Origin of the sequence: Oribacterium sp. oral taxon 102, from assembly GCF_013394775.1 — a bacterium.
In the GTDB taxonomy this organism is placed as follows: domain Bacteria; phylum Bacillota; class Clostridia; order Lachnospirales; family Lachnospiraceae; genus Oribacterium.
In genome coordinates this window covers 2,045,172-2,102,842 of the sequence record NZ_JABXYT010000001.1, presented here as the reverse complement: position 1 = coordinate 2,102,842, position 57,671 = coordinate 2,045,172, and the positions used below count along the sequence as shown (strand labels likewise).

Genomic DNA, 57,671 nt, shown 5'->3' with positions numbered 1-57,671 from the left:
CCGGCTCCTCGAAGTCGCATAAGCTGGACTCGCTGGACAGCTGCGGTGCGGAGGTACAGAAGGGAAATGCGCCGGAGGAGCGGAAGCTGCAGCGGCTCTTCCGGAATCCGGCCGCCTCCCGCCTGATCAAGCGCTGCAATGACTTCGGTGCGGGCGGCGTTGCCGTCGCAATCGGCGAGCTTTCGGACGGATTGGAGATCGATCTGGACAAGGTGCCGAAGAAGTATGAGGGGCTGGACGGCACGGAGCTTGCGATCTCGGAGTCACAGGAGAGAATGGCGGTCGTGGTCAGTCCGGAGGATGAGGAAGCGTTTCTGCGCCTCGCGCATTCAGAGAATCTGGAAGCAACCCGTGTCGCGGAGGTAACAGACCGGAACCGGCTGGTAATGCGCTGGAACGGCAGGGTCATCCTCGATCTTTCCAGAGAGTTCCTGAGCAGCAACGGTGCGGAGAAGCATATAGAGATCGAAGCTGCTGCGCCGGAACGTACGGAAAGAGCGGCAGAGGGCAGCTTCACGGAGAATCTGGAGCGGCTTTCCCGGGATTTGAACGTCGTTTCGAAGCGGGGGCTTTCGGAACGCTTCGATTCCACGATCGGCGGCGGTACGGTGCTGATGCCCTTCGGCGGACGCTTTCAGCGGACGCCGGTGCAGGCAATGGCAGCACGTATTTCGATGGAACGGAAGCATACGGACACTGTATCGCTGATGTCCTACGGCTATAATCCGTTTTTGAGCGAAAAGGATCCGTACCGTGGGGCGTATCTTGCGGTTGTAGAGTCGGCGGCGAAGCTGATCGCGACCGGCGCTTCTCTCACGGATACCTACCTGAGCTTCCAGGAGTATTTCGGGAAGCCGGGACAGGACGGACGGAGATGGGGCGCGCCGCTCGCTTCCCTGCTCGGTGCGCTGGAAGCACAGCTCGATCTGGGGATCGCAGCGATCGGCGGCAAGGACTCAATGTCCGGCAGCTTCGAGCAGCTGGATGTCCCGCCGACCCTTGTTTCCTTCGCAGTCACGACAGCAGCTGTGCAGGAGGTACTCTCACCGGAGTACAAGGCGGCAGGTCATGCCGTCCTCTGGCTGCGTCCGGCGCAGGAGAACGGGCTCCCGAAAAAGGAATCACTGCTCGCTCTCTTTGCCCTCGTATACAGTCTGAATACGGAGGGGAAGCTTGCCTCGGTGTATACGCCGACCTACGGAGGGATCGCGGAGGCAGTGCTGAAGCAGTGCATGGGAAATGGCTTCGGCTTCTGCTTCGCTCCCTCCCTTTCGAGGGAGGACATCTTCTCGTATCAGTACGGCTCCTTCCTGCTGGAGCTCACGGATGCTGCGGACAGAGACCGGATCTACAGCGCAGGGCTCAGGGAGCGCGGGATAATCGCGGCTGACCTCGGAACCGTTACAGAGGAGCCGATGCTCTGCTACAATGCAGAGAGCCTCACGCTCTCCACACTCGCGGAGAACTATGAGGGACGGCTGGAGCAGGTCTTCCCCTGCAACACACTGGGACAGGGGGATGGAAGCCCTTCCTCTGTTCCGGAGATTCCGGAGCAGAGCACAGAGGAATGGCAGGCACCTGCGGTTTCCTGCGTGAAGCCAAGGGTTCTGATCCCGGTCTTCCCGGGCAGCAACTGCGAGTACGATTCCGTGAGGGCGGCAAGAGACGCAGGGCTTGCGCCGGAGATCGTCGTCGTCAGGAATCTGACGAGCCGGGATATTCAGGATTCCATTGCGGAGATCGCGGGGAAGCTTCGGGAGGCACAGATTCTCTTCATTCCGGGCGGCTTCTCCGGCGGAGACGAGCCGGATGGCAGCGCGAAGTTCATCACCTCCTTCTTCCGAAATGATACGGTTCGACAGGCAACGATGGAGCTGCTTCAGAGCCGGGACGGGCTGCTCCTCGGCATCTGCAACGGCTTCCAGGCGTTGATCAAGCTCGGGCTCGTTCCCTACGGAGAGATCCGGGATACGGATGTGCACTGCCCGACGCTTACCTTTAACACGATCGGACGTCATCAGTCGAAGATCGTGCGGACGCGTGTCGTTTCCAATATGAGTCCGTGGCTGATGAATACGGAGCCGGGCGAGGTTTACAGCACGGCGATCTCTCATGGCGAGGGACGTTTCCTCTGTGAGGAGACACTGTTCCGGGAGCTCGCAGCGAACGGTCAGATCGCGACGCAGTATGCGGATCTTTCCGGCAGAGCGACGATGGAACTGCAGTACAATCCGAACGGTTCCTTCCGGGCAGTGGAGGGCATCACCTCTCCGGACGGCCGTGTCTTCGGAAAGATGGGACATATCGAGCGGTGGCAGCCGGGGAACTTCAGGAATGTGCCGGGGAATTATGATATGAAGCTTTTCTGCTCCGCGAAGGAGTATTTCGAGTAAGGGGAAGCAGTGATTTTGCTTTTGCCGGCGCTGTCAAGGAAGTCTTTGGATTTTTGGACATTTTGGACAAAGTCTGGTACAATTGGGGAAGCGCCTAGGCGAAAGAGAGGAAGGGACAGATCCCCAGGGTGATGTTCCGGAATGATTTTCAGTAGAAGAGGGAGATGCGTTATGAAAAAAAGAAGTCCTTTGCCGTATGCCGTGCTGGCTGTCGGCATCATAGCGGCAGGCATACTGGGCTACCAGACCCGCTCTGCCAATGCGGTACCGGCAGATGCCGTGACAATGACCGCGGAGGCAGATGGCTTTGCAGGGCCGGTCAAGGTCTCGGTGACGGCGACGGCGGATAAGATCTATGCCGTCAAGGTGTTGGAGAATGGGGAGACGCAGGGCATCGGATCCAAGGCGATCGATCAGCTCCCGGGGGTCATTGTCGAGAAGAACAGCCTCGCGGTGGACGGGGTGAGCGGCGCGACCTTCACCTCCAATGCCATCAAGACTGCGGCAGCGGACGCGCTGCGGCAGGCAGGCTTCGATGCAGCGCGTTTCGGCGCGGAGCCGGTGCAGGCAGAGACGACGGCGGATACGGCGATGGAGATTCCGGCGGACGCAATCCGCGCAATCGGCGAAGCGCAGGGCAATAACGGACCGGTCAAGGTCGAAATTGTGGCGGATAAGGAGAAGATCTACTCTGTCAAGGTCACAGAGCATCAGGAAACCATGGGCATCGGGGACAAGGCGGCAGAGCAGCTTCCGGCTGCGATCGTCGCAGGGCAGAGCCTGCAGGTGGATGCCATATCCGGCGCGACCGTGACCTCCAATGCGATTCTCGAAGCGGTCAGGGCAGCGCTCGCCTCTGCCGGACTGGATGCATCGGTATTTGAGCATGCACCGCTCGTTTCCGGAGAGAAGGCGGACGATGTCGTATTGGATACCGATATCGTCATCATCGGTGCCGGCGGTGCAGGGATGACCGCAGCGATCGAGGCTGCCGATGCAGGGAAGAGGGTTATACTGCTGGAGAGTCAGTCTATGGTCGGCGGCAATTCCGTGCGGGCAACCGGCGGCATGAACGCAGCGGATACGATATGGCAGGATGAGAATGCCTTCGACGAGGCGGCAGGCGTGGAGAAGACGCTGAAAACCGCGGCGGAGAAGTATGCGGATAATGCAGAGATCACAGGTCTTGCGAAGACCGTGCAGGAGCAGTGGGACAGCTACCGGCTCGCACCGGACGGCTACTTCGATTCCGTGGAGCTGATGGAGCTGGATACGATGATCGGCGGCAAGGGGATCAATGATTTCACGCTTGTGAAGACATTGGCGGAAAACAGTGCCGGCGCGATCGGCTGGCTGGATACGATCGGCGCGGAGCTTCATAATGTCGGCTCCTTCGGCGGCGCTTCGGTAAAGCGCATTCACAGACCGGTCAACGCAGAGGGGAAGACCACTGCGGTAGGCGCGTATATGGTGCCGATTCTCGAGGAGAATGTCAAGAAACGGGAGAATATCAGCCTGCTGCTCTCCACTACGGCGGAGGAGATCCTTACCGACGGGAAGGGCGCGGCAGTCGGTGTGAAGGCGAGCGGCGAGACCGGGAATACGGTGACGATTCATGCCAAGGCGGTTGTGCTTACGACCGGCGGCTTCGGGGCAAACCTTAAGATGGTGGAGCAGTACAATCCGAAGCTCAAGGGCTTCATGACGACCAATGCGGCAGGTGCGCAGGGACAGGGGATCGTCATGGGCGAGAAGGCAGGTGCTGCCGTTGTGGATCTCGATCAGATCCAGATTCATCCGACGGTAGAGGCGAACAGCGCACACCTGATTACAGAGGGACTCCGCGGGGATGGTGCAATCCTCGTAAACAGCGAGGGAAAGCGCTTCATCGATGAGGTTGGAACCAGAGATGTGGTTTCCGCGGCGGAGATCGCGCAGCCGGGCTCCTTCGCATGGCTTGTGATCGACCAGAAGATGGCAGACAAGTCCGCCGTCATTCAGGGCTATATCAAGTCCGGCTATACCGTGACGGGAGAGGACGCGGCGAAGCTTGCTGCGGCAATGGGGGTAGACGGCGCGGCATTTTCGGAGACGCTTGACAGCTGGAATGGCTATGTAGCAGCGAAGCAGGATCCGGATTTCTCCCGCACGAGCTTCGCGGAGCCGCTGGAGGGCACACTCTACGCGATCAAGGTAATGCCGGGTATTCATCATACGATGGGCGGTCTCCGGATCAATACGAAGACCGAGGTGCTGAACGGTGAAGGACAGGCGATTGCCGGACTCTTCGCAGCCGGAGAGGTAACCGGAGGCGTACATGGCGCGAACCGTCTCGGCGGCAATGCTGTTTCGGATTTCACGGTATTCGGCAGGATCGCAGGAGAGAACGCGGCGAAGCTTGCAGGCTGACAGCAGAGAGGAGGATTTTAACAAGCCTCTATGGAAAGGAAGAACCTTCCGGTCTTATGGCTGGAGGGTTCTTCCTTTGTGAAATTTCTTTACAGCTCATTTTTTGCAACGGTTTGGGGAAACGTTGATGAAACCGGCAAAGTCACGTGCCATGAATAAAGCAGTGTTTCCTTAGCTAAGCTATTCGCAATTCTCTGTTACAGAAACAATTGCCATGAAATGGAATATCGAGCATGAAGAGCTGCTTAGCGGAACCATTACGCGTACGGCGTAACAGTGACTGAGTCACAGTGCGGCGGCTTTTTTTCTTATGGAAAGCCTGCTATAATTTTCACAAGAAATATACGAATTCAGGAAGCGAGTGCTTACCTGAAAGAATAAGGAGGTTCGGATTGCTATGAAAATTGTTGTGGTCGGCGGTGTCGCCGGCGGTGCTTCCTTTGCGGCGAGGGCGAGAAGGCTGGATGAGAATGCCGAAATCATTGTCTTTGAGAGGGGGCCGCATATCTCCTTCTCAAACTGCGCGCTCCCCTTCTATTTGAGTGGGATGGTGGCTTCGGAAAATGCTCTGATTATGATGACACCCGAGCGCTTCTATCATCAGTTCAGGATTACAGCGAGAACCGAGCATGAGGTGCTGGAGATCTGCCGTGCAGAGAAGCGGATTCGGGTGAAGGATCTAAAGACAGGGGAGGAGCTGTGGGAGAGTTACGACACGCTCATGCTGTCTCCCGGCGCGGCGCCCCTTTTGCCGGCGTCCATTCCCGGCATTCATTCCGAAAATGTATTCACTGTTCGAAATGTAGTCGACATTGTGCGCCTGAAGAGCTATCTTTCCCGGGATGGGATCGAGAAGGTGGCAGTGGTCGGCGGAGGCTTCATCGGTGTGGAGGTGGCGGAGAACCTGCGCCTTATCGGAAAGCAGGTCACACTGCTTGAGGCTGCCCCGCAGATTCTGGCTCCCTTTGATTATGACATGGTGCAGACCCTGCACAAGGAGCTGCTCGACAATGGCGTCTCCCTCATCGTCGGAGACGGGATCGCTTCCGTGAATGCGGCTTCCGTGACGCTCCGATCCGGAAGGGAGATACCGGCGGATGCCGTCGTTATGGCGTTGGGCGTGCGTCCGGAGACGAGGCTCGCGGAGGAGGCGGGACTGGAGCTCGGAGAGACCGGCGGCATCCTTGTAGATCACAACTACCTGACGAGCGATAAGCATATTTATGCGGTGGGAGATGCCGTCGAGCTATATCACCGGCTGAAAAGAAAGAAGGCGAGACTCGCCCTCGCGGGGCCTGCGCAGCGGCAGGCAAGAGCAGCAGCTGACCATCTCTACGGCATCCCCCATAATAACAAGGGCGTCATCGGCTCGAGCTGTGTGCGGGTTTTCGGCATGAATGCGGCGGCGACGGGGCTGAATGAAAGAGAGGCAAAGGAGGAGGGAATCCCATACGGATACGCCTATGTACTTACCAATGATAGGGTTGGCATCCTGCCCGGCGCTTCCGTGCTCTGCCTGAAGCTGCTCTTCGAGTATCCTACCGGGAGACTGCTGGGGGCGCAGGCGATCGGCAGGGGAGAGGCGGACAAGCGGATCAATACCATCGCTGCCATGATTACGATGGGCGCGACGCTGGAGGATCTGAAGGAGCTGGAGTTGTGCTATGCGCCGCTTTACAGTACTGCGAAGGATGCGGTAAATCAGGCGGCGCTGGTCGGGCTCAATCTTCTCTACGGAAGATACCGGCAGGAGCCGGTTTCCGAGGTGCGAAATCTGGTCGAGAGCGGCGCGTATATTGTGGATGTGCGGGAGGCCCGCGAGTATGAGGCGGGGCATCTGAGGAACGCGGTGAACATTCCGCTCAGCCAGCTGCGAAGCCGCGCAGGAGAGATCCCGAAGGATCGTCCGGTTTATCTGCATTGCCGCTCCTCGCAGCGCAGTTACTTCGCGACCGTGGCGCTGCAGGGCATGGGCTTCGAGAATATCATCAATATCTCCGGCTCCTTCCTGGGGATCTGCCTCTTTGAGTATTATAACGATATCGTGCAGAACAGGGAAAAGATCGTGACGGCATATAACTTCCGATAAGAGTAAGGGAAGAAGGGAGCGAAGGAGAGGAGGCGGCCGAAGCCGCCTCCTCTCCTGTCCGGAAGTTTTCTTACTGGTTTTTATTTTCGGAAGCTGCCTCCTGCGCGGGCGGCTGTTTTCCGGCAGCAGTTTCCTGCGGTACGGAGGGGCTTCCTGCAGGTGTCTGTGTGCCGGCATTCGCTGTCCTGTTCGGGACAGGAGCTGCAGGAGAGAAGCCGCGCTGCGGCGGTATGGGATATCCCAGCCGGGCCCTTTCCGTAAGTGCCTTTTGGCGGCGGTTGCGGAATCCTTTCAGGATTCTCCTGCCGAGCAGGAAGAGAAGCAGGAAGATCACCGCGAGAACGACCAGCTGCGGGATGGAAGAGAGCAGGAAGACGGAGAAGTCTACCAGTCCCTCCGCAACGTCTCCGAAGCTCTGCCGGAAGCCGAGGCTGACCCGGTTCAGGAAGCCTGCCTTTATGGTCGGCGTGGGGATCGCTCTCTCCTGAATCTCGATGTATACGGTGCTGTATTGTACCTGATTGTCATAGAGTCGGAGATCTGATTCGAGACTGCTGAGCTCGTAGCGAATCTCGGAGAGACGGGATTCGAGGGCAATCACTGCCTCCATGGATTCCGCCTGCGCCATCAGCTCGAGCAGCCGCTGCTGTTCCGTCCGAAGTGTTTCCTTCCGAAGCTCTGTGTCGTGGTAGCTCAGTGTGATATCCTGTGTGCTCACAGATTTCCGGATCAGGTGCGCGGCGCCTGCGGAGTATTCCAGAAAGTCGTCGAGCTGCGCTGTCGGGATGCGGACGGTATAGGAGGCGCTGCGACTCGTCTGGTACTGCTCGGAGCCATAGATATTCGAGCTCTCGATGTAGCCATGGGACATCTGTATCTTCGCTTCCAGAGAGCGCAGAAATTCGTCGAAGTTTTCTGTTTCGAACTCGAGATCGGCGTTCCGGATCAGTTTCTTTTCCAGAGGCGTATCCGTGGAGGGTGTCGAATCCTCCGGCGCGTCCCCGAGCCCGGAAGAGCCGGAGGAGACGCCCTCAGAGTCTGCCGCAGCGTCAAGGCTGCGATTTTCCGCGCTGTAGTTCGCTGCGGTTTCCTCGTAAGCCATGGCGCCGGGCGCCGCCATGCCCGCCTCCTTATTGGCGCTATAGAGCATGGTGGGATCGTAGGCGGAGCTGTCCTCTCCGCCGCCGCAGGCGCTCAGGCAGAGTGCGGCGAGAATCGCGGCAGTGCCCGCGCTCCATTTCCACTTTCCCCTTCGATCAGATCGTTTCATACAATATCTCCTTTCTCTCCATACAGCGCTCCTGTCATAACGGCACGGAGCTTCCTGCTTCCATTGTAATCTCTTTCACCTATAATGACAAATTATAAATGCGGGGGGTCACAGGAGAAGCGAAAAAATTTTGATATTTTACACTGTATCCCGCGAAAAGCAGAATATTCCTTGTAATGCCATTTCCGCCTTGCTAAAATAGTGTAACAGTTCAGCTAAGCCATTCGCTGGAACAGAAATGATTGCTATAAATTTGGAACGGTATTTCGGCGAATTACGAATAAGGGCATCTGCCAAATAGATCTTTATGTCTGAATTATTACAAAACAGTAGAATTGAAGAAGAAAAGGGGGAGCTATGCCTGCCAAAAAGAAGGCGATTCCGCACAATACAGAGAGACAGATCCTGGTTACCGGGCACCGGAATCCGGATACGGATTCGATCTGCGCGGCGATCGCGTATGCGAGACTGAAAAATAAAATGACGGGGACGGAGAGCTATGTGCCCTGCCGCGCGGGAAGTCCCAACGGAGAGACCCGCTTTGTGCTCCGCTGCTTCAAGGTGCCGGAGCCGCGTCTCATTACGACGGTGCGCACGCAGCTCAGCGACATTGAATATAGGAAGACACCGGGCGTCCATAAGAATATGTCTCTGAAGGAGGCGTGGAACATTATGAACGAGGGTGATGTGGTGACGCTGCCGGCTGTCACGGACGACGGGGATCTCGAGGGACTGATTACCGTGGGGGATATCGCGAAGTCCTATATGAACGTCTATGACTCCGGCATTATTTCGAAGGCGCACACCCAGTACCGGAACATCCGGGAGACGCTGGAGGCGACGCTGGTGACGGGATCAGAGGAGCGCTTCTGTGAGGAGGGCAAGGTGCTGATCGCTGCGGCGAATCCGGAGATGATGAGCTACTACATCGAGAAGCACGACATCGTCATTCTGGGGAATCGTGCGGAGAATCAGCTCTCCGCGCTGGACAACGGCGCGGACTGCATCATTATCTGCGAGGGCGCGAATGTTTCCCCGACGATCAAGAGCCTCGCGGAGCAGAGCGGGATGCTGATCATGGTGACGAGCTATGATGCGTATACGGCGGCGCGGCTCATCAACCAGTCCATCCCGATCAGCTACTTCATGAAGACAGAGGGGCTGATTACCTTCGAGGAGGAGGACTTCATAGACGATATCCGGGAGATCATGGCGAGCAAGCGGCATCGGGATTTCCCGATTCTGGACAAGGACGGGCGCTATCTCGGCATGGTTTCGAGGCGGAACCTGCTGGGCAGCAGCGGCAAGAGCGTGATTATGGTTGATCACAATGAGCCGGGACAGGCGGTAGAGGGGATCGAGAGCGCCAATCTGCTGGAGATTATCGACCATCACCGCCTCGGCACGATACAGACGCTGGGGCCGGTGTATTTCCGGAACCAGCCGCTCGGCTGCACGAGTACCATTATTTATCAGATGTATCGGGAGCAGGGTATCGAGATTGACCCGCAGACGGCGGGGCTTCTGATGTCTGCCATCATTTCTGATACGCTGCTCTTCCGCTCGCCGACCTGTACGCCGCTTGACGAGGAGGTCGGGAGGGAGCTCGCGGAGCTCGCGGGCGTGGAGATCGAGAAGTATGCGGTGGAGATGTTCTCTGCCGGTTCCAATCTGAAAGGGAAGAGCGACAGGGAAATTTTCTATCAGGACTTCAAGCATTTCAATGCCGGCAAGCTTCGCTTCGGTGTGAGCCAGGTGACCTCTCTCAATGCCGGAGAGCTGGAGGCGCTGAAGCCGCGGCTCCTGCATTTCGCGAACGATGCGCTCGCTCAAGAGGAGCTGAATATGGGCTTTGTGATGCTGACGAATATTCTCGAGCAGAGCACCTTACTGCTCGCGGTGGGGAGCGGCGCGGGACAGCTCGTGGAGAACGCCTTCGGGGTGGCATGCGAGAGGGAGAGCGGCAGGCCGGATACGACGGAGGACGGCTACAGCGTGACGCTGCCGGGCGTGGTGTCCAGAAAGAAGCAGCTGGTGCCGCCGCTGACACTGTTCGCGGAGCAGCTGTAACAGGGGGAGCGGACGGTTTCTGCCGACAGCGCATGAGGACATCCGCCAAACGAATGCTTATGACGGAAAGTCTTCGGGAGAGCGGGCTTTCTTTTGCCATAGCGGTCAGGACGCTCTGCTTGGCGGAGCCGTTGCAGAGAGCCTGCGCGGATAGAAGGGAAGAATGATGCGGAATATTACGATGATTGGAATGCCGTCCAGCGGCAAGAGCATGATCGGCGTGCTGCTCGCGAAGCGGCTCGGCATGAGCTTTCTGGATCTGGACATCCTGATTCAGGAAAGGAGCGGCAGGCTTCTCAGGGAGCTGATCGCGGAAAGAGGACAGGAGGGCTTCCTGAAGCTGGAGGGAGACACGGCATGTACGCTGCATCCGGAGAATACGATTATTGCCCCCGGCGGCTCGATCTGCTATGAGGACTGGGCGATGGCGCATCTTCGTTCGATCTCGCGGGTCATATACCTCGATATCAGCTATGAGGAGCTGGAGAAGCGGGTCGGAGACCTGAAAAGCAGGGGCGTGGTGCTGCCGGAGGGCTATACGCTAAGGGACCTGTATGAGGAACGGCGGAAGCTCTACGAGCGTTATGCGGATCTCCGCATTCCAGAGGAAGGGCTGAGTGCCGATCAGGTGGTGGAGCAGCTTTATGATATAGTGAAGCGGAAGCGGTAGGTGCTGCCGGAAGGCTCTGAAGCAGCCCGTCGGGATTTATATATTTGGCGGAGCCCTGCGAAGCAGGGCATGGACGTTTGGTTTTGAGAGTTCGTTTGGAATAACTTCGTATGCGTCGATACAGTGCGGAGTTATTTTTTTGCCTGAATTTAAAAATAGAAACAAAAAAAATCAAAACAAAAGCCAAAAATACATTGATAAAAGACGAATATTGGGTATAATCACAGTGACAGACACGGCAAAATGACGAAAAAGCTGTGAAAGTGCGAGAAAAATAAGATAAAATGGAGGTGAAGATGAGAAGGAAGCGTTTGATATCCGCGGCATTATCCATTGTGATGCTTGTAGGCACGGCGGGGTGCGGCAGCAGGAGCATGCAGCAGACGACAGCGGTACAGCCGGAAGGTGTGACGGAAGCCGTATCCGAATCCGGAAAGCAGGGGGCGGACGGGAAAGCAGAGACGGAAGCGATGGAGACGCTGCCTTCCCATGGAGAGCGGGGGGCGGCAGCGGAGGATGCGGCGAAGCTGCGGGGAGAACAGAAATTTCGGGAAACGCCGGAGAAGACAGCGGCATATTTGAAGCACTATTTTGATATTGTGCTTCCTGAGCATCCCGATACAGCGGCATTTTCAGAGGCACTGAAGAAGATTTCAGGAAAAGATGTCATTGCGGAGGGAGAGCTGAATTGGGACAGCGCGGTCTCTATGGCGGTCTCGGCAGCGGGATATGAGGAGCTGGCGCTGACATATGATGACGAGAAGGCAGAGGAGCGTCTGCGGCAGTATGGCGTGGAGGCTGAGGGAAACGTTTTATCCCGGATTGCCTGTGCAGCGGATGTGGATCTGATCACGCCGGAGCAGGCTGTGCTGGCGGTACAGAGGAGCAGCATGGATGCCCCTTCGGCAGGCGGACTCCTGATGAGGGTGGCGGATGCGCTGGGGGCCGGAAGAAACTATCTGGGGCTGGCCAGTGATCCGGATATTTTCGGGAAGCTGGAGAAATCCTGGAATTCCTTCCAATTGTTTGAGGATCCGGTGCTTTCAGAGATAGGGAGAAAGGCCGTGGAGCAGAAAATCACTACCGGCTATGGTCTGAAATGTGCTTCCTATGATGCTAAGTTTTTGCCGGAACTTACCCTGCAGTATGGACATTCGGATATTCTTCACGCACACCAGCTGATCGGGCTCCTGGACAGTGAGAACATCAATGCCAGAATCCAGCTGGAGCCTAAGGTGAGTATTTATCAATACCTGCCGGAGTGGGGACCTGCGCCGGAAGCTACGCCGACCTATGAGGTGAAGAAATTCAGTGATGCGCTCTATTTGGTTTATGCAGTGGAATATGATCTGAAGCTGGAGTTTGCGGAGAAAGAGGAGATGCTGGCCTTTGACAGGGTAATCAAGGAATTTGCAAAGAAAAATTCTGACAATGCCGATATGAAGGGGTTGATTTACGGCTCCTGGTGGCAGCCTTTGTACAGCACGACCAGGGAGGATATGCCGCCAGAGGATTATCACCTTATTTACGACTGCGTCATGAAAAATGGACAGTATTCCATCCATCCCTTTACGACAGAGGAGAAAAAGGATGCGGTGCTTCGTCAGCTCTCGGCGCTGTCGGACGGGATATCGGCAGAGGCAGAGAAGCGATATGTCAATACCGCGTTTTACAATTACCTGTCCGGACAGGATTACCAGTAGGGCCATGCTGCCTGATGGAAGCATATATTGAACACAGGGCGAAACAGAAGGACATCAGGGGGAGAGTAGCGGTCTATGCATGCGATAGAGCGGGCGGAGCATATTATGACGGCACTGCAGAGGGACAAGGTAGTAGTGGTTACAGAGCTCAGCCATGAAATGCAGGTTACGGAGGAAACCGTCAGAAAGGATCTGGAAAAGCTGGAAAATCAAGGGAAGCTGCACCGGGTGCATGGTGGTGCATACCTGAATGATGGGTTCGGAAATGAAACGCCCTATGCGGTGCGCAGCAGGATCCTGCGCGCGGAAAAGGACAGGATCGGAAGACAGTGCCTGAAGCTCGTGCGGGAGCAGGAGCCGGTTTTCCTGGATGCCAGCACAACAGCAGCCAGTCTCGCGAGGGCGCTGGCAGAGAGCAGAAAGAGACTGATTGTCATTACGAATTCGCTGGAGGTAGTGAAAATACTGGAAGCTGCTCCGCAGATTCGGCTGGTGCTGCTGGGAGGAGAATTTGATCGGGCGTACGGCGCATTTGAGGGCAGCTCCGTGATCATGCAGCTCAGGCAATATTATATTCAGACTGCCTTTCTCAGTGGAGCGGGAATCAGTCTGGAGGCGGGAATGACGGATTCTGCGCCGGGAAGCGCGGAGATCCGGAGAGCCGTCATTGAACGGGCGAGCAGACGTGTTCTGATGGCGGACATGACGAAGATTGGCAGGAATGGCCCTTATGTCATCGGAGAGCTGGGGGATGTGGACTGTCTGGTTTCCGATGGATCAGTGGAGGCGAAGGATCAGGCGCTTTATGAAAAGCTGCTGGAAAACGAAGCGGAGGTCATGCGCGCGTAGGGAGGAGATAGCTATGGGCATGAGAGACAGGAGGGAGGCAGTATGACGAGGAGCTATGAACGGCTGAAAAGATGCTTTGAAAGCATAGAGGGAAGGATCCCTTTCCGCCCGAAGGCAGCGCTTGTGCTGGGCTCGGGATTGGGAGAGTATGCAGAGCATATACAGGTAGATGCCACGCTGGAATACCGTGACATTGCGGATTTTCCCGTGTCTACTGTCAGCGGGCATCGAGGAAGATTTGTGTTCGGGCATATCGGGACAGTGCCGGTCGTCATGATGCAGGGAAGAATACATTATTATGAGGGCTATTCCATGGAGGATGTGGTACTGCCGATCCGGCTGATGCACAGGATGGGAGCGGATCTCCTCTTTCTGACCAATGCCTCCGGATCTGTAAACCCGGAATTCCAGGCGGGAGATTTCATGCTGATCACAGATCATATCATGAATTTTGTCCCATCTCCGCTGATCGGACAAAATGAGGAGGCGCTGGGCTGCAGATTTCCGGATATGTCAGAGATTTACAGTCGGGAACTGCGGGAAAGCGTGAAAAGGATTGCGAGAGAGCTGGGAATCCCGCTTCGGGAGGGTGTTTATATCCAGACCAGCGGTCCGAATTTCGAAACACCGGCGGAGGTTCGCATGTGCCGTGTGCTGGGGGCTGACGCCGTAGGCATGAGTACAGCCTGTGAAGCGGTGGCAGCCAGACATATGGGTATGAAGATCTGCGGGATTTCCTGTATTTCCAATCTGGGAGCAGGATTGTCCCCGGAGACGCTGCGCGATGAGGATGTAAGGATCACGGCGGCGAGGGTAGCGCCGCAGTTCCGCAGGCTCGTAACTGCATTGATCAGCAGGATAGGGACGTCGGTACATCCGGGAGAGGAGAAGAGAGATGGATAGGGAAAATTTATCTGAGGAGGCAGTCAGCGAGCTGCTTTCCGGGATTGAGAATGTCAGGCTGAATGAAGAAGAGACGGCTGTGGTGATCATAGATCAGACAAAGCTTCCGGGGAAAACGGAATATTTGGAGCTGAAAACGGCAGAGGAGCTGTACGATGCGATTTTTGAGCTGAAAGTACGGGGGGCACCGGCGATCGGGATCTGCGCTGCCTATGGTATGTATATTCTGTCCAAACGGATTCGGGCGGAAAACGGTCTGCAGTTTTATGAAAAGTGTAAAGAGCACGCTGCATATCTGAACGCCTCGAGGCCGACAGCCGTGAATCTGAGCTGGGCTCTGCACCGTATGGAAAGGCTGGTAGAGGAGAATCTTTCTCATACTCCGGCAGAGCTGACAGAAATGCTGAGACAGGAGGGCCGCAGGATTCAGGCGGAGGATGCCGCTATGTGCAGGGCAATCTCGGAATACGGGGTTTCTCTGCTCAGAGAGGGAGACGGCATCCTGACACATTGCAATGCAGGGCCGCTTGCCACCTCAAGGTATGGAACTGCACTGGGACCTCTTTTTCTCGGGAAAGAACGGGGCATGCACTTCCATGTTTTTTCGGATGAGACAAGACCCTTATTGCAGGGTGCGAGGCTGACCTCCTATGAGCTGGAGCAGGCGGGGATTGATGTGACACTGATCTGTGACAATATGGCGAGTATTGTAATGAAGAACGGATGGGTGCAGGCATGCATGGTGGGCTGCGACCGGATCGCTGCCAATGGGGATACTGCCAACAAGATCGGCACCAGCGGGGTGGCGATTCTGGCGAAGCACTATGGGATTCCGTTTTATGTGCTGGGACCCAGCTCAACCATTGATTTTCAGTGCAAAACGGGGGAGGACATAGAAATAGAGCAGAGAAATCCGGATGAAATCAAAAGCAAGTTCTATGCGCGTCCGATGGCTCCAGAGTCTGTGAAATGCTATAATCCCGCATTCGATGTCACGGATCATACACTGATTTCCGCGATCATTACAGAGCGGGGCATCCTGAGAGCGCCATTCGAATCATCGCTGGCAGAGGCATTTCCGGAAAGAGCAGGAGCCGGGCGATAGGCGGAGCCGATCGGATGAAAAAAGAAGCTTCTGACCCTTTTACGGGTCAGTGAAAAAGGAAAGAAAAGAGAGGTATGGAGTATGAAAAAATTATGGAAAGCACTCACGGGTATTGTGCTGACGGCATCGCTTCTGAGCGGCTGCGGAGCTTCCGCACAAACAGCAGCGACGACGGCAGCGGGGACAGCAGGCAGCATGGAGACCTCGACAGGAGGTTCTGCAGAAGGCATGCAGACGGGAGATGCCCAAAGCGGATTGAGGATCGCCATTGTCACGAGTCCTTCCGGTGTGGATGACGGGAGCTTCAATCAGGATAATTATAATGGCATTCAGGCTTTTCTCAAAAAGCATCCGGATGCGACAGCTACGCCGGTTCGTGAGGAGAGCGGGGATACGGCGGCAGCAATTCAGGCAGTTGCGGATATTGTGGCGGATTATGACGTCATTGTATGCTGCGGATTCCAGTTCGCAGGGATCGGCGGCATCGCCGTGGACAATCCGGATACGAAGTTCATCCTGGTGGATTCCTATCCTGCGGATGCCGAGGGGAATGAGGTAAGCTGTGACAATGTGTATGCCATGCAGTTTAAGGAGCAGGAAAGCGGCTTCTTTGCAGGTGTGGCGGCAGCATTGGAGTCAGAGAGCAAGAAGGTGGCGGTCGTGAACGGGATTGCCTATCCGTCCAATGTGAATTACCAGTACGGCTTTGAATCCGGCGTAAACTATGCCAATGCGAAATACAGTGCAGGTGCAGAATGTGTGGAGATTCCCTCCTATGCGGGAACGGATGTGACCAATGCGAATGTCGGCGGCAATTATATCGGCAGCTTTTCTGATGAAGCGAGTGGAAAGGTCGTGGGGAAGGCACTTCTGGATAAGGGCTGCGACATCCTTTTCGTGGCGGCCGGAGGCTCCGGAAACGGCGTATTTACCGCGGTGAAGGAGGCTGCAAACGCGAAGGTCATCGGCTGTGATGTGGATCAGTATGACGATGGCGCAAATGGTGATGCCAATATTATCCTGACCTCCGTACTCAAGGTCATGCATTCCAATGTAGAAAAGCAGCTGGAAGCGGTTGCGGCCGGCAGCTTTCACGGAGAAAATGCGCTTCTGGGCGCAGATACGGATTCCACGGGATATGTGAGTGCAGAGGGTCGGCAGCAGCTGTCTCCGGAGACGCTCCAAAAGCTGGAGGAGTGCTATAAAAAGGTACAGAGTGGAGAAATCGTGCCGGCAGCGAATTTCAATCAGATGACGCCGGACAATTTCACAGGTCTGAAATAAGCGGAAAGCGGGATAAAGGCTGTCGGAAGGGCTGCCCGGTATGGAGGAGACTCGTACCGGGCAGCTGTCCTATCGGCAAAGGGCTTACGGAAAGATGGGGGCTGGAGAGGAAAAGCATGTCCGAATATATTGTTGAAATGAAGCATATCACCAAGCGGTTTCCGGGGATCGTCGCCAATGACGATGTGACGCTTCGCATCCGGAAGGGAGAGATCTTTGCACTGCTGGGTGAAAATGGCGCGGGGAAGTCTACGCTCATGAGCATGCTGTTTGGTATGTACGAGCCGGATGCGGGCGAGATCTGGATTCGCGGGAAACGAGAGCGAATTACATCTCCAAGCTATGCGGCCGGACTGAATATCGGGATGGTGCATCAGCACTTCAAGCTGGTGCAGAATTATACCATTACGGAGAATATCATCCTCGGCCTGCCCTGTGAGGACAGACGGCTGGGAATCCTGCCTTTTGTGGATCTGAAGAAAGCTGACAGGCGGGTGGCGGCACTTTCTGCGAAATACGGACTGGAGGTCAATCCGACAGACCGGATCGAGAATGTTGGGGTTTCGGTACAGCAGCGTGTGGAGATCCTGAAGATGCTGTACCGGGAAGCGGAGATTCTGATTTTTGATGAGCCCACTGCGGTACTGACACCGCAGGAAATCCGCTTTCTCCTGGAAATCATACAGGGACTCAGGGAAAAGGGGAAAACCATTATTCTGATCACGCATAAGCTGGAGGAAATCAAGCAGGTGGCGGATCGATGTGCCATTCTGAATCGGGGGCGCCTCATTGACGTTCTGGATGTTGCGGAGACCTCTACGAGAAGGATGGCGAATCTCATGGTGGGACGAGAGGTTTCCTTCGAGGTGAAGAAGCCGGACAGGGAATTCGGAGAAACGGTGCTGGAGCTGCGGAATCTTACTGTGAAAAACCGGGATGGGTTTTCGGTAGTAAAAAATGTATCATTTTCTGTCCGAAGCGGAGAGATTTTCGCCATTGCAGGTGTGGCAGGAAATGGACAGATCGAAATTGCAGATGCCATTGCGGGACTGGAAAAGATCGCCGGCGGACAGATCCTGCTGCAGGGCAGGGAGATCAGCCGGGAAACGATCCGGAAGAGAAGCAGAGCGGGGATTTCTTATATCCCGGAGGACCGACAGGAGTTTGGGCTGGTAATGGATTTTTCTTTGGAGAATAATCTGGTGCTGAAAACCTATGACCTTCCCGGCTTTTCGCGGCATGGGGTTCTGAGGCAGAGAGCGATTACGGAGTATGGAGAGCGGCTGATCAGGGAGTATGATATCCGAAGTGCTGAGGGCGGACGTACGATCGTACGCTCCATGAGCGGAGGGAATCAGCAGAAGGCAATCATCGGAAGAGAGATCGCGCTGGATTCAGCGCTGCTGATTTTTGTGCAGCCTACACGGGGCCTGGATATCGGCGCAATAGAAAATATTCACAGACAGATCATACAGGAACGGAATGCGGGAAAGGCGATTCTCCTGATTTCACTGGAGCTGGATGAAATCATGAACTGTGCGGATACCATCGGGGTAATCTATAATGGGGAAATGCAGACGATTGCAGAGGCGAAGGCGCTGACAACCAATCAGGTGGGAGAATTTATGATGGGGGTAAGGACGGATGAGAAAGGGTAGAGATACAGGAAAACGCCTGCTGGTTCGGCTGTTGGGGCAGGATCGTACACAGGGGGCTGCGATCCCGGTGTTTGCAGTGCTGCTCAGCCTGTTTGCGGGGGCACTGATCGTTCTGCTGCAGGGCAAAAATCCGTTCCTTGCCTATATGAACCTGCTGCAGGGCTCCGGACTTCTGCCAAAGGAAAGCTATGCGGGCTACAAAAGCATGCTGACAGATTTCACCAGCTTCCTCAATGCCTGGACGCCGATGCTGTTCGCGTCACTGTCTGTAGCGGTAGCGCTTCATGCGGGGCTGTTTAATATCGGGGTAGCCGGGCAGATGCTGACGGCGGGCTTCGTTGCGACGCTGTTTGTGGGTTACAGTGCGCTGCCGGCGGCTGTTGCCAGACCTTTGGTGATCCTCTGCGGAATCCTGACCGGAATGCTGTTGGGAGCATTCGTGGGCTTTTTGAAGTATCGCTTTAATATCAATGAAGTGGTATCCACGATTATGATCAACTATATTGCTCAATATGTCATCAGCTTTTTTATCAATACCTACTATGTTAATCCTGTTTCCCGTCAGTCCCGTCCTGTTTCGCCGTCTGCCAGACTGACGCTGATGGATACGCCGGTAGGAAATCTGAAAATGGATATTCCGCTGGGAATTCTGCTGGCGATTGCCGCTGCATTTTTGATCCGGTTTCTGTTGGAGCGAACATGCTTTGGCTTCGAGATAAAGAGCGTGGGCTTCAGCAGGAATGCAGCCCGCTATGCCGGAATCAATGTGGGAAAGAATCTGTTGATGGCCATGGCGGTTTCCGGAGCGCTGGCAGGGCTTGCGGGAGTGAGCTATTATCTGGGCTATTTCGGCTCCATTCAGCCCAGAGTGCTGCCGGGAACCGGGTTTGACTCTATTGCTGTCGCGCTTCTCGCGGACAGCAATCCCATAGGCATCCTCTTCTTTTCCTTTTTCATCACCATTCTGGGGAAGGGGAGTACCTATATGAATTCTGCGTCAGGTCTGGAATCGGAGATCGCGTCTGTGATCACGGGGATGATCCTGTTGTTTTCTGCCTGCAATGCATATATTCGATTTTATGTAAATCGCGCCAAGCTGGAGCTGAAAGAGGAAAGGAAGGGGGGAGAACGCTGATGGAACGAATCATCATTGACGGGCTGTCCTTTTCCCTTCCGCTGTTTATCATGGCTGTGGGAGGGATTTACAGTGAAAAGAGCGGCGTGACAAACCTTGCGCTGGAGGGATTTCAGGGAATGGGTGCGTTTACCGGCGCATTGGCAGCAGTTCTTCTGATGAATGCAGGCATCGGCAGCGGGATGCAGTTCTGCGCTGCACTTCTGTTTGCAGTTCTGGGAGGGGCGCTGTATTCCCTGCTGCATGCGCTGCTGTCCATCCGGATGAAGGCGAATCAGGTGATCAGCGGCGTAGTGCTGAATATTCTGGCGATGTCTCTGACGGCTTATCTGACGAAGGCGCTTAACAGGGGGCTTTTTGGAGCAGCTTCCGATAAGTTTGTGCTGGGCGTATCCATGCGCCTTTCGATTCCGCTGCTTTCTGCGATGCCTGTGCTTGGTGCATTTTTCAAGGAGCTTTACCCCTTTGAAATCATTATATTTGCGGCAGCGATCGTATGCTGGTACGTTCTGTATCAGACCCGATACGGGATGAATCTTCGTGCCTGCGGTGACAACCCTCATGCGGTAGATGCAGCGGGAGTAAATGTGGGGGGCGTCAGGACGATAGCAGTCATGCTGTCCGGTGCCTTGTCCGGTCTTGCCGGTATCTGCTTTGCCTATTCTATTTCCGGAAACTTTTCTGCAAGCATTTTCATGGGATATGGGTATCTGGCGATTGCCGCGATGATCTTCGGAAACTGGAACATTCTCCCTACACTGGGCTCCTGTCTGCTGTTTGGCTTCGCCCGGTCAGGCGGTTATTATCTGGTGCAAAAAATGCAGATGCCCAGCAGCTTCGCGGATCTGGCAATGACGCTTCCCTATGTATTGACGTTACTGCTTCTGGTTTTCTTCTCCGGCTGGAACCGGGCCCCCAGGGCTTTGGGAGAGATTTATGATAAGGGAAAGAGGTAATGTATGAGAATTCGTTTTTATCATGCCCGTATTCTGAGCATGAATGGCAATATGGAGCCGGAAACCGGGGAGCTGTGGACGGACAATGAGCAAATTACTTATCTGGGACCGGAGGTACAGGAGGCGTGTCCGCGCTTTGATCGGGAAGTGGATCTGAGAGGCAATCTGCTTCTGCCCGGCTTCAAGAACGCTCACACGCATTCTGCGATGACCTTTCTGCGTTCCTTCGCAGATGACCTCCCTCTCCAGGAGTGGCTGCAGAAGCAGGTGTTCCCTATGGAGGCGAGGCTCAGCGGAGAGGATATCTATTGGTTTTCCCGGCTTGCGATGATGGAATATCTGACCTCAGGCGTGACAGCGGCATTTGATATGTATTTTCATCCGGAGGAGATGGCCAGGGCTTCTGTGGATACCGGCTTCCGGACGGTTATGGTTTCCGGCTTGAACAATTTCAATTCTTCTTTGGAGGAGCTTCGGGAAAACTATCTGAAATTCAATGCATTTCATCCGTTGATCCGCTATCAGCTGGGGTTCCATGCAGAGTATACGACCTCGCGGGAGCTTATGGAGGGCATCGCCGCACTCTCCAGAGAGCTGCAGGCGCCGGTATTTACCCATAATTCTGAAACGAAGGCAGAGGTGGAGGGATGCATCGCGCGCTGCGGGATGACGCCTACAGGACTGATGGAGGCGCTTGGGATGCTGGAGTACGGCGGCGGAGGCTATCATTGCGTGTATATGACGGATGCGGATCTGGAGGTCTTCCGGAGACACGGCATGACGGTCGTAAGCAATCCGGGCTCCAATACCAAGCTGGCCAGCGGAGTGCCCAGGACAGCAGAGATCCTGCGTATGGGCATCCCGATGGCGATCGGTACGGACGGCCCTGCCAGCAACAATTGTTTGGATATGTTCCGGGAGATGTTCCTGTTGACAGGATTGGCAAAGCTTCGGGAGAGGGATGCGGCTGCGGTGCCGGCAGAGGAGGTTCTGCAGATGGCATGCGTGAATGGTGCCCGCTGCATGGGACTGCCGGACTGCGACTGCTTAGCACCCGGAAAGCTTGCAGATCTTATCGTTCTGGACTTGCAGCAGCCGAATATGCAGCCTCTGAACAGCATTGTGAAAAATATTGTATACAGCGGCAGCAAGCAAAATGTGATGCTTACTATGATACATGGCAGGATCCTTTATGAAAATGGCCGATTTGATATCGGAGAAGAGCCGGAGCGGATTTACAGGGAAGCGAATCGGCGGATTGCGAGAATAAAAAAATGAATGCAGTGATAATAGGAAGCGGCTTTATTGCCGGCGTGCATGCGCGCGCGGTGCTGGCCTCCGGGCACAGACTGAGCGCAGTCTGCGGGACAGCGGCAGAGAATACGGAAAGATTTGCTGACACATGGGGGATTCCGAAGAGATATACAGATTATCGGGAGATTCCGGTGGCATGTATGGACTGTGTCCATATATGCACGCCGCCTTCCACGCATTTTGAATTGTGCCGGTATTTTGTGGAGCACAGGATCCCTGTGATCTGTGAAAAGCCTCTGACACTGGATGTCACAGAAGCGAAGCGGCTGTACATGCTGGTCAGGGAATATGGGACGCCGTTTGGCGTTTGCTTTCACAACCGTTTTTATCCTGCGCTTGCTGAGATGCAGAAAATCCTAAAGAGCGGGCGTTTGGGAAAAGCAGTGCTGCTTTATGGGAGCTATGAGCAGGAATTTCATATTCCTCCCGTTCCCTTTTCCTGGAGATTTGACATGGAGGGAGGGAATGCACTTCGGGCGGTATCTGAAATCGGCTCGCATGTCTTCGATCTGGTGCAGTATATCTGTCAGGAGTCTGTGGCGGAGGTCAGCGCGCTCTTTCAAAACAGAAGGGATCTGCTGTATCGGAATCGTCAGGGGATGCTGCTGGAGGAGGCAGGAGAGGATACCTGCAGTTTTCCTGTGAAAAATGAAGATACTGCGGCGATTCAACTGGTACTGCAAAGCGGCGCGAATGTCTCGCTGGCGCTCTCTGAGATCAGTGCCGGAGAACAGAATCATGTAAGGCTTCATCTGATCTGTCAGAAGGGACGGATGAGCTGGGACAATCAGAGGGCGGATGTGCTGCGGTTTTCCGGTGAAAAAGGGAGCTCCTGCGAGCGTGATATGGGGATGCAGCTGGGGTACGCGGATGTATTTCAGAAGATGATTGCGGATTTCTATGCCGCATTGTCGGAGCAGCGGACTTCTCTTATGGCGACAGTGAAGGACGCATGGGAGAATGTGAAGCTATGCGGAGCTGTGTATGAGAGTGCGATGGAGAAGAGAAGTGTACCTTGCTCACTTCGATCAGAATGGCGCGGACAGGAAGGGGAGACGGGACGGAAGCGAAAGAGAAAGGAATTTCTGATCCGGCACTTCGCGATGGAGTGGCTGCTTCCGGAGCATACATTATTTTCGGAATGCTATCATTCCCCGGAAACGGATCAGACGGGAAAACGGAGGGTTTCTACCATGTACGGGCTGTATTGCCGTGAGCCGGATAGCTTTTCAAGGTTTCATCGTCTGTGCCATGAAGAAATCTGGACCTTTTTGGAGGGAGACCCGATTTCACTTTGTCTTCTTTATGAGGACGGCTCCACAAGGACAGTAGTGCTGGGACCGGAGCTGCAATCCGGGCAGCTTCTGCAGTATACGGTTCCACCCAATGTGATACAGGGAGGCTCTCTATGTCCCGGAGGTGAGTATGCGCTTTATAGCTGTACGGTGTCGCCCGGCTTTGTACCGGAGTGCTTCTCACCTGTAGAGCGGGAGGAAATTCTGAAAAAGTATTCGGACAAAACGGAAATCCTAGACCTTCTGAATCGATTATCATAAAGCATGGCATGGCTTGGGTCTGCCCTCAGAGCTTCTCATAGGCATATCGCGGATCTCCTTCTTCTTCGATATGGATGATCCCGCAGTAGCGGAAGCCGAGCTTTTGGAGCAGACCCTGCATGGGATGGTTGTCCGGATGGGTATCGATCCGCAGATGTCCTGCGCGGGAGAACGCCCAGTTCAGACAGAAGGCGCCGAGTCCTCTCCGGCTGCCGTCTGTCGCGATGCGGTGTACCACGCCGTAGTGCTCCGCTCCGATCCAGCCGCCATCTGTGATCTCGTCATAGCTCGGCTCGATGTGGGAGCCCTGATCGTAATAGAAGACGGCATGCGGGAGATCCGCCTCATCCACGCAGACATAGCAGCGTCCGCTCTCAATGTCGTTTCGGATCAGCTCCTCCGGCGGCCAGCTCCGCTGCGCCCATTGCCGTGGATTTCCCTGCTCCGTCATAAATTGTCTCGCATGCGCATAGATCTGCATAATGCGGTCAAGATCACCAAGTGCTGCGTTTCGAATCCTCATCGTGCGCTCTCCTTCCCTTCTGTACCGATTTTCCTGTGTCCGGTACTGCTGTTTGTGCCAAGAGCTGTGCGGAACAGGGCGAGCAGCTCCGGGAAGTCCTCGCAGGCAGGGATCTCCGGATGCGCCGTCCGGATGTGCTCGGGGCTCCGGAAGAGGAAGCCTGCCCTGCTCTCCTGTATCATGCCGAGGTCGTTGTAGGAATCACCGGCGGCGATCGTCTCGCAGCCGACGGACTGCAGCGCCCGTACGGTGGAGCGCTTCGAGTCCTCACAGCGCATCCTGTAGTCGAGGATCTCCCCGCTCTCCGAGACGACGAGCGAATTGCAGAGGATCGTCGGCATACCGAGCTTCCGCATCAGAGGGCTGGCGAACGCTTCGAAGGTGTCCGAGAGGATGACGACCTGAGAAAGGGCGCGGAGCGCGTCGAGGAAATCCCTTGCGCCCGGCAGCGGTGCAATCCCCGCGATGACCTCCTGTATTTCCCGGAGCCCCAGTCCGTGCTCCCGCAGCACAGAGAGCCTCCATTTCATCAGGCGGTCGTAATCCGGCTCCTCCCGTGTCGTTCGCCTGAGTGCCGGGATGCCGCTCGCGTCCGCGAACGCGATCCAGATTTCCGGAACCAGCACCCCTTCCAAGTCTAAACAGCAAAGCTTCATAATGTCTCCCTTTTTTTCTCTGATTGCGTGGTATAATAAATAAAGCCTGATGGTCTCAGGTCTCAATATGAAAGCTATTCTATCACGGAAGCGAAGCATCCGTTTATAAGGAAATCAATAAGCTTTTGATAAAATGATAAAATAATTTTATGATATAAATAAAAAGAATGGGAAGATAAGATGGAACAGATCGTGATCGGAATTCTGGCGCATGTGGATGCCGGCAAGACGACATTGGCGGAGGCAATGCTTTTTCACAGCGGCAGGATACGAAAGCAGGGCAGGGTGGACCACGGCGATGCCTATCTCGATACGGATGCCATGGAGAGGGAGCGGGGCATCACGATTTTCTCGAAGCAGGCGGTATTTACACGGGGAGAGCGGCAGTACACGCTGCTGGATACGCCGGGCCACGTGGACTTTTCCGCGGAGATGGAGCGGACGCTCTCAGTGCTGGACTACGCGATCCTTGTCGTGAGCGCTGCAGACGGCGTGCAGGGGCACACGGAGACGCTGTGGCAGCTGCTCCGGCGCCGTCGGATTCCGACGCTGCTCTTCGTGAACAAGATGGATCAGCCGGGCGCAGAGGAAGCACAGCTGATGGCAATGCTCCGTGGGAGGCTGAGCGGCAGCGCAGTCGCCTATGACGGCTCCCCGGAAATGCTGGAGAGTCTTGCGCTCTGCGAAGAGGCGGTGATGGAGCGCTATCTCGAAACAGGGGAAATCGGGCAGGAAACCCGGCGAAGGCTGTTTCACAAGCGGAAATTCTTTCCGGTCTTCTTCGGCTCGGCGCTTCGGGATATCGGGGTCGAGCGCTTCCTCCGGGAAATGGACGCGCTCTGCATCGCAGGCGAGGAGAGGGAAAGCCTTTCCGGGCGGGTCTACAAGATCGGCAGGGGCGAGAATGGGCAGCGGCTCACCTTTCTCCGGCTGACCGGCGGGATGCTTCGGAACAGAGAGGAGCTCGTTTCAGGGGAGAAGGTCACGCAGATCCGGATCTACAGCGGAGAGCGTTTCGAGGAGGCGATGCAGATTTCGGCGGGGCAGGTCGCCGCGGTGCTCGGCATCAGCAGTCTGCGGGCCGGGGACGGCTTCGGAGAGGAAGCGGCGGCAGAGGAGGCGGCGCTCCGCCCGGTACTGGATTACCGGGTGCTTCCGGAGGAGGGAGAGACGGTTGATGAGCAGAGACTCTACCGTTTACTCTCCGGTCTTGCGGATGAGTTTCCGGAGCTGCATCTCCATTTCGATACGGCGCTTCGGGAGATCCATGCCGAGCTGATGGGGGAGGTGCAGACGGAGGTGCTCCGGCGGATCGCCGCGGATCGCCTCGGCGTCCGGATCCGCTTCGGCAGCGGGCGCATCCTCTATCGTGAGACGGTCGCAGCGCCGGCAGTGGGGATCGGACATTTCGAGCCGCTTCGACACTATGCGGAGGTGCATGTCCTGCTGGAGCCGCTGCCGCGGAATGCCGGTCTGCAGATCGTATCGAACTGTCCGCCGGAGCTGCTGGGACAGAGCTGGCAGCGGCAGATATTGAAGGAGCTTCGGGAAAAGGAGCACCGCGGTGTCCTGACTGGCGCACCGATTACGGATATGCGGCTGACGCTGCTCGCCGGCAGGGCGCATCTTAGGCATACCGAGGGCGGGGATTTCCGCGAGGCGAGCATGCGCGCGGTGCGGCAGGGGCTCCGAAGAGCGCAGAGCCTGCTGCTGGAGCCCTGCTACCGCTTCACGCTGGAGCTTCCCGCGGAGCAGCTCGGCAGGGCAATGACGGACATTACGAACCGGGCGGGATGCTTCGAGCCGCCGGAGGGCACGGCGGAGTGGGCGGTGCTCCACGGCACGGCGCCGGTCGCGACCATGCGGGATTATGCGAAGGAGCTGAGGATCTGCACGAGGGGAAGGGGACGACTCCGGCTCGAATTTTCCGGCTATGAGAGCTGCCACAATTCGGAGGAGGTAATAGCTGCCGCGCAGTATGATCCGGACGCGGATACGGAGAACCCATGCTCCTCCGTATTCTGTGCCCATGGCGCGGGCTTCCTCGTCCCCTATGATGAGGTGGAAGAGTATGCGCAGGTTTTCTCTGCCTATGAGGAGCAGCAGGCGCTCGCCGCGCGGGGCGTAAGCCTCCGGGAGGAGCTGCGGCGGGAGAAGCGGCAGGAGGATACGGCGTATACGGAGTCCGGCTATTATATCGGGGATCGGGAGCTGGAGCGTATCTTCGTGCGAACCTACGGCGAGATCCGAAATCGGGCAGCGCTTGTCAGCGCCTCGGACGCGCGGACGGTATATGCCCGGGAGCGGGAGGAGAATCTTCGGAGAGCGCAGGAGGAGCGCCGGGAACGATCGTTCCGGGACAGGGACGGCAGAGCAAAGCATAGGGATTACCTGTTGGTGGACGGGTACAACATTATCTTCGCGTGGCAGGAGCTCCGGGAGCTGGCGGAGCAGAATCTCGACGCGGCACGCGGCAGGCTGCTCGACATCCTCTCCAATTATCAGGGCTATATGGGGATGGAGCTGATCGTGGTCTTCGATGCCTATCGCGTGCAGGGGCATCCTGTGGAGAGGACGCGCTTTCACAATATCCATGTGGTGTTCACGAGAGAGGCGCAGACCGCGGATCATTACATCGAGGAGCTGACACAATCACTCTCCCGCACCTCGCGCGGGATCGTCCGCGTCGCGACCAGCGACAGGGTCGTGCGGGTCATTGTCTGGGGCAATGAGAATGTCGTCCTCCTCTCCGCCGAAGAGCTGGAGCGGGAGGTGGAGAGAGCAGAGCGGGAGATCCGGACAGAGCATCTGTCGAAGCAAAGTGTGCCAGGGAAGCGTCTGGAGGGCGGCATTTCGATTCCCGAAGCGAGGCAGGACGTGACGGGGCAGCCGGACAGGCAGGGCGGCGCACCGGAGGGCGGGAAGCCTGTTTGAGGACAGATGAGGAGAGATCCGGCGTGAGACGGCGGGCAGGCAGGAGGAAGCAATCGCCTGCGATTGCCCTGAAGCGCTCAAAGCCGCGTGGCTCCCCCGATCAGAGATCGGGGGCAGGAAGAGGAGGGGGGAGAGATGGGAATATTTCGGCGGCGCTGGCTGCGGTATTCGATTGACCGGAAGGTACGCACCTTCGCGTTTTTCGTGGGACTCACGGTGACAGCGGCAGTCGGCTTCAGCATTCTGACGATGAACTTCTCCCTGCATGGCTACGGAGATATCCTGGCGGCGAATCTGAGCTGTCAGGAATTCTTAGACGCGATGAGCTCGGAGGAGGGTGCCTTCCGGCAGTATGTGGAGGGGCGCACGGAGGAGGGGCGGAGGCAGCTTCTCGAGGCGGAGCGGCGGACAGGCAGGGCGATCGGGCGTCTGCCCTATGACTATGCGGTGATCGGCGCGGAGCGTTACTCCCGTACATGGACGATCCTGAATTCTTATCCGGTCTATCAGACGGCACGGGAGGAGCTGCTCGGGATGCTGAATGGGCAGAGTGGCTATATCGAAAGGCTCTATCAGGTTTATCGGATGCAGGACTATCTGGATACCTACGGCAGGCGTCTCCTGCAGGCGACGGTTTCGGAGGGCTCGCAGAGCTATGTCCGGAAGCTGCCCTTCTTCCGGAGCCTGCCCTTCCTCCTGCTGAATCTGACGCTTTTGATCGGCATCATCGTTCTTAGTATCAGCCGTCTGATGAGCGAATCGCTGGTGGAGCCGGTGAAGGTGCTCTCCGAGGAGGCGAAGCGCATCACGGAAAATGATTTCTACAGTCCGGATATCCGGATCGAGAATCAGGATGAAATCGGGGAGCTGGTAGAAACCTTCAATATCATGAAGCACTCCATGGGGAACTATATCGGGACGCTGAAGGAGAACCATCGGATGACGGAGCTCCTGCAGAAGGAGCAGATGGAGAATCTGGCGATGGAGAAGCGGCTGGAGGCGAATCGGATGGAGCTTCTCCGGAGTCAGATCAACCCGCACTTCCTCTTTAATACGCTGAATATGATCGGCTCGATGGCAGATCTCGAGGGGGCGGAGAGCACGGAGCGGATGACCCGCTCTCTGGCGAGCCTCTTCCGCTACAATCTGAGCACCCGGGAGCAGATCGTCCCGCTATCGCAGGAGCTGCAGGTCGCGGAGGACTATATGTACCTGCAGAAGATGCGCTTCGGCAGCAGGGTGCAGTATGAGACATATCTGCCCTCCGAGACAGGGGATCTCTATATCCCGTCCTTCACGCTGCAGCCGCTGATCGAGAATGCAATCGTGCACGGGATCGCGAGGAAGGAGCAGGGCGGGAGGATCGTCCTTCGCGTGAGACGTACGGCGGGAGGGCTTCGGCTCTTTCTCACGGACAATGGGCTCGGGATGAGTGAGCAGCGGAGGGCGGAGCTGTTTTCGGCGCTGGATCAGGAGAGACCGTCCTTTGAGACGCGGGTGGGCATAGGGCTTGGCAACATTTATCTCAGAGTGAAGCGGCTGTACCCGGAGGGCGAGTTTCGTATCTATTCCAGAGAAAATGTCGGAACCTCCATCGTCATTACGATCCGGAAGGAGGAAGCGTATGTATCGGGTATTGATCGCCGATGATGAAATGATAGAGAGGAAAGCGCTTCGGAAGAAGCTGCAGGCGCGTTACGGGGAAGAATGTGAGTTCTTCGAGGCGGAGAACGGCAGGGAAGCGCTTCGGATTTATGCGGAAAAGAGGATTCAGATTCTGCTGCTGGATATTGAGATGCCCGGTATCACAGGACTCGCGGCGGCGGAGCAGCTCCGGCAGAGCGATCCGGATGTCTGCATCATCTTTTTGACCGCCTATGACGAGTTCTCTTACGCGAAAAAGGCGGTTACCGTCCATGCGCTGGAATATTTGCTGAAGCCCTGCGACGAGAAGGAGCTCCTGCTCGTCATGGATGCCGCCATGGACTACACGGAACGGCTCTTGCGTGCCGGAGGGCAGATGGTTCCGCTGCCGGAGATTCCGCGGGAACAGAAATCCCCGGAGCCGGAACGACAGGATCCGGAGACGGAGGACGAGCGGAGCCGGCTTCGCCGGCTGATGCAGGATTTCATCGAGCTGCATTACAGGGAGGAGCTTTCCGTACAGGACATTGCCGGCGCCCTGCATTATTCCGAGGCGTATTTCTGCAGACTTTTCAAGCAGTACTTCGGACGGAACTTCATCACCTATCTTTCGGAATACCGTATCCGGCGGGCGAAGACAGAGCTTCGGAGGGCAGATGCCAATATCCGGGAGGTCGGCAGAGCAGTCGGCTATCCGGACAGCAATTATTTCGCGAAGGTCTTTAAGCGGGTGACCGGACAGAGCCCCTCGGAGTTCCGTATGCAGGAGCTGCTAGCGCAAAATCTTACCCGCATGTGAAAAAATTACCATTTCGTACAGGGAGAAAGTGTAATAGAATAAATGCATACATTTGAGCGCCGCGAAAGCGGCTACAGCATGGGAGGAAAACTATGAAGAAAAGAATCTTGGCTTCTGCACTTTGCGGGACATTGCTTGCAGCATCACTGACTGCCTGCGGCGGCGGAAAGGCAGCGGAGACGACGCCTGCGGCTGCAGAGGCTTCGAAGGAGGAAAAGGAAACCACAGCTGCTGCAGAGAAGGATACGGCTGCCGAGACAAAGACGGAGGGAGAGTATCAGGTCAATGAGGCCGCAGCGGCAGACCCGGCGGTGACGCTCGTGATGGCGGAGGTAAACCCGCTCGACACCATCGTGGGACAGACGGACAGTAAGTTCAAGGAGGCGGTAGAGGCGATTTCCGGCGGTTCGATCACGATTGACCTGCAGGCTTCCGGTGTACTCGGCGCAGAGAGTGATGTGCTGGATTCCATCCTTGGCGGCGGTGATTCCGTGGATATTTCCAGAATCTCCGCATTTGCGCTGACCTCCTACGGCGGGAAAAAGTCCTCGCTCCTTTCTGTTCCCTTTACTTTCGAGAACAGAGAGCATTTCTGGAAGTTTGCCAAGTCTGATCTTGCCAGGGAGTTCCTGAATGAGCCGCAGGAGATCGGACTTCCGCTTCGCGGCATCTTCTACGGAGAGGAGGGCTTCCGTCATTTCTTCACGAAGGATCCGGTGACGAAGATCGAGGATCTCAAGGGCAAGAAGCTCCGCGTATCCAATGACCCGATCATGACCGGTATGGTAGCGGGGCTCGGCGCCAATGCGACGGTCGTATCCTTCAATGAGCTTTATTCCGCACTGCAGACCGGTGTCGTAGACGGCGCAGAGCAGCCGATCGCGAACTACCAGTCCAATGCATTCCCGGAGGTAGCTCCGAACCTGATTCTTGATGGGCATACGCTCGGTGCGATCCAGGTGGTTATCTCCAACAACGGTTGGGATAAGCTCACTGCGAACCAGCAGGAGGTCATTATGGAGGCAGGAAAGCTTGCCGGTGACTATAACCAGCAGATTTCTCAGGCAGCAGAGGATAAGGTTCTGGACGCCCTGAGGGCCTCCGGTGTAAATGTCGTCGATGTAGAGGACAAGACGCCGTGGAAGGAAGCCTGCGCGAAGGTGATTGAGGACAGCACGAAGGATCAGGCTGAGCTTTACCAGAAGATTCTGGATCTTGCGAAGTAATCTCAGCGAAGAATGCTCGTAGGGATGTCGCAGGCATGTGGCATCCCTATTTTAAGCCTTTAGGAGGAAATCTATGCCTGCATTATTGAAAAAGCTGGAGCCGCTCCGCCCGCTGTACAACCTGATGTACCGGTTCGTTCTGCTGGTCTGTAAGCTGCTGCTGGTTCTGGATATCGCGATTACGAGCTTTGCTGTAGTCGGGCGATTCGTTCCCTTTATTCCGGATCCGGCATGGTCGGAGGAGGTCGTACTGACGCTGATGTCCTATATGGCAGTGCTGTCTGCCGCACTGGCGATCCGAAGAAATGCGCATATCCGCATGACGACCTTTGACCGCTATCTTCCGTCTGTCCTGGTGAAGATTCTGGATCTCCTGTCTGATTTTGCTGTTCTGGCGCTGGCGCTGGTCATGCTGCTCGTGGGCTGGAGGTATTCGACCGGACTCGGTGCGCTGGGAAGCTATGTCAGCATGCCGTGGCTTTCCAAGTTCTGGCAGTATTTCCCGATTCCGGTTGCAGGAATCGCGATGCTTGTCTTCGAGCTGGAGCGCATTTTCATGGATCTTGAGGCATTTTATGGAAAGGAGGAAAAATAAATGGCTGTGAATACGGGTGCCATTGCGGTACTGATTATCTGCTTTTTCGTCATGATTTTTCTCCGCTTCCCGATCGCATACTCTGTAGCGCTTTCTGCAATTCTCTGTCTGCTGTATCAGGGGAAGGATCTGTCAGTGGTTTGTCAGCAGATGGTAAAGGGCATTTCCTCCTTCTCTCTGATGGCGGTTCCGTTCTTTATCACGATGGGCGTGCTGATGGGTTCCGGCGGTATTTCGGAGAAGCTCCTGAACCTGGCGGATGCCTGTGTGGGCTGGATGACCGGCGGACTTGCGATGGTAAATATCGTTGCGTCCTACTTCTTCGGCGGTATTTCCGGCTCTGCCTCTGCAGATACGGCATCTCTCGGATCACTGGAGATTCCGATGATGGTAGACAGAGGCTATGATGTTGATTTCTCCACCGCAGTGACGATTTCCTCCTCTGTGGAAGGAATGCTCGTTCCGCCGAGTCACAACATGGTCATCTATGCGACGACCGCCGGCGGGCTTTCCGTGGGATCGCTCTTCCTTGCAGGATATCTTCCGGGGGCGGTGCTGGCAGGTTCTCTCATGGTCGGCTCCTACATCATCTCGAAGAAGCGGAATTATCCAAAGGGGAATCCGTTTTCGATCCGGCATTTCCTGAAGGAGCTGAGTGTTTCCTTCTGGGCGCTGGCAGCGATTCTGATCGTGGTTGTCGGGGTCGTGGCAGGTCTTTTTACCGCGACAGAGTCGGCTGCGATCGCCGTGATCTACTCTCTCCTGGTCTCTGTCTACATTTATAAGGGACTGGACTGGAAGGGTGTGTGGAAGAGTCTGGAGGACTGCATTGATACGCTTTCCATCGTGCTGATCCTGATCTCGACCTCCAATGTTTTCGGCTACTGCCTGACGACGCTTCATGTACCGGATCTCTTTGCCAGCGCAATTCACGGAATCAGCGAAAACCCGATCATCATTGCGCTGCTCCTGAATCTGATTCTGCTGATTCTCGGCTGTATCATGGATATGGCGCCGATCATTCTGATTTCGACCCCGATCCTGCTGCCGATTGCGACCTCGATCGGTTTGGATCCGGTACAGTACGGCATCATTGTCATCCTGAACTGCGGGATCGGGCTGCTGACACCTCCGGTGGGAGGGGTACTCTTCATCGGCTCTGCCATCGCGAAGCGCCCGATGGAGAAGATCGTCATTGCGACGCTGCCGTTCTACGGAATGATGCTCGTCGCATTGCTCCTGATCACCTTTGTTCCGAATATTTCGTTGTTCATCCCGAAGCTCTTCGGCTATGTATCGACAGCACCGGGGGTGATCGGCATGCTGGCAGGGGCGTAAGACAGGCATCTTAGGGAAATGCTGATTTGATCGGAAAGGTCAGGTTCCGACGGGTGCACGCCCATGGCACGTGAGCCGTGAATAAATCAGAGCCCCCGCAGACGAGCAAAAAGGCGATATCCGATTTCCGGATATCGCCTTTTGTAGTATAATAAGATTTGTCTGAACACACAGCATACCTATATACCGCTGCGGGAAGGGCTTTATGACACGTCCCGCACTTTTTCGGCAGGCAAACAGGGGATTGATGCGGCGAGAGTGCGGGAGCAGGGAAAAATCAGAGAGCGCGAAGCTGGGAGAAAACATGCGATATCAATTTCATTTCAGAAATACAGCCGGAAATCTGCTGCGGATGGCGCTGTATACGACCTATACCTCTTTTCTGGGCGTGATTAACGCCGTATTCACCGCTGCGATGGGCGTGCTCACGATCTATGCTTTCCGGCAGAACCGTTTTCTGCTCCTGTCGCTTGGCGTGCTGCTTTTCCTCTTCTTTCCGGTCTTTCAGCCGCTGTTGATTTACTTTCGGATGAAACGAAACCTGGATAAGGTGAAGGAGGAAACAGTGCTGTCCTTTGACGAGCGGCAGATCTATGTGAAGCAGGGGGAGAAGAATGAGAGTCACGGCTGGGCGGAGATCAGCTCCGTTGTGAAGAGACCCTGGCAGATCGCGCTCTATATGGGAGCGCAGCACGGCTTCGTGATTCCCGATAGCGCACTTGGAGAGAAGAAGGAAGAGTTCTATCGCTTCGCATTTGCCTCTGTGAAGGCGGCGAATTTGAAGGCGGAGAAGAAATGAGAGAGAGGAGGGCGTTTGCCGCGCTCCTTTCTTTCCTGCCGCTCATGCTCTGTCTCAGCGGCTGCGGTCTGCTCGGACGGCATGCATCTGTCCCGGAATATGTGTTTACCTATGCGGAAAACCAAACGAGCGATTATCCGACTACGCAGGGGGCGAAGCGCTTCGCGGAGCTGGTACGGGAGCGGACAGGCGGCAGGATAGAGATTCGCGTGCATCCGAATGCAGAGCTGGGCTCAGAGGTGTCCTCGGTGGAGCAGCTTCGTTTCGGGGGGATAGACTTCGCGCGGGTTTCCCTTTCTACGGCGAACGTGCTCTCTCCGAAGTCAATCGTGCTCCAGATGCCCTACCTCTATCGGGATTCGGCGCATATGTGGAGCGTTCTGAACGGGGAGATCGGACAGGAGATCATGGCGTCCTTCGACGGCTCCGGTGTGGTGCCGCTCTCTTGGTATGATGCCGGCGTCCGGAATTTCTATACGGTGAGCCGTCCGATCGAGAGACCGGAGGATGTGTCAGGGCTGAAAATCCGCGTGCAGGAGAATGACCTGATGCAGGATATGGTGCGGGAGCTGGGAGGGATTCCGGTACCGCTTCCCTATGAGGACGTCTACTCGGCGCTCCAGACCGGCAGCGCGGACGGCGCGGAGAACAACTGGTCCTCCTATGAGGCGATGCGGCACAATGAGGTCGCGAAATATTATACGCTGGATGAGCATATGCGGGTGCCGGAGATGCAGATCATCTCGCAGGTAACCTGGGATAAACTCTCGGATGGAGACCGGCGAATTCTCCGGGAATGCGCGGAGGAGTCTGCCCGCTATGAGCAGAGCCTCTGGCAGAGCCGGAGCGATTCTGCGGAGGAGAAGGTACGGGGAGAGGGAACCGTCGTCATCGTCCCCTCTCCGGAGGAGAAGCTCCGCTTCCGGCAGGCAATGGAGCCGCTCTATGAGAAATACTGCGGGCCCTATATGGAGCTGATCCGGAAGATCGAAGCGGTGGACTGAGAATCGTCTGATCGTACAGGAAGAGGTGCAAGGAGAAAAATATGGATATTTTAGAGCGTTTTATTTCTTATGCGGGGATTGATACGCAGTCGGACGAGACATCCGGTACGCATCCCTCCAGCGAAAAGCAGTTTGCGCTGGCGCGTGTGCTGGAGCGGGAGCTGCGGGAGCTGGGCGCTGCAGAGGTTCGGCTCACGGAGCAGTGCTATGTTTATGCGCGGATTCCCTCCAATCTGGCGGGGGAAGAGGCGTCATCCACTCCGGCGGTCGGCTTCATTGCCCACATGGATACCGCGCCGGCGGCGAGCGGGAAGGCTGTGAAGCCCAGGCTGGTATCTGCCTATGACGGCGGGGAGATCGAGCTGGGACACGGAGAAACTCTTTCGCCGCGCATCTTCCCGCAGCTTCGCGACGCCATCGGGCAGGATCTGCTCGTGACGGACGGCAGTACGCTGCTTGGGGCGGACGATAAGGCGGGCGTGACGGAGATCATGGAGCTCGTGAAGTACCTTATGGAGCATCCGGAGCGGAAGCACGGGGAGATCCGGATCGGCTTCACGCCGGATGAGGAGATCGGAGAGGGCGCAGACTTCTTCGATGTCACGGGCTTCGGTGCGGAGGTCGCTTATACCGTGGACGGCGGCACGCTGGGTGAGATCGAGTATGAGAATTTCAACGCTGCCTCCGCCGTACTGGAGATAAAGGGCGTCAATGTGCATCCCGGCTCCGCGAAGGGAAAGATGGTCAATGCCGTGCTGCTCGCGATGGAGTTCAATGCACTGCTGCCGGACTGCACCCCGGCGAATACGGAGGGCTATGAGGGCTTCTTCCATCTCTGCGAGCTGAGCGGAAATGAGTGTGCGGCGAAGGCGCAGTACATCATCCGGGATCATGACCGGGAGAGGTTCGAGGAGAAGAAGCGGATCTTCACAGCGGCGGCGGAGAGGCTGAATGCGAAATATGCGGCAACGGATGCGTCTCTTCGTGTGACAGTGAAGGACAGCTACTACAATATGAAGGAGAAGGTCGAGCCCTTTCTGTACCTGATTTCCGCGGCGGAGAATGCGTTTCGGCGCTGCGGCGTCATGCCGAGGATCGTTCCGATCCGCGGTGGCACGGACGGTGCTCGGCTGTCCTACGAGGGGCTGCCCTGCCCGAATCTCTCGACCGGAGGAGGGAATTATCACGGTATCTATGAGTATCTGAATGTCGATTCTGCAAAGAAGATGGTGGAGGTACTGGTCGTGCTCTGCGAGGAGCTGATCGGAAAGAAGCAGTAAGCAGGGATCGAAGATCGGGGGCAATGGAGAGGCAATCGCAAGCGATTACTTTGAATCGCTCAAAGCCGCTAGGCTCCCCCGATCGAAGATCGGGGGCAGGGAAAAAGAGGGAGGCTCTTCGAAGCCTCCCTCCTTAGATACCATATTCAGTTGTCGTATTCAGTACATTGGACTCTACCATCCTTCTCCGTACGAAAAAACCAACGTTCTATATTTGTGAAATAGCTTTGCGCTATTTTCTCTCTAAGGTTTTCGGGTTACCTGCTTCGATCATAGCCGCCGGACTCGTGCAGGAATTTCGGAAGCAACCCTTCCCTCGCTGAATAACTGCCGCACCTATGTGCCGTTATCGAAAAGAAACTTCCTACCTCTGTCCTTCGGTATCATCGAAACTCTGTGCTGGAATCATCGCTGGATACCTCCGATTTCTACAGTATCGTTCGCAGAACCTCCGTCTGCACTTTGCGAGCTCTTTTCATCCTTTCTCGTCAGATGAAATCTGCTCTGCTCTTGCCTCTCTCTTCTTCCTGTGTCTATAGAATAGCATAAGAAGTTATATTTGTAAAGATATAAATTTTGAAAATAATTTTCTTTTTTTTAGCGAGGCTTTGTACTCTTTTAAGAAGCGGAGCACTTCTGCTTTCAGGCAGAAAAAAGCGGAGAATGCGATATAATCGGAACAGGCTTATGCGTGGACGCAGAAGACGGGGTCCCGCCGATCTCATGGGGCGCATGGAGGAGGATTTACACGTGGACGCGGAAAGCGGGGATCTGCCCCGGAAGAGGCGCGTGGAATGGAAGCAGAGAGGAGACAGAGGATGGGGAAGCAGGAGAAGCGGCAGGAGATCCGGGAGAAGCGGGAGGCACTGCCTATCGATTACAGGGAGCAGGCGAGTGCCGGGATAGCGGAAAGACTGCTGATGCAGCCGGTCTTTCATCAGGCGGAGCGTATTTTCTGTTATGTGAGCACAGAGGAGGAGCCCTCGACATGGAAAATCCTGAACGCTGCGCTTCGAATGGGAAAGCAGCTGAGTGTTCCACGCTGCATTCCGGGGCGGCATGAAATGGAGGCAGTGCGTATCCGCTCTCTTACGGAGCTGGAGCCGGGTATACTCGGTATTCTCGAGCCGCGGCAGGGGCTTCCCGTCATAGATGCTTATCGGCTGGAGCTCGCAATCATTCCCTGTATTTCCGCGGATCGCTATGGCGGACGGCTCGGACATGGTGCAGGATATTATGATCGTTTCCTGCGGGGGCTTCGGATACAGAAATACTGCCTCTGCTTCGAGGCGCTGCTTTCGGAGCAGATTCCGATGTATGAAAATGATGTCAGGATGGATCATGTCCTTACCGAGAAGCGCATTTACCCTGCTTTTTTGGTAAATACAGAACTAAAAAAATAATTCTGCCCAAAATACAGAGGACTGAATAGGTTATATTTACTGAAAAAATGGAATCCAATTTTACTTGCACGGTTAGTTTTTCTGTTATATAGTTAAGCAGCAATAATAAATTTTTAGGGATGCTAAAAATTATTTAGCTCAGGAGGAGAGACATGGAAACGAAGGACAGGGACAGGATGGAGGAATTGTTCCAATGGAAGGGCAATCCGCCGCTGGGGAGCACGATTTCACTGGCACTTCAGCATCTGGTGGCGATGATTATCGGCTGCGTAACGCCGGCAATCATTATTTCGAACGTAGCGGGCTTGGATATTTCGCAGAGGATCCTGCTGATTCAGGCGTCCCTCGTGATGTCGGCAGTCAGTACGCTGTTTCAGCTCTTCCCGATCGGCCGACGCTTCGGCGCAGGGCTTCCGGTCATCATGGGCATCAGCTTCGCATATCTGCCGAGCATGCAGGCGATCGTCGGGGAAGAGGGCGGCACACTCGGCGTAGCGACGATTACGGGCGCACTGATGGTGGGCGGCATTGTGGCGATTATTGTGGGAATCTTTGTCAAGAAAATCCGGCATTTCTTTCCGCCCATCATTACCGGAACGGTAGTATTTACGATCGGTCTGTCACTATATCCGACTGCTGTGAATTATATGGCGGGCGGCGCAGCAAATACCTATGAGCTGGTAGTGGAGAAGAAGGGGCTGACTGCAGCGCTGGTCTACGGCTCCTGGCAGAACTGGCTGGTCGCCATCATTACGCTGGTTGCGGTGCTGCTCTTCAATAATCTGGGCAAGGGCGTGTGCAAGCTGGCCTCGATCCTGCTGGGCATGACGGTGGGCTATCTCGTCGCTCTCTGCTTCGGCATGATCAGCTTCACGGAGATCGGCACGGCATCCTGGCTGTCTCTTCCGCGCTTTCTGCCGTTTGGGGTACACTTCAATCTGGCGGCATGCATTTCCATCGGGCTGCTCTTTGCGATCAACTCCATTCAGGCGATCGGTGACTTTACTTCGACGACAATCGGCGGCTTTGATCGTTATCCGACCGACCAGGAGCTGCAGAGCGGCATCGTAGCGTACGGCGGGCTGAATTTCCTGACTGCCTTCTTCGGCGGGCTGCCGACGGCAACCTATTCCCAGAACGTGGGAATTATCATTAACAATAAGGTCGTAAACCGTAAGGTATTTACGACTACGGCGATCATGATCCTGCTCTGCGGCATCTGTCCGAAGTTCTCTGCGATTCTGACGACGATTCCGCAGTGTGTGCTCGGCGGCGCGACCGTGACCGTATTCTCTTCTATCGCCATGACGGGAATGAAGCTGATTACGACCGAGTACCTGACGCCGAGAAATACGACGGTGGTCGGTCTGTCCGCAGCGCTCGGCGTAGGCATTGCGCAGGCATCCGGTACGCTTTCACAGTTCCCTGCGGGCTTCACGATGATCTTCGGGAAATCTCCGGTTGTGGTGGCGACCATCATGGCGGTGATCCTGAACATTATTCTACCTCCGGATGAGAAGCCGGTTGCAATGCCGGCGGAGGAAGCGGAGGAGTGACGCATCACAGGAGATGGATAGGGTTCGTGATGTGATTTAACAGATGAGCTTATGGCATAAGGCTCGATTATCGATTATTCTGGAACTGTCCGGAGAGGCAGGAGCTGCTGCCTCCTCCCGGGCGGTTCTTCTTGTATTCATGCTGCTGTTCGTCGTGCCGCGTTTCTTCGGACTGACCGGGCCGGAGCTCTCCCGACCGATCGCAGATCTGCTTTCCTTTCTTTTGTCGGCAGCGCTGACCGGCGGCATCCTGCGGGAGCTGGTCGGAATGACAAGCGGAAAGAAATAAAATCCCAATCGGATTTCATAAAAGAAAAAAGCACCGGACAGACATTGTTGCAGCCGGGAGAACATGGTAAAATCAGGACAGATTGATATCCCCTGTTTTAGCTGGAAGGGGGAGATCAGGAAGATGAAGGAGGGAAGGTATGGGTACAAATTTCATGGTGACACTGATTGTGATCGTCTATCTGCTGTTCATGCTCTGGATCGGCTGGTATTCCTCTACTAAGATCACGAGTAATACCGATTTCATGGTAGCAGGCCGGCGGCTGGGGCCGATTCTGATGGCGGGGACACTGGCGGCGACTGAAATCGGAGGCGGGAGTTCTCTGGGAGTCGTACAGAATGGAATGTCCGGATTCGGTCTGAGTGCATCCTGGTACATCACGACGATGGGAATTGCGTTTGTAATCCTGAGCTTTGTGGCACCGAAGTTCCGCGCTGCGACGGTAAAGACGGTGCCGGAGTTCTTCCGGAGACGTTACGGCAGGGAATGCGGACTGATTACGGCAGTGATTATGTTTCTGCCCCTTGTAGGCTTGACAGCGGGACAGTTTATTGCTTCCGCAGTGATTTTATCCACGATGCTGAATCTGGATTATAAGCTTGCGGTGGTAATCGTAGCAGTTGTGGTGACGATTTATTCGATCATGGGCGGGCTTTGGAGTGTAACGCTGACAGATTTCGTACAGGTATTCCTCATTGTCATCGGGATGCTGATCGCCGTTCCGTATGCGATGCATTATGCCGGCGGCTGGGTAAATATCAGAGCAAATATCCCGGAGGGGACACTCGACCTCTTCCAGGGCTATGATCTCTTTGGGATCATCTCATTGGTTGTTATGTATACGGCGACGTTCTCTGTCGGGCAGGAGGCGGTATCCCGCTTCTATGCAGCGCGGGATGAAAGGGCGGCAAAGAGTGGTGCGTGGCTCGCGGCACTCGTTAACTTCATCTATGCATTTGTTCCGACGATCCTCGGTATTATTACGCTTGCTCTCATCAATATGGGGAAGTTCGATGCGGAGCTTTTTGCAAAGGTCGGTGCGAGATATGCGCTGCCGGTGCTGGCGATCAATACCATGCCGGCGCTGATCTGCGGACTGCTCTTTGCGGGAGTGATCTCTGCGACGATGTCCAGCTCGGACTCAGATCTCCTGGGCGCGGGCTCCATCTTCGCGAATGATATCTATAAGGCTGTACTGAAGCCGGATGCAAGCAGCGAGTCTGTGATGCGCGTGACGAAGCTCGTGATGTGTCTGGTGGGCATCGCATCGATGCTGATCGCACTCTTCAATACGAAGAGCATTGTGTCTATCCTGATGTTTTGCTTCACCCTTCGTGCGGCAGGCTCGTTCTTTCCCTATGTGCTGGGGCATTATTGGAAGAAGGCTTCGAAGGCAGGAACCATTGCGTCCCTGCTTGCCGGCACCATTGTAGTGCTTTATCTCGAGCATGTCTCCGGCGGTGTGCTCTTCGGCATCAAGTTCAGCCAGCCGATCCTTCCGGGACTTGCCGCCGCGCTGCTGGGCTTCGTCATATTTTCCTATCTGCTGCCGCCTGCTGTAGAGACGACAGAGCTTATGCCGGAGGAAGATGACTGATCCTGTATGCGCCGGAGCACCTTGCACTGCTTCGGCGCTTGTGGTATAAAAAAGAGGTTTCAATACAGGAGGCATGGAGAGGGTCGGCTGGTTGCCGGGGCTTCTATGCTTTACTTAGGAGGAAAAAAATGGAGAAAGAACAGTATCTCGGACTTTACAGGCATTCTCTCGCGCACATCCTGGCAAAGGCGGTGGTGGAGCTCTACGGAAAGGATGTGCAGTACGCCATCGGACCACAGATCGAGGACGGCTGCTACTATGACTTCGTGCTGCCGAAGCCGGTAACGGAGGAGGACTTCAAGCAGATTGAAGACAGGATGCGGGAGATCATCAAGAGGAGAGAGAGCTGGACACGGAGGGAGCTTTCCCGCGCGGAGGCGCTGGAACTTTTCAGGGAGCAGAAATTCAAGACAGAGCTGATTCAGGATCTTCCGGAGGATGAGGTTCTGAGCGTTTACTATACCGGAGAAGACTTCGTAGATCTCTGCCGCGGGCCGCACGTCGAGAACTCGCAGGAGCTGATGAACGCGGCGTTCAAGATCAAGTCCACCTCCGGCGCATATTGGAGAGGCGACGAGCATCGGGATCAGCTTCAGAGAATCTATCTCTACGCTTTTCCGGACAAGAATCAGCTGAAGGAGCACCTGCGTCTCGTGCAGGAGGCGCTGGAGCGCGATCACAAGAAGCTCGGACCGCAGCTCGACCTCTTCATGTTCACGGAAACCGCGCAGGGGATGCCGTACTGGCTTCCGCGCGGCTGGAAGCTGTTTAATACCCTGCTGCAATACTGGCGGGATATCCACGATGTTCACGGCTATCAGGAGATCTCCGCGCCGGTCATCAATAACAAGAAGCTCTGGCTGATCAGCGGGCACTGGGCACATTATGTAAACAATATGTTTATGGTGCCGGGGAAGAATGCGGACGGCGTCTTCGACATCGAAACGGATGACACCATGGCGGCGAAGCCGATGAACTGCCCGAACGCGATGCTGACCTTCAAGCGAAGGGTGCGCTCCTACCGTGATCTCCCGATTCGCTATTCCGAGACCGATATGGTACACCGCAAGGAGAAGGCGGGACAGCTCAACGGGCTTTTCCGTGTGCAGGCATTCCGGCAGGATGACGACCACACCTTCGTGATGGAGTCCCAGATCGAGGAGGAGATCGAGGATGTGCTGAATATTGCGGACGAGATCTACAAGACCTTCGGTATCACCTACCGCGCGGAGCTTTCCACCAGACCGGACGATTTTATGGGGGATATCGCGCTCTGGAATGACGCGGAGGCTGCACTGCGCCGTATTCTGGACAAGAAGTACGGGGAGGGAAATTATGAGGTCAATGAGGGGGACGGCGCTTTCTACGGACCGAAGATCGACCTGCAGATCAAGGATGCGCTCGGCAGAGAGTGGCAGTGCGGAACCGTGCAGCTCGATTTCCAGCTTCCACGGAACTTCGAGCTGAAGTACACTGCGCAGGACGGCTCGGAGCAGACGCCGGTGGTCATTCACAGAGCCATCTTCGGTTCGCTGGAGCGCTTCATCGGCATTTTGATCGAGAACTTCAAGGGTGCGTTCCCGTTCTGGCTCTCTCCGTATCAGGTCGGCATCGTACCGATCCGCCCGGAGCATAACGACTATGCGAGGAAGGTAGCGGGCAAGCTTGCCGCTTACCGCATTCGCACCGAGGCGGATTACTCCGACAACAATATGAAGGAGAAAATCAAGAAGTACAAGAATTACAAGGATCCGTACATTCTCGTGCTCGGCGACAGGGAGGCAGCGGAGAATACTGTTTCCATCAACCTCCGCGGCTCCAACCGGCAATTAAACAATATCCCGCTCGATCATTTCGTGGAGATGTGCATGAAGATGAACGCGGAGCATAGTCTGGAGCTTATAGACAGTGTGGAATAACGGATTCGGTGCATAGCGGAAAGAAAATGAACACGGGAGCCGCATGGGAGAAATATCTTCTGTTCGGCTCCCGTGTTCATTTGTACAGCGGAAAAACGACTGACATGTTGCACTTCTTTATTTTTTTTAGTATCATATATTCAGAGCTTTTGTTACTTTTTTGTCAATTCAGTGTTCGCCCTTATTCGCAATTCGCGGAAAGTCCATTTCAAATGCACAGCAATCGTTTCTGCTTCGGCGGATTGTGAATGGCTTAGCTGAACTGTTACAAAATCAAAAAGGAGATGAGTATGAGAAAAAGATCTATCGTACTGCCGCTCGCAATCGGTGTGACCGCAGCATCGCTCGCAGCCTGCGGAGGGAATGCGAAGACGGAAACGACGGCAGCTACAGGGCTGTACACCCCGGGAAGCTATACCGGTACGGCACAGGGCTTCGGCGGAGCTGTCAGCGTGGAGATCACGACGGATGCGGAGAAGATCACAGCTGTCAAGGTGAGCGGAGATGCCGAGACACCGAGTGTCGGCGGCGCGCACCTCGCGGAGCTGGGAGAAGCAGTGCTGAAGGCGCAGAGCGCGGAGATCGACGCGATTTCCGGCGCGACCGTGACCTCCGATGCTGTCAGGGAAGCGGCAGCCGCAGCGATCGCACAGGCGAAGGGAGAGAGTGCTCCGGCGAAGGAGGCAGGCCCGCTCAGCTTCACGGCAGGCAGCTATACCGGTACGGCGCAGGGCTATAACGGCCCGGTTTCCCTGAAGGTCAGCTTCAGCGATTCTGCTGTCACCGGTATTGAGATCGAGTCCGAGCGGGAGACCAATCACATCGGTACGCCGGCATATGAAATCCTCTTCGCGGATGCGATCGCAGCCAACGGCTCCGGCATCGACGGGGTCTCCGGTGCGACCTTCACGAGCCGCGCGGTCAAGGAGGCGCTGAATGACGCTGCGGCGCAGGCGAAGGTTTCCGACCTCGAGAGCTTCCGGAAGAACACCGTGAAGCACGAGGCGCAGACGCCGATCGAGGAGAGCTATGACGTGGTCGTTGTCGGTGCAGGCGGCGCGGGCATGGGAGCCGCGGTACAGGCGGCACAGAACGGCGATTCGGTTGTCGTCGTGGAGAAAAATGCGGAAATCGGCGGGAATACCGTGGCTTCCGGCGGGCAGTTCCAGTCTGCGCAGAAATATCTCGTCTGGGATGCGGAGAATCCGGATGCGGTAAGCGGCGAGTATAAGGGCGTGAGCTATGATAAGGTAAAGTCTGCGGCAGGAAATATCACCGTGCTGAAGACCATTCTGGACTGGAACGAGGCTGCCTTCGACGCCTCCTATTTTGACAAGGTGGAGTTCGTGGCAGGCGATATTACGCATTTGTCCAAGGCAGGCGTGCACACGGAGTACCGCCCGACCCTGCAGGCGCTGAAGAAGGAAATCAAGGCATATCTTGACTGGGCGCAGCCGAAGCTGGATGCGGGCGAGGCAGAGACGGAGCTGCCGCTCTTCTCTACGGTAAACCTTCATATTTTCCAGACCTATTACGGCGGACTTCGTCAGAATGCGGAGAAGACGGAATGGATTTACGGAAATTATGATCTGGTTTCCCAGTTTGTGGAGGGAGGCCAGGAGCTGAAGGGCTGGCTGGAGGATCAGGGTGCGCTCTTTGACGAGAGCATCCAGCCGACCATCGTCGGCGCGCTCTGGCAGCGGGAGAATGACTTCCTGGGAAGCGATCTGGACGGAGACGGCAAGCCGGATGCGGATGGCGCCAATGCCTCGGGCAAAACAGTATGGTCTACCTACTTCGCACCGACGAAGAATACGCTTCTGAAGACGGCGGCAAATGCGGCGGACAACAGGATCATGCTCAGAACCGATGTAGATTCCCTGATCGTGGAAGACGGCAGGGTAGTCGGCGTGAAGGGCACACAGTATGACGGCACCGAGGTCACCCTGCGGGCAAATAAGGGCGTCATTCTGGCAACCGGCGGCTATGCTGCCAACATTGAGCGGGTGATGAACACCAACGATTACTGGGCGAAGGGCAGCATCACCTCCGGCACCAAGACCACGAACCGCTCCTCTCTTCAGGGAGACGGCATCGACATGGCAGAGCAGGCGGGCGCGGCGACCACCGGTATGGGATATACGCAGCTCATGCCGATATCCTGGGTGGACAATGGAAACCTTGCCTTCGGCGGCGGCAACTATGCCATCTATGTATCTCCGGAAACCGGAGAGCGCTATGTCAATGAAACCGGAGAGCGGGATGTGCTTTCCCTCGGCGAGTACAGGAACGGCGTAGAGTACAAGGGCGCTATGGGGACGGTGCTCGAAATCGCGAATTCCGAGCAGCAAATCCCGGGACCCTATCCCTACGGAACGCCGAAGACGCCGGAAACCTGGGAAATGGATGTGCCGGACAGGCAGTATACGAGAACTGTAGATGAGCTTTCGGGTCTGCTCAAGGAATTCGGCTTCTCCGCAACACAGGAGCAGATCAGGAAGACCATTGAGGATTATGACAGGGCATTGATGACCGGCACGGAGGATAAGCTCAATGTGACCAAGACCGGCTGGACCAGACTGATCGGGCAGGCGGAGAAGGATGATAAGGGGAATTATCTTCCGGAGACCTATACACTGGACGGCGTGAAGCTGAAGATCAGACTGCTGGCTCCGTCCACGCACCATACCATGGGAGGTGTCGTGATCGATACCGACCGTCATGTACTGGACGCTTCCGGCAAGGTGATTCCGGGGCTCTATGCGGCGGGAGAGGTGACCGGCGGCATCCACGGCGGCAATCGTCTCGGCGGCAATGCGATCGTAGAGATCTTCGTTTCCGGAAGAACCGCGGCACAGGCGATCGCGAAGGACAGCAAATAATATTTTTCATAACCAAAGGATATGAACAATGCTTCGCTCATATCCTTGACAAATATCTATGAAAGAGCTACCATTTGTCTCAATTCCATAGAAAAAAGCTTTGACGAAAAAGAGTATCGAAGAGAGAGGGTACAGAGAGCTGACGGCAGCTGCGAGTCAGTCCGGAATACTTCGAGAAAATCCTTTCTGAGCTGTATCGCTGAACTTCCCGTGAGGAAAATTAAGCGGTAACGGATGCCCCCGTGACCGGGCAGTGCATTGCTTGATGCACGTGAGGGGTCGTTCCTGTGAGGGGACGGCAATAAGAGTGGTACCGCAGAGCTTATACGCCTTTGTCTCTTATGTGCTGAGATGCACAGAGAGGCAGAGGCGTATTTTACTGTATGAAGCCTCCCGGGCGAAGCTGCGTCACACGAAGCAGGGAACAAGCATGGAGGGAATTTATGGAAGAGAGAGGAGAGAAGGAATGAAGGTACTGGAAAAGCTGAGCGAATTTGTCAGTAAGTGGATGGCACTGATTGTCATTGTGATTGCAGCATTGGCGCTGCTTATGCCTGCTTCCCTTAGCTGGGTAAAGACCTCCTGGGTCAATACACTGCTCGGGATCGTGATGTTCGGAATGGGGCTGACGCTTCGGGCATCGGACTTCGCAGAGGTTTTCCGCCGTCCGAAGGATGTGGTGATCGGAGCGGTCTGCCAGTTTACGCTGATGCCGCTGCTCGCATTCCTCCTGACGAAGCTCTTCCGGCTGGAACCGGAGCTTGCAATCGGCGTGATCCTGGTAGGAACCTGTCCGGGCGGAACCTCGTCCAATGTGATGACCTATCTCTCAGGCGGAGATGTGGCGCTTTCCGTATCTATGACCTCGGTATCTACGCTTCTCGCACCGCTGATGACGCCGCTGCTGACGCTTCTCTACGCAGGACAGACTGTAAATGTCAGGGTATTGGCGATGTTTGTTTCTGTCATCAAGGTTGTGCTGCTTCCGATCGTGCTGGGGCTGATCGTGAATTACTTTTTCCGCAGCCTTACGGAAAGACTGGTGCGCGTCCTGCCGCTGCTGTCTGCGACGGCGATCATACTGATCATTGCAGCGGTGGTTTCTGCGAATGCAGCGCGTCTGATGCGCTCCGGACTTCTGATCGTTGCGGTCGTGATCTGCCATAATCTTCTCGGCTACTGCACGGGATATGCCGCGGCGAAACTGACGGGAATGGATCTTACGAAGTGCCGTGCGATTTCGATTGAGGTTGGGATGCAGAACTCCGGTCTGGCAACCAGCCTCGCCGCGACACACTTCGCACAGTACCCGCTGGCGACGATTCCGGGGGCTGTATTCTCGGTATGGCATAATATCTCCGGTGCGCTGCTTGCGGATTTTTATAAGTCGCAGAATCGCTTGTAATCCGTCCTGCCTTTGTGTAAGATGGGAGAGGTCTATGGAGTAAGGAGGAGAAAACCAATATGTATAATGTGAGAGAGGGAATCCAGCAGGCGCCGCACCGCAGCCTCTTCAATGCGCTCGGCTTCACGGAGCGGGAGATGAAGAAGCCGATGATCGGCATTGTCTGCTCCTACAATGAGATCGTGCCGGGGCACATGAACCTTGACAAGGTTCTCGAGGCAGTGAAGCTCGGCGTCGCGGAGGCGGGAGGAATGCCGGTCATGGTTCCTGCGATTGCGGTCTGCGACGGCATCGCGATGGGGCATGTCGGGATGAAGTATTCACTCGTGACGAGGGATTTGATTGCGGATTCCACGGAGGCACTCGCGAGGGCGCACCAGTTTGATGCGCTGGTAATGATTCCGAACTGCGACAAGAACGTGCCGGGGCTCCTGATGGCGGCGGCGAGGGTAAATGTGCCGACCGTCTTCGTCTCCGGCGGGCCGATGCTGGCGGGGCATGTCAACGGCAAAAAACGTTCCCTTTCCTCGATCTTCGAGGCGGTAGGCAGCTATGAGGCGGGCAGGCTGTCCCGTGAGGAGCTGCAGGTCTATGAGGAGAATGTCTGTCCGACCTGCGGCTCCTGCTCCGGGATGTATACCGCGAACTCGATGAACTGTCTGACTGAGGCGATCGGCATGGGACTTCGCGGCAACGGCACGATTCCGGCAGTCTATTCCGCGCGGATCCGTCTCGCCAAGGAGGCGGGGTATGCGGTCATGGAAATGCTGGAAAAGAATATCTGTCCGCGCGACATCATGACAGAGGCGGCATTCCATAACGCCCTGACGGTGGATATGGCGCTGGGCTGTTCTACTAACACCATGCTGCATCTTCCCGCGATTGCCCATGAGTGCGGTATCGAGCTCAATATGGAATATGCGAATGAAATTTCCGCAAAGACGCCGAACCTCTGCCATCTGGCACCGGCGGGCTACAGCTTCATGGAGGATCTCAATGAGGCGGGCGGCGTCTATGCCGTGATGAGGGAGCTTTCGAAGCGGGAGCTGCTCGACCTTACGCTCCCGACTGTGACGGGGAAGACGGTCGGGGAGAACATTCGGGATGCGGTGAACCGCGACCCGGAGATCATCCGCCCGATCGAGAATCCGTACAGCGAGACCGGCGGCATCGCCGTACTGCGGGGGAATCTCGCGCCGGATACCGGTATCGTGAAGCGCTCTGCGGTGGCAGCGGAAATGATGCGGCATGAGGGCCCTGCGCGGGTCTTCGACTGCGAGGAGGATGCGATCCGCGCGATCAAGGGGGGAGAGATTCATCCCGGCGACGTGGTTGTGATCCGCTACGAGGGGCCGAAGGGAGGCCCCGGTATGCGGGAGATGCTGAATCCGACCTCCGCCATCATCGGAATGGGATTGGGCTCGACAGTGGCGCTGATTACAGACGGACGCTTCTCCGGTGCATCCCGCGGCGCGGCAATCGGACATGTCTCACCGGAGGCGGCGGTCGGCGGGCCGATCGCGCTCGTCCGAGAGGGGGATATCATTTCCGTGGATATTCCGAACAACGCACTGAATATGAAGGTCAGCGAAGCGGAGCTCGCGAAGCGAAGAGCGGAGTGGAAGCCGCGCGCACCGCGGGTGACGGACGGCTATCTCGCTCGCTATCAGGCGCTGGTGACCAGCGGCAACCGTGGCGCGATCCTCGAGCTCCCGGAGGCGCTTCGGCTATCGAAATGACGGTTCTGCCGCGCCCTGCGGGGCTGTCCTCCGGGGGAGCCCATGGAGCGTGAGGCTTGAATAAAGCAGTGCTTCCCTGCGGAAGCTTTCAAATGCTGGGTCAGCGATAGGGCGCTTCTCAGCCGGATCGCTGTACTTGAAATTGTAAGTGGGAATATACTTCAGGCAAATTGTGGAAAAGACGGAGAAAATAAGATATGATACAGAGGACGCCGGATTGAAAGCAAGAGGATATGGGTAATATGAAGCATCACGAAAAGTATCATAATATCAGTGACATTCTGATCAGTATCGGGATTCTTCTCTTCTTCCTCTTTCTGCTTTTCCTCCTCCGTTTCTGGAATGAGGAGATCCGCACGAAAAATACCGCCCAAACGCAGATTACAGATACGGTGTCTCCGGAGGAAGGGCAGGAGAAGTATCAGTTCTGCTTTCTGAGCTCCTACAGCGCGAGCTTCGGCACCTTTATGCCGCAGCTTGAGGGGATTCGAAGCATGCTGGATGCCCACCAGATCAAGCTGGATAATTTCTCGATGAACTCGAAGAAGTTTGACAGCGAAGGGGACTATCTTGCTTTCTTCTACTATATGCAGGCACTACTGAAGCAGCGGAAGCCCTATGACGCGATTCTCGTCGGAGATGATGCGGCGCTGGAATTCACGATGAAGTATCAGGAGGAGCTCTTCCCGCATACCCCGATCGTATTCTTCGCGGTCAATAATCAGGAGACGGCGGAGCTGGCGGCGCAGAATGATTATATCTGCGGCTATGTGGAGCCTTATTTTTTGGAGAACACGATCGCGGCGGCGATGAAATTGCAGCCGGAGGCAGACAAGCTGATCTGTATCTATGATGATTCACTGACGGGGGTGGCGGATCGGCAGAATTTCTATGCGCTCGAGACGAAGTTTCCGAGTCTTCGCTTCGGAGGGCTGGACTTCTCGAATTATACGCCGGCGGAGCTCCGAAATATCCTCTCCGGATTGGACAAGACGACGATTCTGCTTTATCTCTCCGCGTTCCGGGACAAGGATGGCAGGAATTATACGATTCCCGAGAGCGTAGCCCTGATTACGGGCGCCTCAGGGACGCCGGTTTATCACGACGGCTACGGCGGCTTCGGGGATGGGATCACCGGCGGCAGACAGCTGGACTATGCGAAGCTTGCCTCCAATGCGGCGTACGCAGCGGTGGAGATCGTGGAGAAGGGGATTCCGACCAAGGATATCCGTCTTTCCGCCTCCGCGCCGGGCACCTTTATATTTGACTACAAGGCATTGGTGAAGTACGGGCTGAATCGGAGGAAGGTGCCGAGAAACGCTGTCATTCTGCATGCACCCGGAGAGGGGATGATGCTCTACTTGCGTATTTTCGGGATCATGCTGCTGCTTGCCGCTTCCCTGGCATGCTTCTGGGCGAATGCCTCCATCAACCGCTGGCTGAGCGAACGAACCGCGGAGGAGCTGAAGGCGAGCAATCAGGGGCTTCTGGCCTTGCAGCAGGAGCTGCAGTATGAGGCGAGCCATGATAATATGACGAAGCTGATGAACCGCCATACCGTGGTGCAGTATCTTCAGACGCGGCTTCCGATGGAGAAGCAGTATTCCGCGGTGCTGATGGACGTGGACAATCTGAAGGAGATTAACGAGTCCCACGGGCATGAGGTCGGGGATGATTATCTGGGGAAGCTCGGGCAGATGCTCCGGGAATACAGCTACTCTCATAAGGTCGTGGCAGCCCGCTTCGGCGGAGATGCCTTCCTGATCGTATATCTGGGCAGGGTGCTGACACAGGACAGCGAGGAGATACAGGACATCAACCACATCTTCAAGCAGTCGATCGAGGTGGGAACCGGCAAGATCCTGATGAGCGCCAGCGGCGGTGTGGCGACCTCAGAGACCGCATCGGGCGTGAGGGTTGTGATGGATGCGGATACGGCGGCTGCGGAGGCGAAGCGGAACGGCAAGAATCAGATCATCTTCTATTCGGATAAGCTCAGGGAGAAGACGGAACGGGACAACGAGCTCCGCAAGCTGGTGCAGGATGCCGTGCTGGAGGAAAATCTCTACATGGTTTACCAGCCGCAGGTGGACTGCCTGAGCGGTAGGGTCAGCGGCTATGAGGCGCTGGTGCGCATACGCGGAGAGGCGGTTTCGCCCGGCATCTTCATCCCGATCGCGGAGCGTTACGGCTATATCAGTACGATCGGCCGCATGACGACGCGGATGGTGATCCGCCAGCTTGCCCGCTGGAGGAATGAGGGAACAGCGCTTCGTCCGATCTCCGTGAATTTTTCGAGCTACCAGCTGAATGACCTCGGATATGTCGATTATGTGTTTGAGCTGCTGGAGCAGTATCGGATCGCTGCGAAGTATCTGGTGCTGGAGGTTACGGAAAGCATCCTGCTGGAAGAAACGGAGCATTCCCGGGAGATGTTCCGGCGTCTGACAGAGGCGGGCATCTGCATTCATCTGGATGATTTCGGCACCGGCTACTCCTCCTTCGGTTACCTTTCCTACATTCCGATTTCCGCACTGAAGATCGACAAGACGCTGGTGGATCGCTATCTCGTGGATAACGAGGATCTGCTCGCCAGTCTGATCAATACGATTCACTATCTGGGCAAGCGGGTGATTGTGGAGGGCGTGGAGCAGAGGTGGCAGTATGAGAGACTCCATGCGCTTTCCTGCGACACGATCCAGGGATACTATTTCAGCCGGCCGGAGGAACCGGAGAAGATTCGCGACTGGGAGCCGGAGGAACCGAAAATTTCCATTGTTCCGGTTGACGGAACCCGGGCTTTATGATAGTATCTCCCTTGGCAGTCAATATCGATTGCAGAGATTTTTGGAGGTACACAAATGAAAGGTACAGTAAAGTGGTTCAATAACCAGAAGGGATACGGCTTCATCTCTGACGAGACAGGGAAGGACGTATTCGTACACTATTCAGGGCTTGCCGGCGATGGCTTCAAGTCTCTTGAAGAGGGACAGGCGGTAGAGTTCGAGGTAGTTGACGGTGCAAAGGGACCTCAGGCTACGAAGGTTGTAAAGCTTTAATTTTTCTCTTGGAGAATGTACCTGATTTTGAAAGAAGCTCCTCTTTCCGGAGAGGGGTCATGAATTACAGGAAGTACTCAAGAACAAAGAAAAGAAAAGCGGGGCGGTGTCGAAGGACATCGCCTCTTTCCTTGCCCTTGATTTTTCTGTGAGGAGGAGAATGAACCAGAAAGCAAAGAAAATAAGCCTTTACGGAATGCTGCTCGCCCTGTCCATGGTGCTGAGCTATATCGAGGCGATCCTGCCGTTTAGTATCGGCGTACCGGGCGTGAAGCTCGGGCTGCCGAATATCGTGACGGTCGTCGGGCTCTATTCGATCGGCACGCCCGCGACGCTGCTGATCAGCTTCGCCCGTATCCTGCTGGTGGCGATGAGCTTCGGCAACGCCATGACCATTGCCTACTCTCTCGCGGGCTTTTTCCTGAGCTTCGGAGGGATGCTGCTGCTGAAAAGCTGGCAGCTTTCCCGGACTGCCGTCAGCATCTGCGGAGGCGTCCTCCACAATCTGGGGCAGCTTCTGACAGCGATGCTGCTGCTACATTCTCCGCAGCTCCTGCTCTACTTTCCGGTGCTGCTCGCAGCGGGTATCGCAGCGGGTGCCGCGATCGGACTCACGGCGGGAGCGCTGAGCACGCATCTGCATCGCTTTCTGCAAAGGCTGTGAGGGAAATATCTGCATATTTTGGAGACAAATTGCATAAAACTCGAAATTATTCTAAAAAAATGCAGAAATATGCTTGACTTTTGAATTTTCAGAAGTATAATAGCCGCATAACTTGTATGGCTCGTATATTTATTCATATAGGGGCGAGAAGCGGGGGAAGCGTTCCCGGAGGAGGTATTATGAAAAAGTTCGGTATCCTTACAGCGGCAGTGATTTCAGCTTTTCTATTGGCGGCGTGCGGATCTTCCGCAGCAGGCTCCGCGAAGACAGAGGGCAGTGCGGCGGCGCAGTCCTCCTATGCGGGAAAGACCCTTATCATGGGGACAAATGCGGAGTTTCCGCCGTATGAGTATCACGAGGGGGACAGCATCGTCGGTATCGACGCCGAGATCGCCGCAGCCATCGCGGAGGAGCTGGGAGCAAAGCTGGAAATCTCCGATATGGCGTTCGACGCGGTGCTTCCGGCGGTGCAGGCCGGTAAGATCGATTTCGGTGCAGCAGGCATGACGGTGACGGAGGACAGATTGAAGAATGTTGATTTCTCTGACAGCTATGCGACGGCGGTGCAGGCGATTATCGTACCGGAAGACTCCGTTATCACAGGCCCGGAGGATCTCGAGGGGAAGCTGATTGGCGTGCAGCAGGGGACGACTGGCGATATCTACATCAGCGATGACCTCGGCGATGCCAATACCCAGAGATTCCCGAAGGGCTCGGACGCAGTGCAGGCGCTTTCCGCGGGAAAAATCGATGCGGTCGTTATTGACAGCAGCACGGCGAAGGCCTTCGTAGAGAGCAGCAGCGGGCTGAAAATCCTGGACACCGCCTATGCGGATGAGGAGTATGCGATCTGTGTGAAGAAGGGCAATACGGAGCTCCTGAACGGCATCAATTCCGCGATCAAGAAGCTGAAGGATTCCGGCAGGCTGGACGAGATCATCGCGAAGTATATCAAGGAGCAGTAAGCGGGAGCGGTATTCCCGCAGAGGGAAGACAAGACATCGGGCAGGCAGCGAGACTCCGCTTCCTGCCCGCATCAGGGGAACGGCAAGAAAGGGAGAGGGGTATGCAGGAGAGAATCTATCTGAATTTCATCAAGGATCAGAGGTGGCTCTACCTCGTGGACGGGCTGAAAAATACGCTGCTGATTACGGCATTCGCACTGCTGATCGGTGTCGTGCTCGGCATGCTCCTCGCGGTAATCCGGACGACGCATGACAAGACAGGGAAGCTCAGGCTGCCGGATCTCATCGCGAAGCTGTACATCACAGTGATCCGCGGGACGCCCTCCGTCATTCAGCTTTTGATCTTCAGCTACTGTATCTTCACCTCTCGGATCTTCTCGGGGATCTTCATCGGCTGCATTGCATTTGGGCTGAATTCCGCAGCCTATGTCGCGGAGATCATCCGTTCCGGCATCATGTCGATTCCGAACGGACAGATGGAGGCGGGGCGCTCGCTCGGCTTCAACTATGCGGAGACCATGCGCTTCATTATTCTGCCGCAGGCGCTCAAAAATGTACTGCCGGCGGTATTTAACGAGTTTATCGTACTGATCAAGGAGACGGCGGTCATCGGCTATGTGGCGGTGCAGGATCTGACGAAGGGCGGAGATATCATCCGCTCGAGAACCTACGACGCATGGACGCCGCTGCTCACGGTTGCCCTCATTTATCTCTTCCTCACGGTGGTGCTTTCCAACGTTGAGAAGCGGATGGAAAGAAGATTGCAGAACACCTGAGTCGGAGAGGAGGAAAAATGGAAGTAAAAAACGGAGAAGTGCTCCTTAAAATTGAGAAGCTGTCGAAGCGATTTCAGACGCTCAGGGTATTGAACGAGATTTCGACAGAGATCCGGAAGGGAGAGGTGGTCTGCGTGATCGGTCCCTCCGGCTCCGGAAAGTCTACCTTTCTGCGCTGTCTGAACCTGCTGGAGACGCCGACGGAGGGGAAGATCTTTTTTGAAGGTACGGAAATTACGGCGAAGGGTACGGATATTGACCGGCTCCGTCAGAAGATGGGAATGGTCTTCCAGCAGTTCAATCTCTTTCCGCATATGACGATACTGGAAAATCTGATGCTCGGCCCGATCCGGCTTCGGAAGCAGGAGAGGGAAGCGGCAGAGGCGGAAGCGATGCAGCTTCTCACGAGAGTCGGACTCGCAGACAAGGCAGAGAGCTACCCGAATCAGCTCTCCGGCGGACAGCAGCAAAGAGCTGCGATCGTCCGCGCGCTGGCGATGCACCCGGATGTGATGCTCTTTGACGAGCCGACCTCCGCGCTGGATCCGGAGATGGTCGGCGAGGTGCTGCAGGTCATGAAGCAGCTTGCGGAGGAGCATATGACAATGGTGGTCGTGACGCATGAGATGGGCTTTGCGAGGGAGGTCTCGGACAGGGTTATGTTCCTGGAGGGCGGAAATTTTGTTACGGAGGGCAGTCCGGAGAGCTTCTTCGAGCATCCGGAGAATGAGAGGCTGAAGACATTTCTGTCGAAGGTGCTGTGAGTCCTTGAATTCCGGAAATATTCGTGTTACGATAGGTCGGCGAACAATTGTTTGCCGGCCTTTGCTTTGCGTGAAGAAGAGAGAAGCGGGCGGAGGTGCCCGAAACAGGATGGAGAGAAGGGAAAGTTGTGGAAAGAAAGTTTATTAAAATACGAGGTGCGAGCGAGCACAACCTGAAGCATATCGATCTGGATATCCCGCGGGATGAGCTGGTCGTCCTGACCGGGCTCTCCGGCTCCGGGAAGTCCTCGCTCGCCTTTGATACGATCTATGCAGAGGGACAGCGCCGCTACATGGAGAGCCTGTCCTCCTATGCGAGGCAGTTTCTGGGGCAGATGGAGAAGCCGAATGTCGAGCTGATCGAGGGACTGTCTCCGGCGATCTCGATCGACCAGAAAAGCACGAATCGGAACCCGCGCTCCACGGTCGGCACGGTGACGGAGATCTATGACTATCTGCGGCTGCTCTATGCGCGCATCGGCATCCCGCACTGCCCGAAGTGCGGCAGGGAGATCCGGCGGCAGACGGTGGATGAGATGGTGGATCAGCTCCTCCGGATGGAGGAGGGAACACGGATCCAGCTTCTCGCACCGATCGTCCGCGGCAAGAAGGGTATGCATGAGAAGGTGCTGCAGAGCGCGCGCCGCTCCGGATATGTCCGTGTCCGCATCGACGGCAATATGTATGAGCTCTCCGAGGAGATCGCTCTGGAGAAGAACCTCCGGCATACGATAGAGATTGTTGTGGATCGTCTCGTCGTCCGCGCGGGGATCGAGAAGCGGCTCGCGGAGTCGATCGAGCAGGTCGTGGACCTGACCGGCGGACTGGTGACGGTGGATGTGATCGGCGGGGAGGAGATCCACCTCTCGACGAGCTTTACCTGTCCCGATTGCGAGATCAGCATAGAGGAGATCGAGCCGCGCAGCTTCTCCTTTAACAATCCCTTCGGAGCCTGCCCGGAGTGCTTCGGCATCGGCTACAAGATGGAGTTCGACGCGGCGCTGATGATTCCGGACGAGAGCCTGTCGATCAATCAGGGCGCGATCTCCGTGCTCGGCTGGATGAATTCGAAGGACGAGGGAAGCTTCACGCACGCGATGCTTACCGCGATGGCGGAGCGTTACGGCTTCAGTCTGGATACGCCGTTTCGGGAGCTCCGACCGGAGATCCGGGAGAAGATCCTGCACGGTACTAAAGGAGAGAAGGTGACGGTGCGGTATGCATCTCAGTTCGGCAAGGGCAACATTCATCAGGTTGCCTTCGAGGGGTTGGCGGAGAATGTGAATCGGCGCTATAAGGAGTGCTTCTCTGACAGGATGAAGGCGGAGTATGAGCAGTATATGCGGATCACGCCCTGCCCGGTCTGCAAGGGGGCGCGTCTGAAGCAGAGCTCTCTGGCGGTGACGGTGGGGGAGCTCAATATCTACGCGGCAACCGAGCTCTCTACAGAGCGCTTCTATGACTGGATCTCCGGACTCGAGCTCAGCGAGATGCAGCGGAAGATCGGCGAGCAGGTTATCAAGGAGATCCGTGCCCGCATCAGGTTTATGATCGATGTGGGGCTGAACTATCTGAGTCTGTCCCGTACGGCGGGGACGCTGTCCGGCGGAGAGGCGCAGCGGATCCGGCTGGCGACGCAGATCGGCTCCGGTCTGGTCGGCGTGGCATATATTTTGGATGAGCCGAGCATCGGGCTGCATCAGCGGGACAACGATAGGCTGATCGCGACGCTGAAGTGCCTCCGCGACCTCGGAAACTCGGTCATCGTCGTGGAGCATGACGAGGATACGATGCGGGAGGCGGACTTCATCGTCGATATCGGACCCGGAGCGGGAGAGCATGGCGGACAGGTCGTCGCGACCGGCACCGCACAGGAAATCATGGAGATTCCGGAGAGCATCACCGGACAGTATCTCTCCGGGAGGCGCCGGATCGAGCTGCCGGAGCGGCGCAGAGAGCCGAAGGATTGGCTCAGGGTGCTCGGTGCAGCGGAGAACAATCTGAAGGATATCGATGTTGCGTTCCCGCTCGGCGTCTTCACCTGCGTAACCGGTGTGTCCGGCTCGGGGAAGTCCTCTCTGGTCAATGAGATTCTGCACAAGGCGCTCGCGAAGCGGCTGAACCGCGCCCGCATGATCCCCGGGCGCTTCCGGGCGATCGAGGGGGACGAGAAGCTGGATAAGGTCATCGATATCGACCAGAGCCCGATCGGCAGGACACCGCGCTCGAATCCGGCAACCTATACCGGCGTCTTCGACATGATCCGCGACCTCTTCGCCGCGACGCAGGACGCGAAGGCGCGGGGCTACGCGAAGGGGCGCTTCTCCTTCAATGTGAAGGGCGGACGGTGTGAGGCGTGCTCCGGCGACGGCATCGTGAAGATTGAGATGCACTTCCTGCCGGACGTCTATGTGCCCTGTGAGGTCTGCGGCGGCAGGCGTTATAACCGGGAGACACTGGAGGTGAAGTATAAAGGCAAAAGCATCTACGA

General features: G+C 56.0%; 42 protein-coding genes and 1 other annotated feature (2 of these 43 cut by a window edge). Of the genes, 39 read left to right on the top strand and 3 right to left on the bottom strand.

Translation table 11 applies throughout. From position 1 onward, the window contains the following. The 3 genes from HW273_RS09370 to HW273_RS09360 form a co-directional block, all read left to right on the top strand. A protein-coding gene (locus tag HW273_RS09370; RefSeq protein WP_179011811.1) for a phosphoribosylformylglycinamidine synthase crosses the window boundary here: on the top strand, positions 1-2,393 show its 3' portion. It extends 1,351 nt beyond the left edge of the window; the window shows 2,393 of its 3,744 coding nt (coding positions 1,352-3,744); its start codon lies off the left edge, out of view; the stop codon is at positions 2,391-2,393. Between the two features lie 171 nt (positions 2,394-2,564). Next, the gene (locus tag HW273_RS09365; RefSeq protein WP_179011809.1) at positions 2,565-4,802 is read left to right on the top strand and encodes a flavocytochrome c; all 2,238 of its coding nucleotides are present in this window, start codon (positions 2,565-2,567) and stop codon (positions 4,800-4,802) included. A gap of 397 nt (positions 4,803-5,199) precedes the next feature. Continuing rightward, on the top strand, positions 5,200-6,891 hold the full coding sequence (locus HW273_RS09360; protein WP_179011807.1) for an FAD-dependent oxidoreductase: 1,692 nt from the start codon (positions 5,200-5,202) through the stop codon (positions 6,889-6,891). A gap of 70 nt (positions 6,892-6,961) precedes the next feature. Here the strand turns inward: HW273_RS09360 and HW273_RS09355 are convergent, their stop codons facing one another. Continuing rightward, positions 6,962-8,161, bottom strand: coding sequence for a DUF4349 domain-containing protein (locus HW273_RS09355; RefSeq protein ID WP_179011805.1), 1,200 nt, complete (start codon positions 8,159-8,161; stop codon positions 6,962-6,964). Between the two features lie 357 nt (positions 8,162-8,518). Here HW273_RS09355 and HW273_RS09350 point away from each other — a divergent pair, with 357 nt between their 5' ends. The 12 genes from HW273_RS09350 to HW273_RS09295 all read left to right on the top strand — a co-directional run bounded on the left by HW273_RS09350 (position 8,519) and on the right by HW273_RS09295 (position 23,364). Then, positions 8,519-10,231 (top strand): putative manganese-dependent inorganic diphosphatase, encoded by a 1,713-nt coding sequence (locus tag HW273_RS09350; protein WP_179011803.1) that lies wholly within the window; start codon positions 8,519-8,521, stop codon positions 10,229-10,231. A gap of 163 nt (positions 10,232-10,394) precedes the next feature. Further along, entirely contained in the window at positions 10,395-10,901 is a 507-nt protein-coding gene (locus HW273_RS09345; RefSeq protein ID WP_179011801.1) for a shikimate kinase, read from the top strand. A 296-nt stretch (positions 10,902-11,197) separates the two neighbouring features. Further along, positions 11,198-12,604 carry a hypothetical protein gene (locus HW273_RS09340; protein WP_179011798.1) on the top strand — a complete coding sequence of 469 codons (1,407 nt, stop codon included), beginning with the start codon at positions 11,198-11,200 and terminating at the stop codon, positions 12,602-12,604. 75 nt (positions 12,605-12,679) lie between these two features. Continuing rightward, the gene (locus HW273_RS09335) at positions 12,680-13,453 is read left to right on the top strand and encodes a DeoR/GlpR family DNA-binding transcription regulator (RefSeq protein WP_179011796.1); all 774 of its coding nucleotides are present in this window, start codon (positions 12,680-12,682) and stop codon (positions 13,451-13,453) included. Between the two features lie 42 nt (positions 13,454-13,495). Next, on the top strand, positions 13,496-14,356 hold the full coding sequence (locus HW273_RS09330; RefSeq protein ID WP_179011794.1) for a purine-nucleoside phosphorylase: 861 nt from the start codon (positions 13,496-13,498) through the stop codon (positions 14,354-14,356). After that, positions 14,349-15,461, top strand: a complete 1,113-nt coding sequence (mtnA, locus tag HW273_RS09325; RefSeq protein ID WP_179011792.1) for an S-methyl-5-thioribose-1-phosphate isomerase — start codon at positions 14,349-14,351, stop codon at positions 15,459-15,461. The genes HW273_RS09330 and mtnA overlap by 8 nt, the downstream gene beginning before the upstream one ends. An 81-nt stretch (positions 15,462-15,542) precedes the next feature. Then, positions 15,543-16,745, top strand: a complete 1,203-nt coding sequence (locus HW273_RS09320) for a BMP family lipoprotein (RefSeq protein ID WP_179011790.1) — start codon at positions 15,543-15,545, stop codon at positions 16,743-16,745. A gap of 116 nt (positions 16,746-16,861) precedes the next feature. Further along, positions 16,862-18,403 (top strand): ABC transporter ATP-binding protein, encoded by a 1,542-nt coding sequence (locus tag HW273_RS09315; protein WP_179011787.1) that lies wholly within the window; start codon positions 16,862-16,864, stop codon positions 18,401-18,403. Next, a complete protein-coding gene (locus tag HW273_RS09310) occupies positions 18,390-19,538 on the top strand; it encodes an ABC transporter permease (RefSeq protein WP_179011785.1) in 1,149 nt (382 codons plus the stop codon). Before HW273_RS09315 ends, HW273_RS09310 begins: the two co-directional genes overlap by 14 nt. Further along, entirely contained in the window at positions 19,538-20,494 is a 957-nt protein-coding gene (locus tag HW273_RS09305; RefSeq protein WP_179011783.1) for an ABC transporter permease, read from the top strand. Before HW273_RS09310 ends, HW273_RS09305 begins: the two co-directional genes overlap by 1 nt. Positions 20,495-20,497: 3 nt before the next feature. Continuing rightward, complete coding sequence (locus HW273_RS09300) at positions 20,498-21,772, top strand: amidohydrolase family protein (protein WP_179011781.1); 1,275 nt, start codon at positions 20,498-20,500, stop codon at positions 21,770-21,772. After that, entirely contained in the window at positions 21,769-23,364 is a 1,596-nt protein-coding gene (locus HW273_RS09295; RefSeq protein ID WP_179011779.1) for a cupin domain-containing protein, read from the top strand. The genes HW273_RS09300 and HW273_RS09295 overlap by 4 nt, the downstream gene beginning before the upstream one ends. 25 nt (positions 23,365-23,389) lie before the next feature. Here HW273_RS09295 and HW273_RS09290 read toward each other — a convergent pair whose 3' ends face one another. Together HW273_RS09290 and thrH are read right to left on the bottom strand one after the other, a co-directional pair. Beyond that, on the bottom strand, positions 23,390-23,887 hold the full coding sequence (locus HW273_RS09290) for a GNAT family N-acetyltransferase (RefSeq protein WP_179011777.1): 498 nt from the start codon (positions 23,885-23,887) through the stop codon (positions 23,390-23,392). Beyond that, on the bottom strand, positions 23,884-24,543 hold the full coding sequence (thrH, locus tag HW273_RS09285) for a bifunctional phosphoserine phosphatase/homoserine phosphotransferase ThrH (RefSeq protein WP_179011775.1): 660 nt from the start codon (positions 24,541-24,543) through the stop codon (positions 23,884-23,886). The genes HW273_RS09290 and thrH overlap by 4 nt, the downstream gene beginning before the upstream one ends. Before the next feature lie 180 nt (positions 24,544-24,723). Between thrH and HW273_RS09280 the strand changes: the two genes are divergently transcribed. From HW273_RS09280 to uvrA, 24 genes are all read left to right on the top strand, one after another. After that, positions 24,724-27,477: a translation factor GTPase family protein gene (locus tag HW273_RS09280; RefSeq protein WP_179011773.1), complete on the top strand. Its 2,754-nt coding sequence runs from the start codon at positions 24,724-24,726 to the stop codon at positions 27,475-27,477. A 135-nt stretch (positions 27,478-27,612) separates the two neighbouring features. Continuing rightward, the gene (locus HW273_RS09275) at positions 27,613-29,127 is read left to right on the top strand and encodes a sensor histidine kinase (protein WP_179011771.1); all 1,515 of its coding nucleotides are present in this window, start codon (positions 27,613-27,615) and stop codon (positions 29,125-29,127) included. Then, positions 29,102-29,920, top strand: coding sequence for a response regulator transcription factor (locus HW273_RS09270; RefSeq protein ID WP_179011769.1), 819 nt, complete (start codon positions 29,102-29,104; stop codon positions 29,918-29,920). The genes HW273_RS09275 and HW273_RS09270 overlap by 26 nt, the downstream gene beginning before the upstream one ends. 92 nt (positions 29,921-30,012) lie before the next feature. Continuing rightward, the gene (locus HW273_RS09265; RefSeq protein WP_179011768.1) at positions 30,013-31,146 is read left to right on the top strand and encodes a TRAP transporter substrate-binding protein; all 1,134 of its coding nucleotides are present in this window, start codon (positions 30,013-30,015) and stop codon (positions 31,144-31,146) included. Positions 31,147-31,219: 73 nt separating this feature from the next. Beyond that, positions 31,220-31,741, top strand: a complete 522-nt coding sequence (locus HW273_RS09260) for a TRAP transporter small permease (protein ID WP_179011766.1) — start codon at positions 31,220-31,222, stop codon at positions 31,739-31,741. After that, on the top strand, positions 31,742-33,079 hold the full coding sequence (locus HW273_RS09255; protein ID WP_179011764.1) for a TRAP transporter large permease: 1,338 nt from the start codon (positions 31,742-31,744) through the stop codon (positions 33,077-33,079). Between the two features lie 304 nt (positions 33,080-33,383). Further along, entirely contained in the window at positions 33,384-33,878 is a 495-nt protein-coding gene (locus HW273_RS09250) for a YcxB family protein (protein ID WP_179011762.1), read from the top strand. After that, a complete protein-coding gene (locus tag HW273_RS09245; protein ID WP_243206780.1) occupies positions 33,875-34,882 on the top strand; it encodes a TRAP transporter substrate-binding protein in 1,008 nt (335 codons plus the stop codon). Before HW273_RS09250 ends, HW273_RS09245 begins: the two co-directional genes overlap by 4 nt. A 41-nt stretch (positions 34,883-34,923) precedes the next feature. Then, complete coding sequence (gene pepT, locus HW273_RS09240) at positions 34,924-36,162, top strand: peptidase T (RefSeq protein ID WP_179011759.1); 1,239 nt, start codon at positions 34,924-34,926, stop codon at positions 36,160-36,162. Between the two features lie 818 nt (positions 36,163-36,980). Next, a complete protein-coding gene (locus HW273_RS09235) occupies positions 36,981-37,565 on the top strand; it encodes a 5-formyltetrahydrofolate cyclo-ligase (RefSeq protein WP_179011757.1) in 585 nt (194 codons plus the stop codon). A gap of 152 nt (positions 37,566-37,717) precedes the next feature. Further along, on the top strand, positions 37,718-39,121 hold the full coding sequence (locus tag HW273_RS09230) for a uracil-xanthine permease family protein (RefSeq protein ID WP_179011755.1): 1,404 nt from the start codon (positions 37,718-37,720) through the stop codon (positions 39,119-39,121). A gap of 43 nt (positions 39,122-39,164) precedes the next feature. Continuing rightward, a complete protein-coding gene (locus HW273_RS09225) occupies positions 39,165-39,410 on the top strand; it encodes a hypothetical protein (RefSeq protein WP_179011753.1) in 246 nt (81 codons plus the stop codon). A 139-nt stretch (positions 39,411-39,549) separates the two neighbouring features. Beyond that, positions 39,550-41,007 (top strand): sodium:solute symporter family protein, encoded by a 1,458-nt coding sequence (locus HW273_RS09220; protein WP_179011752.1) that lies wholly within the window; start codon positions 39,550-39,552, stop codon positions 41,005-41,007. Between the two features lie 128 nt (positions 41,008-41,135). Next, positions 41,136-42,926, top strand: a complete 1,791-nt coding sequence (gene thrS, locus HW273_RS09215; RefSeq protein WP_179011750.1) for a threonine--tRNA ligase — start codon at positions 41,136-41,138, stop codon at positions 42,924-42,926. A 290-nt stretch (positions 42,927-43,216) separates the two neighbouring features. Then, positions 43,217-45,808 (top strand): FAD-dependent oxidoreductase, encoded by a 2,592-nt coding sequence (locus HW273_RS11685; RefSeq protein ID WP_179011748.1) that lies wholly within the window; start codon positions 43,217-43,219, stop codon positions 45,806-45,808. Between the two features lie 91 nt (positions 45,809-45,899). Further along, positions 45,900-46,151, top strand: a binding site (T-box leader). 123 nt (positions 46,152-46,274) lie between these two features. Continuing rightward, positions 46,275-47,213 (top strand): bile acid:sodium symporter family protein, encoded by a 939-nt coding sequence (locus HW273_RS09205; RefSeq protein ID WP_179011746.1) that lies wholly within the window; start codon positions 46,275-46,277, stop codon positions 47,211-47,213. A 59-nt stretch (positions 47,214-47,272) separates the two neighbouring features. Then, complete coding sequence (gene ilvD / locus HW273_RS09200; RefSeq protein WP_179011744.1) at positions 47,273-48,952, top strand: dihydroxy-acid dehydratase; 1,680 nt, start codon at positions 47,273-47,275, stop codon at positions 48,950-48,952. 242 nt (positions 48,953-49,194) lie between these two features. Continuing rightward, complete coding sequence (locus HW273_RS09195) at positions 49,195-51,759, top strand: bifunctional diguanylate cyclase/phosphodiesterase (RefSeq protein WP_179011742.1); 2,565 nt, start codon at positions 49,195-49,197, stop codon at positions 51,757-51,759. A gap of 54 nt (positions 51,760-51,813) precedes the next feature. Continuing rightward, a complete protein-coding gene (locus tag HW273_RS09190) occupies positions 51,814-52,011 on the top strand; it encodes a cold-shock protein (RefSeq protein WP_179011740.1) in 198 nt (65 codons plus the stop codon). A gap of 160 nt (positions 52,012-52,171) precedes the next feature. After that, positions 52,172-52,675, top strand: coding sequence for a Gx transporter family protein (locus HW273_RS09185; protein WP_179011738.1), 504 nt, complete (start codon positions 52,172-52,174; stop codon positions 52,673-52,675). 179 nt (positions 52,676-52,854) lie between these two features. Continuing rightward, the gene (locus HW273_RS09180; protein WP_179011736.1) at positions 52,855-53,640 is read left to right on the top strand and encodes a transporter substrate-binding domain-containing protein; all 786 of its coding nucleotides are present in this window, start codon (positions 52,855-52,857) and stop codon (positions 53,638-53,640) included. Positions 53,641-53,741: 101 nt separating this feature from the next. Beyond that, positions 53,742-54,416 carry an amino acid ABC transporter permease gene (locus HW273_RS09175; RefSeq protein WP_179011734.1) on the top strand — a complete coding sequence of 225 codons (675 nt, stop codon included), beginning with the start codon at positions 53,742-53,744 and terminating at the stop codon, positions 54,414-54,416. A gap of 17 nt (positions 54,417-54,433) precedes the next feature. Further along, positions 54,434-55,180, top strand: coding sequence for an amino acid ABC transporter ATP-binding protein (locus HW273_RS09170; RefSeq protein WP_179011732.1), 747 nt, complete (start codon positions 54,434-54,436; stop codon positions 55,178-55,180). A gap of 128 nt (positions 55,181-55,308) precedes the next feature. Then, positions 55,309-57,671, top strand: partial view of an excinuclease ABC subunit UvrA gene (gene uvrA / locus HW273_RS09165; protein WP_179011730.1) — the 5' portion only. 466 nt of this gene lie beyond the right edge of the window; the window shows 2,363 of its 2,829 coding nt (coding positions 1-2,363); its start codon is at positions 55,309-55,311; the stop codon falls past the right edge of the window.

What these genes read in the sequence shown, in the direction of transcription:
- HW273_RS09365 (WP_179011809.1), top strand. Translation starts at nt 2,565, where the DNA reads ATGAAAAAAAGAAGTCCTTTGCCGTATGCCGTGCTGGCTGTCGGCATC.
- HW273_RS09360 (WP_179011807.1), top strand. Translation starts at nt 5,200, where the DNA reads ATGAAAATTGTTGTGGTCGGCGGTGTCGCCGGCGGTGCTTCCTTTGCG.
- HW273_RS09355 (WP_179011805.1), bottom strand. Translation starts at nt 8,161, where the DNA reads ATGAAACGATCTGATCGAAGGGGAAAGTGGAAATGGAGCGCGGGCACT.
- HW273_RS09350 (WP_179011803.1), top strand. Translation starts at nt 8,519, where the DNA reads ATGCCTGCCAAAAAGAAGGCGATTCCGCACAATACAGAGAGACAGATC.
- HW273_RS09345 (WP_179011801.1), top strand. Translation starts at nt 10,395, where the DNA reads ATGATGCGGAATATTACGATGATTGGAATGCCGTCCAGCGGCAAGAGC.
- HW273_RS09340 (WP_179011798.1), top strand. Translation starts at nt 11,198, where the DNA reads ATGAGAAGGAAGCGTTTGATATCCGCGGCATTATCCATTGTGATGCTT.
- HW273_RS09335 (WP_179011796.1), top strand. Translation starts at nt 12,680, where the DNA reads ATGCATGCGATAGAGCGGGCGGAGCATATTATGACGGCACTGCAGAGG.
- HW273_RS09330 (WP_179011794.1), top strand. Translation starts at nt 13,496, where the DNA reads ATGACGAGGAGCTATGAACGGCTGAAAAGATGCTTTGAAAGCATAGAG.
- mtnA (WP_179011792.1), top strand. Translation starts at nt 14,349, where the DNA reads ATGGATAGGGAAAATTTATCTGAGGAGGCAGTCAGCGAGCTGCTTTCC.
- HW273_RS09320 (WP_179011790.1), top strand. Translation starts at nt 15,543, where the DNA reads ATGAAAAAATTATGGAAAGCACTCACGGGTATTGTGCTGACGGCATCG.
- HW273_RS09315 (WP_179011787.1), top strand. Translation starts at nt 16,862, where the DNA reads ATGTCCGAATATATTGTTGAAATGAAGCATATCACCAAGCGGTTTCCG.
- HW273_RS09310 (WP_179011785.1), top strand. Translation starts at nt 18,390, where the DNA reads ATGAGAAAGGGTAGAGATACAGGAAAACGCCTGCTGGTTCGGCTGTTG.
- HW273_RS09305 (WP_179011783.1), top strand. Translation starts at nt 19,538, where the DNA reads ATGGAACGAATCATCATTGACGGGCTGTCCTTTTCCCTTCCGCTGTTT.
- HW273_RS09300 (WP_179011781.1), top strand. Translation starts at nt 20,498, where the DNA reads ATGAGAATTCGTTTTTATCATGCCCGTATTCTGAGCATGAATGGCAAT.
- HW273_RS09295 (WP_179011779.1), top strand. Translation starts at nt 21,769, where the DNA reads ATGAATGCAGTGATAATAGGAAGCGGCTTTATTGCCGGCGTGCATGCG.
- HW273_RS09290 (WP_179011777.1), bottom strand. Translation starts at nt 23,887, where the DNA reads ATGAGGATTCGAAACGCAGCACTTGGTGATCTTGACCGCATTATGCAG.
- thrH (WP_179011775.1), bottom strand. Translation starts at nt 24,543, where the DNA reads ATGAAGCTTTGCTGTTTAGACTTGGAAGGGGTGCTGGTTCCGGAAATC.
- HW273_RS09280 (WP_179011773.1), top strand. Translation starts at nt 24,724, where the DNA reads ATGGAACAGATCGTGATCGGAATTCTGGCGCATGTGGATGCCGGCAAG.
- HW273_RS09275 (WP_179011771.1), top strand. Translation starts at nt 27,613, where the DNA reads ATGGGAATATTTCGGCGGCGCTGGCTGCGGTATTCGATTGACCGGAAG.
- HW273_RS09270 (WP_179011769.1), top strand. Translation starts at nt 29,102, where the DNA reads ATGTATCGGGTATTGATCGCCGATGATGAAATGATAGAGAGGAAAGCG.
- HW273_RS09265 (WP_179011768.1), top strand. Translation starts at nt 30,013, where the DNA reads ATGAAGAAAAGAATCTTGGCTTCTGCACTTTGCGGGACATTGCTTGCA.
- HW273_RS09260 (WP_179011766.1), top strand. Translation starts at nt 31,220, where the DNA reads ATGCCTGCATTATTGAAAAAGCTGGAGCCGCTCCGCCCGCTGTACAAC.
- HW273_RS09255 (WP_179011764.1), top strand. Translation starts at nt 31,742, where the DNA reads ATGGCTGTGAATACGGGTGCCATTGCGGTACTGATTATCTGCTTTTTC.
- HW273_RS09250 (WP_179011762.1), top strand. Translation starts at nt 33,384, where the DNA reads ATGCGATATCAATTTCATTTCAGAAATACAGCCGGAAATCTGCTGCGG.
- HW273_RS09245 (WP_243206780.1), top strand. Translation starts at nt 33,875, where the DNA reads ATGAGAGAGAGGAGGGCGTTTGCCGCGCTCCTTTCTTTCCTGCCGCTC.
- pepT (WP_179011759.1), top strand. Translation starts at nt 34,924, where the DNA reads ATGGATATTTTAGAGCGTTTTATTTCTTATGCGGGGATTGATACGCAG.
- HW273_RS09235 (WP_179011757.1), top strand. Translation starts at nt 36,981, where the DNA reads ATGGGGAAGCAGGAGAAGCGGCAGGAGATCCGGGAGAAGCGGGAGGCA.
- HW273_RS09230 (WP_179011755.1), top strand. Translation starts at nt 37,718, where the DNA reads ATGGAAACGAAGGACAGGGACAGGATGGAGGAATTGTTCCAATGGAAG.
- HW273_RS09225 (WP_179011753.1), top strand. Translation starts at nt 39,165, where the DNA reads ATGAGCTTATGGCATAAGGCTCGATTATCGATTATTCTGGAACTGTCC.
- HW273_RS09220 (WP_179011752.1), top strand. Translation starts at nt 39,550, where the DNA reads ATGGGTACAAATTTCATGGTGACACTGATTGTGATCGTCTATCTGCTG.
- thrS (WP_179011750.1), top strand. Translation starts at nt 41,136, where the DNA reads ATGGAGAAAGAACAGTATCTCGGACTTTACAGGCATTCTCTCGCGCAC.
- HW273_RS11685 (WP_179011748.1), top strand. Translation starts at nt 43,217, where the DNA reads ATGAGAAAAAGATCTATCGTACTGCCGCTCGCAATCGGTGTGACCGCA.
- HW273_RS09205 (WP_179011746.1), top strand. Translation starts at nt 46,275, where the DNA reads ATGAAGGTACTGGAAAAGCTGAGCGAATTTGTCAGTAAGTGGATGGCA.
- ilvD (WP_179011744.1), top strand. Translation starts at nt 47,273, where the DNA reads ATGTATAATGTGAGAGAGGGAATCCAGCAGGCGCCGCACCGCAGCCTC.
- HW273_RS09195 (WP_179011742.1), top strand. Translation starts at nt 49,195, where the DNA reads ATGAAGCATCACGAAAAGTATCATAATATCAGTGACATTCTGATCAGT.
- HW273_RS09190 (WP_179011740.1), top strand. Translation starts at nt 51,814, where the DNA reads ATGAAAGGTACAGTAAAGTGGTTCAATAACCAGAAGGGATACGGCTTC.
- HW273_RS09185 (WP_179011738.1), top strand. Translation starts at nt 52,172, where the DNA reads ATGAACCAGAAAGCAAAGAAAATAAGCCTTTACGGAATGCTGCTCGCC.
- HW273_RS09180 (WP_179011736.1), top strand. Translation starts at nt 52,855, where the DNA reads ATGAAAAAGTTCGGTATCCTTACAGCGGCAGTGATTTCAGCTTTTCTA.
- HW273_RS09175 (WP_179011734.1), top strand. Translation starts at nt 53,742, where the DNA reads ATGCAGGAGAGAATCTATCTGAATTTCATCAAGGATCAGAGGTGGCTC.
- HW273_RS09170 (WP_179011732.1), top strand. Translation starts at nt 54,434, where the DNA reads ATGGAAGTAAAAAACGGAGAAGTGCTCCTTAAAATTGAGAAGCTGTCG.